Below are 57,671 nucleotides of genomic sequence, written 5' to 3'. Positions count from 1 at the left end.
AACATCGCGAACGAGAAACCACGAATGGTTTCACCACCGAAGAAGAATAGTACGATCAGTACCAGCATCGTCGAAAGACCCGTTACGGCCGTACGGCTCAGCGTAGAGTTCAGGGCGTTGTTAATAATCGTTGGGATCGACTCGTTTTTCGCACTGCCTTCCCGCAGGTATTCACGAACCCGGTCAAATACAACGACCGTATCGTTCATGGAGTAACCCATAATCGTCAGCAAGGCTCCTACGAACGACTGATCTACGTCCAGTGAGAAAGGCAGGAAGCCATTGAAGATCGAGAAGATCGCCAGGATAATCAGAACGTCGTGCGATACGGCCACCATTGCTCCATAACCGAAGGCCAGCTTCTTGAAGCGAAGGAGGATGTACGCAAATACAACAGCAATACCCGCCAGGATGGAGTACAGCGATGAGAAAATCATGTCGTTGGCAATCGTAGGGCCAACTTTGGATGAACTCAATACTTCTGCTTTACCAATTTTGCTAACACCCTGAAGCAGTTTGTTCTGAGCTTCACGATCAGACTCAACAGTCGTCTGATCTACGAGGTAATCCGTTGTAACTAATACCTGATTACCACCGATACCGCTACCACCGTACGTTTTTACTTCAGGAGCACCATCCAGAGGAGCAGTCAGGGCATCACGAACTTCATCCGTGCTTACACTCTTGTCGAAACGTACCACGTACGTACGACCCCCTTTAAAGTCTACGCCTAAACCAAATCCTTTGATTACTACAGAAATAATACCCGCCGCGATGATTACCGAAGAAATGGTGTAGTACAGACGACGTTTCGATACGAAGTCGAAAGATGAATCTTTGAACCAGTTTTTCGTCAGATTAGAAACGAAGTTGATTTTCCAGCCTTTATCTACCCAGGTATCCATCAATACGCGGCTCACGAGGAATACAGCGAACAGCGAAGTAATGATACCAATTACCAGCGTTACGGCGAAGCCTAAGATCAGACCCGTTCCGAAGAATAACAGAATCAGACCAGATAACATCGTCGTAGCATTGGAGTCAATGATTGAGGACGTAGCGTTTTTGAAACCATCCGCTACGGCAAGTTTCATGGGCTTTCCGAGAGCCAATTCTTCCTTAATCCGCTCGAACACCAGTACGTTCGCATCCACCGCCATCGCAATCGATAACACGATACCGGCAATACCAGGCAGGGTCAATACCGAGCCTAAAGAGGCCATGATACCCAGCAGGAAGAATAAGTTGATTAACAGAGCGATATCGGCAATAAATCCTGATCGGTTATAGTAAGCGATCATGAACAACAGCACTACTACCAGACCAATTACCGATGAAATAATCCCCGCGTTAACAGCTTCAGAGCCCAGAGTAGAACCAATAACGGCCTCTTCTACAATAGTGGTTGGAGCAGGCAGTTTACCCGCTTTCAGTACCGTTGCTAAATCTTTACCTTCTTCCAGCGTGAAGTTACCCGAGATGCTAGAGTTACCGTTAGGAATCTCGCCGTTTACTACGGGAGCTGATTGTACATAACCATCCAGCAAAATAGCAATACGACGACCTACGTTAGCACCCGTCAGGTTTTTCCATTTACGAGCACCTTCGGCGTTCATTTGCATGGAAACGTCCACGCGACCACTCTGATCGTAATCCTGCGTTGCGTTGGTGATTACTGAGCCATCTAAAGGAACTTCACCGTTCGGGCCGCGTTTTACCGCCACCAAAGCCATAATGTCCTTATTGTTGATGTTACGAGGCTTAGACTCATACGCAAAGTTCAGATCCGAGGGGAATAAGGCACGAACGTCGTTACGAGCTAAAAGAGCATTCACGCGAGGCGTATCTTTTACCGCTACACCCAGTCCATCCTGCATAGGAATGAACAGTTTCGTTAAAGCCGTACCCGCATTAGCTGACTTCGCAGTATCGGTTTTAGCAGTACCTGAATCTTTTTTTGTTAAAGCAGAAGCTAAGCCCCCATTTGCTTTCGCAGCCGTGTCGGCAGAAGACTTTTGCGTAGCGGGGCTTTTCAGGGCCGCACTTTGCTCACGCTCTTCTTCCAGTAAGATGTTACCCAGTCCGTCTAAAGCAGGAGCATATTCCTGTAATTCGTATACTTCGCAGAATTCCAGTTTCGCAGAACCCGTTAACAGTTTACGCACCCGAGCAGGATCGTCTACCCCAGCTAATTCAACCTGAATACGACCTGAGTTAGGAATACGCTGGATGTTAGGGTTAGATACCCCGAATTTATCCACACGTTGCTGAATAACGCGGAAGGCACGATCCACAGCACCGTCCATTTCCGTTTTGATCATCTTCACTACGTCTGCATCAGAAGTCTGGAAGTTGATTGTCGCACGGTTCGTGGCGTTTGCAAAAATGTCAGCCAGTTTTTTGTCTGGGTTCAGACGTTTGAAGTTACTGGCAAAGGCATCCACGAAGTTAGACTGTGAATTACCCTGTTCTTTCTGAGTAGCGGCCAAAGCTTCCAGAAATTTAGGATCACGGCTATTACCTGAAAGGGACTTGATGATGTCCGCCGGAGAAACTTCCAGCATCACGTGCATACCGCCCTGGAGGTCAAGACCCAGATTCAGTTCACGCTCGGTAACTTGTTGAAGCGTACTTCCCAACCATACATCTTCTTTCCACAAAGAGTCGATGTAGCGTTGTTTTTTAGCTTTGTCTACTTCACCCGTTTTGAGGTCAGTAGCGTATTCGATCGCTTTTTTCTTGTAATCCTGCGACACGAACGTGAAAGAGAGGTAGTAGAGGCATAACGCGGCAAATACGCCGGTTAAAGCCACTATAACACCACGATTTTGCATGGAGAATTGAGCTTTTGACTATTCGCAATTACGAAAAGTCATTGGAGTATAAATAAAAGGGAAAAGGGGGTTACTAATGAAGGCGGAAAAGGAAAGCTAAACAGGCTGCCCATTCACCCGAAACTACGGAGCGTTCGGAGATATGACATGCTCAAAAAGCACCTCATGATAAGGAAGTCGGAATTGGGTAATTCCAATCGACGTCGGTTGCGGTTTTACCGTTTCAAAACTATAAACCGCTGGTGGCAGCAGGTAGAAGTCCTGCGTAAATGAAAAATCGGCCACCGTGACTGTCGCCATCGGGGAAAGTGCCTGCACGGTTGCTTTAGGCGTACCGGAAGTATGGTCTGATTTTTCAGTCTGAGCGGCGGGAAGCGGCAAAGGTCTTGCCGACACTCCTTTCACTGCAACCGAAGCAATCAGTAACACACTTGCCAGAAACAAGCTGAATACCCGTGCTATGGAACGTGATTTTTTCATTTGGGGGACGAAAATAACAATTTCCTTGGAAAGGCAAAGCATCTTTCCCTGATTTCTTCAAAAATACTTTACTCCACTGATTCCTTTCGCTGATTTTCTCCCGGACGAATGCATTCATTTCTCACGTTCAGCCCTTTCTGCCAAAGTTGTTTGCGTAAGTCGAGCCATTCTTGCTCGCTTAATCCTTCCGCAATGAATGATTGTTTTTGAAAGTCTTCTTTAACCAGGGTTAACGCAGGCATACCCTTACCCTTTATTTCATAAATAACCTCGCGTACCTTCCTCAAAGGAATGACTTTCTGATAACCGGGCCAAAGTGAATTTTTGATCATGAATTCCTCGTCCGACAAACTAAAGTTATGCAGGGTATGGACAGCTAATCGCCAAAAAATAAAAACAAGACTTGCATACATTAAAAAACCGAATGGCACCCGATTATCTGGATTAATAAAGATGAGCGGAAAACCAAAAGCATATAACAAAAGAGCATAAAATAGGAAAGCTCGCCACACACTCCCTTCGTAATTTACCAGATCGTCAGTTATTACTTCTCTTTCATCTATAACCGGCCTATGAATCGCTGATTGTTTTTCCGGTATCATTTGCTCCAGAAACAGCTTCATCAATCTACTATTTTGATACATTTCGTCAAAGATGATTAGCTCATTATTGTCTTTAAAGATGATTCGTGTTCCTTCTCCGGTTTTCCAGAGACGTTTGGAATGATATTTACCCGTTAAGTCCAGACGTTCAAGATCCTTCCAGTAGAATACTTCGTTGCTATTGTATATTAGTTTTTCAGCATCCATAAGCCAACTCGGTGCCTGCTCCCAGATGAACCAGGCCACATAGATGTAAGAAATGATGAACCCGATCCCAAAAATCAGAGCTGCCTTTTGTGCTGTGGTAGTTTTTTGAGTCCCCTCATGCGTAAAAAAAGAATAACACATGACTAGGCCTCCACCCACCATTAGTACAGCCATGACTAATAATATCCCCCAGAAATGGTACAGATGGCGTTTAGAACGAAGTATTTTCATAACAACAGCGGGTTAGCGTTTTTCATTAATTTTCAAAGAACGAATTATAAATGGCTTCTGAAACCATTATAGGATAAAAGGCCTGAAAGGACTTACTCTTTACGAAATCCATTATTTTCGCCCCGGAAACGAGGCTGTATTGGACCACTCACGATTCATTATGTACGGACAAGATATTCACGAATTTATACGCCTGGCTCTTCAGGAAGACGTTGGCGATGGCGATCATACCTCGCTTTCAACCATTCCCGCTGAGGCCACGGGGCGGGCTCGGTTGCTGGTAAAAGATACCGGAATTGTGGCTGGTGTAGAACTGGCTCAGCTCATCTTTGCTGAAGTAGATCCAGAGCTAAAAGTAGAATTATTACTGAACGACGGTACGGCTATTCAGAAAGGCGACATTGTCTTAACGGTAGAAGGTCGTTCCCAATCCATTTTGAAAGCGGAGCGGCTGGTATTGAACTGCATGCAACGCATGAGCGGTATTGCTACCTACACCCGAAGCCTCGCTGATTTGATTGCAGATTTACCCTGTAAGTTGCTCGATACCCGTAAAACCACGCCAAATTTCCGCATTTGCGAAAAATGGGCAACCCGTATTGGTGGAGCGGTAAATCATCGGTACGCCTTATACGATATGATTCTGATTAAGGATAATCACGTGGATTATGCCGGAGGTATCGAGGCCGCCATTACCAAGGCGAATAACTACCTGAAAGAAACGGGTAAAAATCTGCAAATTGAGATTGAAGTACGAAACCTGAAGGAGCTGGATGAGGTTTTACGCGTAGGTGAAACGCAGTCGCTGCACCGGATTATGTTCGATAACTTCAGCTTTGAAGACATGCGGGAAGCCGTTCGTCGGGTCAATAGAAAATACCCCACGGAAGCTTCCGGTGGCATCAATGAACAAACCATCCGCACTTATGCCGAATGCGGCGTAGATTACGTGTCGGTAGGAGCATTAACGCATCAGGTCAAAAGCCTAGACTTAAGCCTGAAAGCCTGGTAACAACGAGAAAAATGTTTTGGGTTTAGAGTTTTGTGTTTGGGGTTAATAGAACGCTACAACCCTCAACTCAAAACTCAAAACTTCCAAAACTCCAAACTAAAAGAATTTATGCCTGCTGTATTTCCCATGAGCCCTGAGGAGGAAGTCAATCGAATTGGCTATATCAGTCGCTCTGTCCCTAAAAATGTTGATTTAAAGGCTGAAATCCTTCGGATGAAGAAGGAGAAAAATGCGGTTATTCTGGCCCATTATTACGTTGACGGTGAAATTCAGGATTTAGCCGATTTTGTGGGGGATAGTCTTGGTCTGGCTCAGGCTGCCGAGGAAACTACTGCCGATATGATCGTCTTTTGTGGGGTTCACTTCATGGGTGAAACGGCCAAAATCCTCAATCCGAATAAAAAAGTCGTAATTCCTGATTTCAACGCGGGTTGCTCACTAGCCGATTCGGCTCCTAAGGAAGATTTCGCAGCCTTCAAAGCTCAATATCCCGAAGCTTTGGTGGTGAGTTACATCAACTGTACTGCCGATATCAAAGCCATGACGGATATTATCTGTACGTCGTCGAACGCTCTGAAAATCGTTGAATCCATTCCAGAAGATCGTCAAATCATCTTTGCTCCTGATGCGAACCTGGGCCGTTTTGTAGCGAAGAAAACAGGACGTGACCTGATTCTCTGGGACGGTGCCTGCATTGTTCATATCGATATTTCCCGGGAGAAACTGGCTAAACTCCGGGCCGAACATCCAAACGCTTTATTAGTCGCTCACCCCGAATGTAAAGAAGATATTCTGATGGAAGCCGATTACGTGGGAAGTACCACGGGTTTATTGGCTTATGTGCAAACGTCGCCGAATAAGGAGTTTATCGTAGCAACGGAAGCAGGCATTATGCACAAGATGAAAATTGCCAATCCCGACAAGCTGATTATTCCAGCTCCGGCCAATGAAAATAACTTCTGTGCCTGTTCGGAATGTCCCTACATGAAGATGAATACGGTTGAAAAGCTTTATAACTGCATGTATTACGAAATGCCCGAAATTCAGGTTCCCGAAGAAACCCGCGTGAAAGCTCTGAAAGCCGTAAAGGCCATGTTGGAGATTAGTAAGTAGTTGATCGTTGCTGGTTACTAGTTGTTATAAATTTAACATCCCGAAAGTTTTAGAACTTTCGGGATGCTTCGTTTACTAGGGTAATCAATCCGAATGGTATATATATTTACCCATTTCAACAACGACTAACCAACCACTCAAATGATAGAAGTTATTCAGGGAGACATTACTAAACTGGCAGTCGATGTCCTTGTTAACGCAGCCAATTCTTCCTTACTCGGCGGAGGTGGCGTTGACGGTGCCATTCACCGGGCTGGAGGACCAGCCATTCTGGAAGAATGTCGAGCCATCCGTGCTTTACAGGGCGGCTGTATGCCGGGGCAGGCGGTTATCACTACAGCCGGAAAGTTACCAGCTCAGAAAGTAATTCATACGGTAGGGCCTATCTGGCACGGAGGCAAGCAAAAAGAGCCAGAAACGTTGGCTAACTGTTATACTTCCAGTTTGGCACTAGCCGTTCAGAACAACCTGAAAACCATTGCTTTTCCAAACATTAGTACCGGAGTGTACGGTTACCCCAAAGCTGCCGCTGCGGAAGTCGCCGTTGAAACCGTTCGGAGTTTTATTAACCAGCATCCAGACGCTTTCGAGCGGGTAATTTTCGTTTGTTTTGAGGCGGATAATGCCGCTCTTTATCGTAAACGATTGGAGGAATATTGAGTTATCGACCGATGGCTACTCTTCGTAGAATGGAATCAATTACCTGCAAACTGGAAATGCCGTCGGCTTCGGCTTCGTAGTTTAGAATAACCCGATGGTTCAATACATCCGGGGCTATTTCCTTGATATCTTCGGGTAAAACGTAATCGCGTTCATCAAAGTAAGCCAGCACTTTGGCTCCCAAATTCAGAGCAATACTGGCCCGGGGAGACGCTCCAAACTGAATGTAACGGGCCTCTTCTTTCAAACCATATTGGAGCGGCCTACGCGTCGCAAAAACCAACTCGATGATGTAATGTTCAAGGGTTTCTGAAATGGCAATCTGGTTAATTTCTTTCCGAATCGCGAAGATTTCTTCCTTACTCAAAATGGGCTGTACTTCGTAGACGGCCTCCATATTGGTCATCCGTCGCATGACTTCTAGCTCGTCCTGCTTATCCAGATAGTCTACGAATACTTTCATCATAAAACGGTCTACCTGGGCTTCGGGAAGCGGATAGGTTCCCTCCTGTTCCACGGGGTTTTGAGTCGCCATGACGAAAAAAGGCTTATCTAGCGGAAAAGTCTGATCTCCAATAGTTACCTGCTTTTCCTGCATGGCTTCCAAAAGGGCCGACTGTACTTTAGCAGGAGCCCGATTCACCTCATCTGCCAGAATCAGGTTGGCAAAGACAGGGCCTTTCCGAACCCGGAAGTCATCCAGTTTTCGGTCAAAAATCATCGTCCCGACCAAATCGGCGGGTAATAAATCGGGCGTAAACTGAATTCGGTGGAAATCCAGATCCAGCACTTTCGCCAGTGTATTAATCGTTAATGTCTTTGCTAGTCCGGGTACTCCTTCCAGCAAAATATGGCCACCCGTAAATAAACCAATCAGCAAGCGATTAAGCAGACGTTCCTGTCCTACCACGACTTTGCTCATTTCAGCAAACATCTGCTTGATTTTCCGGGCATGTTGCAAATCGGCCATAGAAGTATTTAACTAATTCAGGTAAAATATTTAATGAAAATTCCGTTTAAAGCCGGGCCATAACCATCCGATCCCGACCCGATAAATCCTGCCGTAACTCCACGTTTGAAAAACCTACTTTTTTAAACTCCTCAACCGTTTCCAATCCCAAAGCCTGATTGATTTCTACGGCACAGAAGCCCTTGCTAGTCAAATGTGAAAAAGCGTACTGAGCAATAGCCCGGTAGAAAATAAGCGGATCGTTATCTTCTACAAATAAAGCCAGATGAGGTTCATGTTCCAGCACGTGTGCCGACATTTCCTGCGATTCTGATGCTTTTACGTAAGGTGGGTTTGAAAGAATGGCGTCGAAAAGCGAAGCGGGTAACTCTTCAGGGTCTAATGCATTCCCCTGCTGAAACGCTACCGTAACAGCTAGCCGCTGAGCATTTTCCCGAGCAATAGTCAAAGCTTCTTCCGAAATATCAAAAGCCGTTACCTGAGCATCCGGGCATTCGGCGGCCAGGGTCAGAGCAATACAGCCCGAGCCCGTTCCAATATCCAGTAACCGTGGGGTTTTCCTCGTTTTCAATTCCTGTAAAGCCCAGTGAACCAGTTCCTCCGTTTCGGGTCTGGGAATTAATACGCCGGGAGCTACGGTGAAGGTTCGCCCGTAGAAATGGCCTTCACCCAATACATACTGCACGGGTTCCTGGTTTTTCAGGCGTTCGATAATGCCTTCTATATCCGTAACTGGTGCAGTCACGGGTAGGTCCATTAAAACCTGCGTTCGGGTAAGGCCATAACGCCCCTCCAAAACCAGATAAGCAATGGATTTGGCTTCGTTGGTATCGTAGAGTTCAGAAAGCGGTTGGGTAAGCTGACGAAAGAGTACCTGGGCGGTCATAAACTAGTCCTTCACCTCCTCATAATCAATGTAATCGCCCCCTTTATAACCCTCTTTTCGGGGAGGTGCATAATCTACATTGATTTTTCCTTCGCGGGGACGCGACTGGCTGGATCGCTGCTGATCCTGACGAAACTCCCGTTCAACACGGGAAAATTGTTCTTTCAAAAATAAACGGAATACCCAACGCACGATGCGGGGAAATATGAAACCAATGGCCATGATGACCAAAAAGATCTTGAATATCATTTCGTTAAGTCTAAATTTTTAACGACACCTTAATCACACAACGCCGGAGCATCGGGATTTGTTACAAATGTAAATAGCATTTCGAGCTGTGAAGCCGTGACACGGTCTTCTGACAACGAAAGCTCCGGTAATTCCGTTCGGCGAACCCAGCGAACTTGCCCAATGTCGTGTCCATCGCTACGAATTTCGCCACTAACTACTTCACAACGAATAAAAAATTTATAAACGTACCAGGGCTGTGGTGGATGGGGATGCTGGCGTTTATCCAAGACGGCCAGGAGGCGAACAGGTTTAACAATCAGGCCCGTTTCTTCTTCGGTTTCTTTAACGGCAATTTCCGAGGGCGTGTACCCCACATCGGCCCAGCCACCCGGTAAGGTCCAGCGTAAATGGTCAATTTTTTCCTGAACCATTAACAACTCATCTTCTCCCCGAAACACAACTGCTCGAACATCAACTTTGGGCGTTGGGTATTCTCCTATTCCACTAGCAAAAAGCGGAGCTATTTTTTCAATGGGTTCATCCGTCAATTCATGGAGCAGTTCCACACTGATTTCCCGAATCTCCGAAAAACGCTCCAGATCATACGCATTAGGCGAATAGGTTAACCCTGCCTGAGCCAGTGCGTTAAGCCTTTTAGCGATTTCAAGTAGTTTACTCATAGCTGTTTGGAAGAGGAATATATCTACAAAAATAGAAGGCGACCTAAAGAGTTCACGGAAAATTCATAAACAACTTTTTATTTATTCTGTTAGTATTACTGCCTTTAGGTAATTATTTTATTCCTCTATATTATAACATGGCCCTCCGCCCCCACCCCTTAGAATTATTTCTTTTTAGCTGCGGATTGCTTTTGGGGGCAACGGGCAGCTTGTCTGCTCAATTCAGAAAACCCTATGAAATTCACATTCAGGCCGATGGCTTAACGGGCGGAGATCAACAAACTCCTTTCTGGTTAAGAGCCAATGAATTTGGGCTAATACCCCTCAAAGGCCCAGCGGGTATCTTCCGGGCTGGAGCCTCGCTGAATTTTGCCACCGCCTTACCTGATTCGAATAAAGCTAATCGTCGTAAACTTGATTGGGGCTTAGGCGTAGAAGGCGTTCAGATTACCGGACCTGAAAAACAGTTTGTATTACCCGAAGCTTATGCCAAGTTGCGTTACGGAAGAGTAGAACTCTGGGGAGGTCGCCGGAAAGAATTCATTGGCATTACTGATACCACCCTTACTTCCGGTTCTATCGTCTGGTCAAATAATGCGTTACCCATTCCTAAAATTCAGATCGGAACAGCCGGATTTATTCCTCTGAAATTCCTCAATAACTTCGTTGCTTTAAAAGGAAGTTTTGCTCACGGCTGGTTTGACGTTCCTTATATCCAGGGAGCTTACCTGCACTACAAATCACTGCATGGCCGTTTCGGAAAACCCGACGGCAAGGTTGCCTTCTACTTCGGCATTAATCACATGGTGCAGTGGGGTGGACATGCGGAGTATCTGAAAAACTCCCCCGTAGCTGTAAATGGACACCTGACTACGGCTCCCAAAGATTTCTTATGGGGCATCTTACTTGGGCAACTTTCTCAGGAACGCGAAAACGATCGGTTTACGGGCTTTGACGGCGAAAACCGAGTAGGCAACCATTTAGGAAATTATGACATTGCCTTGACAGTGAAAGGAGAAAGACAATCATTGTTATTCTACCACCAGCATATTTTCGAAGATCTTTCGGGTTTATTATTTCTTAATCACTTTGACGGATTATATGGATTAAGCTGGAGCCTTCCGCATGCTTATGATAAGTCTACTCGGCTCAATAAATTACTTTTTGAATTTCTGACCACGAACGACCAGGCCGGATCAACTTTTGATATTACCGCTCGTTTTCAGGGAGGGGATAATTACTTCAATCACTCCCAGTATGTACAGGCTGGTCTTATTATGATAAGGCCATTGGAACCCCATTACTACCCTTGCATCGGGAATTAGCTAACGAAAATTTACCGCACACTGAAAATTATTTTCCAGTCAATCGGGTAACTGGATTTCATTTGGCAGGTGATGGGTTACTGTTGGGGAAAATAATTCTCCAGGCCCGATTAACCTATACCCTCAATCGAGGTACGTACAGTTTTCCTTTTCCTACTCCGGCCCATCAGTTTTCTTCTCTATTACTACTAAAGACTAGTCCTAACTATCTAAATGGCCTTTCCATAGCAGGTAAAGTTGCTTACGACCAAGGTGATTTATATCGTTCCCGCATTGGGGCATTTCTGTCTTTATCCAAAACGTGGAAAAATGGTAAGTAAGAAATAAATTACTCATTTCTATTCAAAATATATTTATAAGCCTTTGGTAAGGTTTTTTACATGAAGATTTGGCAATTTCTCGTAACCTACCAATAGTTAAGTACTAATTATAGTCCATTCTATTGAAAGTATACTATTTATTATCAATAGTTCACTTTCAGTAAATGAGTTAAAATAATTTCTATTTTTTTTCTAAACCGCCAATCTAAGTACTCAATAACAACGTATATCTTTGCGATCATAATTGACTTTTGTTAATTGCAAGATTTTGATCAATAGTATCTAGTAAAGACGTTTTCATTCATTAAGTACAATTACTATCAACCCAAGGTATTAATCTATATTTACTAATCCTTTTTCAATAAAATTTATGATCAGTTCATCAAACAAGTCTACTTCTTCCGGTACGACTTCGGAAAACAAAGCGGCTTTAGGTCGCCGAACCTTCCTCAAATCTGCTAGCTTAGCCTCTCTCTCTGCTGCTGCTATCTATGCTTCTTCTTGTACGGATCACAATGGTAACCCCATTCCAGACGGTACGGTTGATTTAGGTTCAGGAGACGTAGGAATTCTTAACTACGCTTATGCACTGGAACAATTGGAAGCCGCTTTTTACACGCAAATCGTAGCTACTCCGTATTCGGGTATCACTTCACAGGAACTGACGGTCATGACTGACCTCAAGAACCATGAAGTAGCTCACCGCGATTTCTTTAAAACTGCGATTTCTGCTGCTGCTCCAAGCCTGGTTATTCCTTCACTGGAGGTTAATTTCTCAGCCATCGATTTCACAAGCCGTGCCAGTGTTTTGGCAACAGCAAAAGCGTTCGAAAACCTGGGTGTAGCTGCCTATAATGGAGCAGGTAAATTTCTAAAAACACCTGTTTACCTGCTTCTTGCTGGTAAAATCGTTTCGGTGGAAGCTCGTCACGCAGCCATCATAAGTACTTTACTGGAGGGTTTCAATGGTCAGTTTACAGGCGGCCAGGTTGATGCCAATGGTTTAGATAAAGCAATGACCTTCGCAGAAGTATTGCCTATCGCTCAAACGTTTATCAAAACCAAAATTTCTGGTGTAAACTTACCTAAATAACTAACCCTATTTGCTATTATGAACTTGTTTGAACTTTTCGCAAAAATTGATGAACTTGATCCTGAATCAGGTGAACGTTTATCCTTCTATAATCGCCGTCACATCCTGAAAAATGGAGCTAAAGCTACTGCTCTGGCGGCACTACCTACTCTTTTCGCATCCGTAGTTAATAAAGCTTATGGTGCTGATTTACCCACTCAAACCCGCGGTGTACTGGAGTACGCATTAACGTTAGAATACCTCGAAGCAGATTACTACATGAAGGGTGTTCAGAGTGGTATCATTCCTCAGAGTCAGCGTGAAGTCTTTGAAACCATCAGCAAACATGAAACGGCACACGTTCGTTTATTGGAAGGTGCATTAGGCTTATCTGCCGATGCTAAAAAGCCTAAGTTTACTTACGCAGCTTATCCAGACGTATTCACCAATTACCAACCTTCCTGGTTGTATCGCAATCTTTTGAAGACTTAGGTGTACGGGCGTATAAAAACGAAGCTAAAAACCTGATGGAATCTCCTGATTTATTACAGGTTGCTCTTCAGATCCATGCGGTTGAAGCTCGTCACGCGGCAGTTGTTCGCAGTATCCGTGGCCAGAAAGGCTGGATTGTGGGGAATGGCATGGAAAATGGCATGGCTCCTGCGGTTCCTGCTATTTATGAAGGTGAATTGAATACTGAGCAAGGCGGTGTTGAACTGGTAGGCAAAATTGCTGGCCAAGATAAAAATACGCTTAGCGAAGGTTTCGATGAACCCCTAGGTAAAGATCAGGTATTAAGCATCGCTAAATTGTTCCTTGCTTAATTCGGGCAAAACTTATTTATAAAAAGAAAAGGGGCTTTACAGTCCCTTTTCTTTTTATCCGACCTTAATAAAACAGAAAAAGGAAGACCTAAATCTTCTTTTTTCTATTAATCATCTATTCTGGTTTACTACCAGGTAGTCGTAGTCGTGATTGTTTCTGTTAATACCGGAGTGGCAAAAAAATCAAGTAAATCCTGATTCAGTCGAGGCCATTCGGTATAGAAGAATCCGTGAGGAGCTCCTTCGTAAGCTATCAATTGCGAATTAGGAATATTCTCTGAAAGTAACTTACCAGAGATTTCAAAAGGCACTACTTGGTCACTTGTACCATGAATGATAAGCGTTGGCACAGTAATACCTGGCAAGTCGGCCCGAAGATCCGCCTGGCTGAAAGTAAGTACGTTTTCTACCGTTGCCTTGGGCGAAGCTTCCATAGCAAGGCTGTGGAACCAATCGGCTAATTTGCTGCTTACCGGGTTGTTGAGTAAACTAACCCCAAAGAACTGCTTTGAGAAATCTTCAATGAAAGCCGCCCGGTCCTGAAGTGACTTCTCAATCATTTCATCGAACGTACTTTTGTCCACGCCATCGGGGAAGTCTTCCGTTTTCAGCATATGAGGAGCAGCAGCTCCTAACAATACGAGCTTTGATACGCGTCTGCCTTGATGACGGGCCATGTAATGAATGGCTTCAGCACCTCCCTGCGAGAACCCAACCAATGTTACATCGTACAGATCCAGAGCGTCCAGCACAGCAGCCAGGTCGTCCGATAAGGTATCGTAATCATAACCCTGCCAGGGTTTATCAGAATCCCCGAAGCCGCGACGGTCAATCAGAATACAGCGATAATGATTTGCGATCTGATTAACCTGATATTCAAACATTTTATGATTTAAAGGCCAGCCGTGAAGAAAAACGACAGGTTGTCCTTGTCCCCAGTCTTCTACAAAGACCTGAACACCGGGAGCGGTTTCAATATAAGCCATACATAGGTGAGTTGAGACCAAAACAATGGTCGATGGTACATAATACGGCTATTATCAGAAAAAAGACGTTCCCTCGCAGAGGAAAATGAGCCTTATAAAAGTTGATGAACAGAATCCCCAATGTTCAGAGTATCAGTTCATACCCTGGGAAATATTATCTCAAATCATGATAAGTTAATTCATAAAAAAGCCTCGCTCCAGAAGAAGCGAGGCTCGTAAGAAAAGCGGGATTATTTATCGACTCAGATATAAGTTACGCTCGGCGTAAATCTTCTGGAAGACTTCATCCGTCAGATCATCAATGAAGTAAATGGCTTCACCCGTTGACTTCATTTCAGGCCCGAGTTCTTTATTTACTCCGGGGAATTTGTTAAATGAGAATACCGGAATCTTAATCGCATACCCATTTTTCACCGGATTGAACTTGAAGTCCGTTACCTTATTCTCACCCAACATTACCTTCGTTGCGTAATTAACGTAAGGTTCCTGGTAAGCTTTACAGATGAAAGGCACCGTACGAGACGCCCGGGGGTTAGCCTCAATGATGTACACTTTTTCATCCTTAATGGCAAACTGAATATTCAGTAAGCCTTTGGTTTTCAGAGCAACCGCGATTTTCTTAGTGTATTCCTCAATTTGCTTGAGTACGTTTTCGCTCAAATCAAAGGTTGGTAATACCGCGTGAGAATCTCCCGAGTGAATACCTGCGGGTTCAATGTGCTCCATAATTCCGATGATGTATACATTTTCACCGTCACAGATGGAATCAGATTCCGCTTCGATTGCGTTTTCTAGGAAGTGATCCAGAAGGATTTTATTGCCTGGAATGTCACGGAGTGTATTCACCACGTGTTGTTCCAGTTCTTCTTCATTAATCACAATCTTCATCGACTGGCCCCCTAATACGTAGCTAGGACGCACCAGCAGCGGGTAACCCAGCGTGCGAGCTACTTCCACCGCATGATCAGCGGATTCAACCGTATCGAATAATGGATAAGGCACATCCAGTTCACGAAGCAAGCTTGAGAAGGCTCCGCGATCTTCGGCTAAATCCAGAGCTTCGAAGCTCGTTCCGATGATTTTGATACCGTATTTGGAAAGTTTTTCTGCCAGTTTCAGAGCCGTCTGACCACCCAACTGAACGATTACCCCTTCAGGTTTTTCATGCTGAATAATGTCGTACACATGCTCCCAGAATACGGGTTCAAAGTATAATTTATCAGCAATGTCAGGGTCCGTCGATACTGTTTCAGGGTTCGAGTTAATCATGATCGTTTCGTACCCTGCTTCTTTCGCCGCTAACACGCCGTGAACGCAGGAATAATCGAATTCGATCCCCTGACCAATCCGGTTCGGTCCTGAACCTAAGATGACTACTTTTTTCTTATTCGAAACAACAGACTCGTTATCTTCTGCCTGTGAACCACTAGCAAACGTTGAGTAGAAGTAAGGCGTTTTCGCTTCGAACTCAGCCGCACAAGTATCTACGCATTTGTAGACCCGTTTGATACCCAGCTCATTACGTTTCTCATACACCTGGCTTTCCAGACAGTCGATCATGTGAGCAATCTGACGGTCGGCGAAGCCTTTTACCTTGGCTTCTTCCAATAAATCTTTCGAAATCGTATCGAGTGTATGTTTCTCGATTTCCTTCTCCAGACGAACCAGATCTTCCACCTGATACAGGAACCAGCGGTCAATCTTTGTTAATTGCTGAATTTTCTTGAACGAAATTCCTAAACGGAAAGCATCATAAATATGGAACAGACGATTCCAGGAAGGATTAGCCAGGGAGTGTAGGATGGCATTCTGATCCGTCAGTTCTTTCCCATCAGCACCCATGCCATTTCGCTTGATCTCCAGCGACTGACAGGCTTTTTGAAGAGCCTCCTGGAAGTTGCGGCCAATACCCATGGCTTCGCCTACCGACTTCATTTGAAGTCCTAGACGACGATCTGAACCTTTGAATTTATCGAAGTTCCAGCGGGGTACTTTAACGATCACGTAGTCAATGGCAGGCTCGAAGAACGCTGACGTGCTGCCCGTAACGGGGTTGATCAGTTCGTGCAAACGGTAACCGATGGCCATTTTCGCAGCAATTTTCGCGATAGGATAACCGGTCGCTTTTGAAGCCAGAGCCGACGAACGTGAGACGCGAGGGTTAATCTCAATGGCGATGATAGCGTCGTTTTCGGGGTTAACCGAGAACTGAACGTTACATCCACCCGCAAATTTCCCGATGCCATCCATCATCATGATAGCCATGTCACGCATTTTCTGATACAGGGTATCAGGCAGCGTCATGGCAGGAGCCACCGTTACAGAATCGCCGGTGTGAACTCCCATTGGGTCAAAGTTTTCAATCGAGCAAACAATGATGAAGTTACCATCACCATCGCGGAGTAACTCCAGCTCGTATTCCTTCCATCCCAGAATCGATTGCTCAATCAGTACTTCATGCGTTGGCGAAGCGTGCAAGCCCCGATTCAGCATTTCATCAAATTCCTTGGGGTCATTCACGAAACCACCACCTGTTCCACCAAGGGTAAATGAAGGGCGGATTACCAGAGGAAAACCTACCTCCTGAGCGATTTCTTTTCCTTCCAGGAACGAACGGGCGGTACGTCCTTTACAAACACCAACGCCCAATTCCAGCATTTTCAGGCGGAATTTTTCGCGGTCTTCGGTCGTCTCAATGGCGTCAATGTCAACCCCAATGATTTCCACCCCGTACTTTTTCCAGATACCGGCCTTGTCACAGTCGATAGCTAAATTTAACGCCGTCTGGCCTCCCATTGTCGGCAAAACGGCGTCAACCTTGTGTTTTTCAAGAATCTCAATGATGGACTTTCGCTCCAACGGCTTTAGATACACATGATCGGCACTAATGGGGTCCGTCATGATAGTAGCGGGATTGGAGTTGATCAGAATGACCTCGATGCCCTCTTCTTTGAGTGAGCGGGCTGCCTGAGAGCCAGAATAGTCGAACTCGCAAGCCTGACCGATGATAATGGGACCAGAGCCAATGATCAGGACGGATTTGATGTCGGGATTTTTGGGCATTTTTTCAGGTATCTGTTAACAAGCCATTATCAATGATAATTCGTTGATTTTCAACGCAGACATCATTAACACGGACTAAATAACGATCAACATCCCGGAAGTGGCCGGGCAAAATTCGTGCAAAATTAGGAGTTTGCCGGGAAACGAAGGAATTTGTTTTTATATTTCTATAAAACTTTCTTACCTGTCGAGAGGTTTGGCCTTAATAACCTTTCTTTGTGAGAGGGACCTTACAGCCTTTCAAAGTCGAGCCTCTTTTCTCACTCAATTGTTTTATTTAGTTGTTATTTATGCCATCTCGCCCTTCAGTAGATGTAGCCATTAACGTTTACGGCAAGCCTTACCAGACTGCAGTCACGCTATTATCCTTATTAAAGCATTCGGGTCAATGGATCGATAAAATCTACTTCATAGAAGAACGCAAACAGCCCGAAGGAACAGATTTCTCCTTTCTATACCCTTTGCTAGGCAAGCGTCTAATTAGATATAAACCCTGGTTCTGGTTATGGACCAATCCTTTCAAAAAAGAATGGTTAATGAAGATTCCTTTCATTCGCCATGCAATCCGTTACCAATACGCCTGGGAAAAATCAGATAAGAAATTTTTAATGGTTACCCATAATGATGTACTTTATACAGGAGACTTGCTAGGTGTATACCTGGATCAGATTGGTGACCATATTGGGGTAGGTAAAGTAGGACAGTGTTGGAATTGCCCGGCTTATACGGCCCAAAAGTGTGATAGCGAAACTTACTGGAACTATCGTCCTTCTAAAGAGGAGGTTTTGACGCTGGTAGAAGAGTATCCAGGAGCAAGGACCCAGCACTTTGAATATGAAATGAATCGAAGAAGTTCATGGCCCATCCCTGAATGTCGATTAAACGAGTATACAGCATTAATTAACCTGCACCTTGCTCGTCCTGTTACCATCCCTCAGGGGGCAGCAACAGCCTTTGGTAATATTGACGGACTAGATACTGCAACAGGCTGGTTTTGGCACATTAGTAACGCTGGCTACAAAGTAAAGCATGTTGATTTTGATCCTTATGCTACACACGATTGGGCTAATGGACTAAATAGCGGCCACGCAGCTCTTTTTGATAAGAATCTATACAAAAATGGTGAAAGTATAGCGAAAGAGTTATTAATCAAAGAATACGGTTTAAAACTTTAAAGTGTTGGTTTCAAAACTCCTTCTCACGAATTATAAACTATAAATGTAAACCGCTTATGAAGCGATTTAACTTCCTTACAAACGCTTTAACTCTAATCCTATTCAGTAGCGTTCTAGTCAGTTGTGGAGATTTAGACTTTTTAATATCTAAAAAGAAGCAAAGTTCGGTAGACCCTGCGGGAAACGGTGATGGATCAGGTGGTGGGACTACTCCTACTCCTCCTGAAGTAAAGCCCTCATCTATGGTTTATCTAACTAGTGAAACTATGAAAGTAGGCTTTCATATGGACTATGGTGGGGCTATAACCTATCTTTCTCCTGCAAACAGCTCTAAAAACATTATTAACAATCATGATTTAGGGCGACAACTCCAATATGCTTATTACTCTTTCCCTATTGAAACCTACAAACCTAATGGGGTATCTCCTCACCCTGCCTGGCAGGGAATTGGATGGGATCCTATTCAAACTGGAGACGTTTATGGGAATGGCTCACGAGTAATAGAAAGGCGACAAGATGGGAATAAGCTTTATTTCAAAACTATTCCTATGCAATGGGGATATAATAACGTTCCGTGTGAGTGTACCGTTGAAACTTATGCTGAGTTAAAAGGCAATGCTCTGGAGATACGTAATGTATTGCAAGTAAATCGTACAGATAATTTTCCACTTTTAGGCCGAGGACAAGATTTGGGTGGAGGTTTCCTTACTTCTGATTTTACCAGAGCTAAAGCTTATTTAGGTTTAGCTCCCTATACAGGATCCAATATTACTGATATCGACCTAACTGCACCTCCTTTTACAAATAATAATACAGCGAGTGTTGAAATGTATTTACCTGAAGGATGGACTTATTTATATAATAGCAAGGGGGTCGGTTTAGGCCTTTGGGCTCCCCATACTCACTACTTTAGTGTAGAGCTTATGGGCAAGGCTAATGAAGGAGACGAATACAGCGGAAATACGGGACGCTTTGGTGCTCACATGCCTGAAGTGCTGGATCGCAATATTCGGTATGAAAGCAAAGTAGCCTATATTATGGGATCAGTGGAAGATGTTCGTCAATATGCAGTAAGTCATAAAGAAGAACAAATCAAGCCTAACTTTTATTTCACATCTGATCGGCAACACTGGACTTTTTATACAGATACTGATGACGGGGGATTTCCCTTCAATGGCGAGTGGAGTTTTAAACTGGATAAATATCCAGTTATTCTTTTCAGCCCGGATATTTTCTGGGATTCACAAAAAGATAAAAAGCTTTATTTCCAGGTTGCTTATGATGGTACTGGTAAACAAATGAACGTTTCATGCTTCAAACAACGATCTTCGAGACTTAACGATTACAGTGACGCCAGTACAGCTTTTAATTTAATTAATGATGGCCAATATCATACATACGAATTACCTGTTGGCGACATGGAAAACTGGCAGGGTATCATCAGAAAGATCATCATCAGCGTTCCAAATGAGTCAACAACAGGAAAAAGGTTAAAAATTAAATCTATCTCTATTACAAAACCCAACTAAAAGGAAAGCCAATGGCTTTCCCTTTTTAGTTGGGTTTATTGCTTTTCCCATTTTTGAGCTAACCATTTAACCTGATTATTTGAATATAACCCAAATTGATAGGTACCCTGAGGTAATGTTTCAACGAGAATGATTGCGTTCCCTCCCTTAGAGAATAGCAAGCCCGTTCGTAAAAAATTTTTAATAGAATTAGAGTTCGCTTTCAGTGGAGCTAGAAATATTCTTCCTGATGAATCTTTCAAAATCAAATAACTAGTCTTTATATTCTGGTCTATATCAGGCACCTCCACTACAAGTGAATTTCCTCCAAAATACATTTCATCAGGATGATACTGAAAGTTTATTACTTTATCTGAACTTGTTTTGTCCTCATCAGGAGCATACATATGCTGTGGAAAAGTATACAAGCGTTTTTTAACTAAATAGGGATAGAATCTTGCAGTAGCTAAATTATGGTCCTGGTCTACAGTCAAGAAAAATCCATTTTGTTTCCAATTAACTGTCTCAGCCACCAAAAGATCCTTCCGGTAGCAAATGATAGGCCAGTATATAAACCAGATTAAAGATACATATAATCCAGTTCCTATTATTAAAGGAACTTTAAGATACTTTTTCCAGTCGTATTTATTAATTAACGCTACGAACAACACATAAGCAGTAGTAACAGCATAGGTAGCATAAATCTGATACCTTGCAGTAATACCTACACCAACCCAGGATCGCGATAAAGACACTAATCCTGCAGACAAAATCAAAAATGTTAATAAACCCCAGATGGGTAAAAATTTATTATCTTTTGTACGTATAATACTTATAAATGCTATTCCCCATACTAGTAAAATTAAAATTCCTAAAAAGATAGCCCTGTTCACATAGTTAAGGGAGACATTTGCTCCAAGAAACACAAGAATATATTTTATAAATTGTATTGGATTTAATAAACTTTCTGTGACATGCGTATGCCCTCCCTTAGTAAAATCAATGAAGTAACAGATTATTGCTACAATAACACCGATGCTCCAGATTACCGCAGCTATTTTTCTTTTCTGAAATAATAGTAGCAATACGCCTGGAATTAGAATCAAAAGTCCATTGCCACTAGTGTATATAGCAAGTACGGCGAAAATGATTGATGTCATTAAAAACCATTTCCCTTCTTTTTGCAGTAATTGCAAGGATACCAATACTAAAAAAATAACTAGACTATGTTGTAAAACACAGATAGGCCAAAGAGCATCTTCCCAATAAACTGGCTGAAATAGCAGGAAGCTAACAGGAACAAAAAACCAAAGAGATAGCTTAGATATTTGAAAGTATCTTAATACAATAAAGAAACAACCAAGTATACTTAAATTACCTATTAATATTACTGATCTTAAATTAATCTCACCTTCTATTAAATAAATCAGATACATCACTACTCTTGGCACAGCAATTCTGTGATCTGCATGTACAGAAAAAGTCTCAATTAATATTTTTTTAAAATTAGACCTACTCTCCTCATTCTGATATACATAATGCATAAATGTTGAATCATCAGTCCAAGGTAAATTCACTGAAAAATGATACAACATTAAATAAAAAGCAATAATGGGGATTAGGCAAATAATTAACGGAAAGGTACGTCTTAAAGTCATTGGTTAATTCATTAAATATTGCTACCTATTCTTTAAATAAAATAAGAGTTGGCTGGCATTTTAAAGACGGTTTCAAATTTAATATTTTTCTTCTAATAAAAATAGCTACTTCTAAGAAGTAGCTATTTTATAAACACTGTAAATTATTTACCGCAATAAATTCTTCAATATCTCCACTTCAATCACTGGTGAAGAGCGTTCGTATAAGATTGAATAAACGGCATTCACTATGGGCATATCAACTTCATATTGCCGATTGATTTCGTAAATGGATTTAACAGCATAATACCCTTCAGCAACCATGTTCATTTCCATTTGAGCGGAGGTAACACTGTACCCCCGGCCAATCATGCTGCCAAAGGTTCGGTTTCGGCTGAACTGCGAATAAGACGTTACTAATAAATCCCCCAGATACGCCGAACCCATCAGATCCCGATAATAAGGATAGATTACATCCAGAAACCGCTTTATTTCCTGCATGGCATTTGACACCAGTACGGCCTGAAAGTTATCGCCATACCCAATTCCGTGACAAATGCCACAGGCCAGAGCGATAATGTTCTTCATTACCGCACAATATTCCACTCCGTATAAATCCGTTAAGGGCTGGGTACTTACAAAGCGACAAGTCATTAAATCGGCAAAGGCCGTTGCCCGCTGGATTTCGGGCGAGGCAATGGTCAGATATGACTGTTTCTCCAAGGCCACTTCTTCGGCATGACAGGGACCTGCAATGACACAGAATTGATCCTGCGAAACGCCGTAGTTTTTTTCCAGCCAATCCGTTACTAGCAAGTTTTCTCCGGGAACCATGCCCTTGATGGCGGATACGATTGTCTTTCCCGTAAAATCTTCCGGCCTTAATTCAGCAAGGGCTTCTGTAATAAATGCAGCAGGAACCGCCAGAATCACTACCTGACTTCCCTTCATAGCTTCGTGTAAACGAGTAAAGGGCTTCACCCGTTTGGGATGCAGCACTACGCCGCTCAAGTAGCGGGGGTTGCTGTGAAACTTACGAATATGCTCGGCATCTTTCCGATTTCGCAACCACCAGCGAATCTTGACTTCGTTTTCTGAAAGAATGCGGATAATGGCCGTTGCCCAGCTACCTCCACCAATAACCGTGATGGTTGTAGTATTTTTATTTGCTTCGTTCAATGCGGCTATCAAAAAATGTTCAATGCCAGACGTTAAAGAGGGTCATTCAAAAGAATTAAGCTCATGAAAAGACGGAGTGATCCCGAATTTCAAGGCTTCATACGCTCAGTATACAACGCTAACTACACGACAGGTTTCCTATTTCAAGTCGGTGAAAATACGGCATCTCCTTTAAAACACGCCCATTCGGTGGACAAAAACGTAGAATACTTTTTAATTTCTAACTTTTTTTCAATGTAAATATCAAACAAAAGGCCTTTGCATTCGTTTGGGAATCATCGAAAAAAACCCTTATTTTGCGGTTCTAATAAAATGGTCGTATGGCTTTAGTTAACAAAATCAGAGAACGTTCAGGAATTGCAATTACCATTATTGCCATCTCCCTCATCTTATTTATTGTGGGCGGTGACCTCCTCGGATCACGGGGACTTTTTGGAGGGAAGACTCAGAAAGTAGGTGAAATTGCCGGAAATAGCATTCTGGCCCAGGATTTCCAGAAAAAATTAGACCAGGCTCGTATGGAATACGAAGCTCAGTCCGGTCAATCCGCGAACGATCAGGTGATCGCTCAGCTTCGCGAGAAGGTTTGGAATGATCTGTTAATTGATTATGCATATCAAAAAGAATTTGATGCCCTGGGACTGACGCTTTCAGAAGATGAAAAGCAGGACATGTTCTTTGGTAAATACATTGATCCCGCCGTTCGTCAGAGCTTCACCGATCCTCAGACGGGCATTTTCGATATCAATCGGGTAAAACAACAGCGTGCTCAAATTCAGCAATTACCTGCGGGTTCTATCCAGCAGTTGGGCTGGCAGGCGTTTGTGCGTGACATTCAGCGTCAACACCTGATGACTCGTTACGTGAACCTGATCCGCATGTCCAGTTACGTAACTACAGCAGAAGCGAAGAAGGATTACGAAGCACAAACGGCAAAAGTTGACGCGAAATACTTGTATGTTCCTTTCTACTCAATGGCGGATTCAACCATCAAGGTTACGGATTCTGAATTGAAAGATTACCTAAACGCTCACAAAGATGAGTATAAGGGTGCCAATACTCGTAGTCTGGATTATGTCGCTTTTGGAGTTGTTCCTTCGAAAGCCGATAGCCTTGCTCTTAAGAATACATTAACGCAATTAGCCAAAGATTTGGCTAAAGCTACAAACGATTCTTCGTTTGCACGTATGAATTCTGACGTACCGCATCCGCTGTACTGGAGTCTGCGTGACATGGATGATCAATTGAAAGAAGCGGTAAAAGGCTTCTTCCCCGGTCAGATTGCAGGTCCTTTCCGTACCGACAATACCTATACTATCTATAAGTATACAGGTATGAAACGTGACTCGCTTTATACCGTTAAGGCCAGCCACATTCTGATTCGTCCTACCAATCAGTCCGATTCGGCAAAAGCTTCGGCTCGCGTTCGTGCAGAGAACATTCTGAAAGAATTGAAAGGCGGAGCTGATTTCTCAGCAATGGCCGCTCAGTATGGTACAGACGGTACCGCTCAACGTGGAGGCGACTTGGGTTACTTCCAGAACAACGGTTCGATGGTGAAGCCTTTCGAAACCGCCGTATTTGCTTACAACGGCACGGGCCTATTACCAAATCTGGTTGAAACGGATTTCGGTTTCCACATCATTAAAGTAACAGAGCCTAAAAATAACGTTCAGTACCGTGTAGTGGCTGTTTCGAAACAACTTGGACCCAGCCAGGCTACTCGTGATGAGGTTTATCGCAAAGCTGATGAATTTGCTGCCGCTAATAAAACGCTGGAGCAGATGGAAGCCGCTGCTAAGAAAGATAAATCTATCGTTCTTTTGAAAGCAAACCGTGTTCCTGAAGGTTCTACGAACCTGAACATGATGCAAAACGCTCAGCCTGTGATTCGTTGGGCTTTTGAAGACAAAACGGATGTAGGTGATGTTTCTCAGGTTTTTGAAGTAAACGATGCGTATATCGTAGCTGCCCTGACGGGTAAAACCTCTGAAGACGAAGTAAAAGTAGACGACTTCCGCGATGAGTTAACTGCGAAAGTTCGTAATCAGAAGAAAGGCGAAGAAATCCTGAAAAAGTTAAGCGGCTTAGCTGGTGCAGGTAGTTTGGAGCAAATTGCTCAGAAGTACGGTGCCGGTGCTTTAGTTGAAACAGCAAACGACCTGACTCTGAACAGCGGCTTACTGAACTCCGCAGGTGCTGATCCTACCGCCTTAGGTAAAGCATTTGGGATGAAAGCTGGTCAGAAATCGCAGCCCTTCAAAGGTGAAAGTGGTGTATTCATCATGGAAACCCTGAAGAAAATGGATGCTCCTGCCATTGCTGATTATAGCCAATACAAAAAGACCGCCCTGCAAACGGAATTACAACGCTCAGGTTACTTCGTAAACGAAGCCGTTCGCGAGAAAGCGAATGTGAAAGATTACCGGGCTAAATATTTTTAATCTCTACGGAGACGAAAGCACTGAAAACCTGGCTTCGGTCAGGTTTTCGCTTTTTAGAGCCTTGCTCTTTACTTTTGTATCTCTAATCACTAACGATGAAAGGCCTCTGGCCCAGCATCCAATCCATTATGACACAAGACAAGTTGAAAGACTTGAAGGCCAGCATAGAGGCCTTGAGGGGGTATCTTTGACTACGATGGGAAAAAGTACCAGATAGAAGAATTAGAACAAAAAACGCTTGATCCTGAATTCTGGAATGAACGGGAACGGGCGGAAAAAATTCTCAGAGAAATTCGTGGGCTAAAATTCTGGACGGATGGTTTCGATCAGCTCAATCAGCTTTTGGGCGATACCGAAACCATGATGGAATTTCAGGAGTTAGGCGAAGCGTCAGAAGCTGATGTCGATGCCGAAGCGGCCAAGCTGGAAGCTAAATTGGCTGAAGTAGAGTTCCGGAAAATGATGTCGGATGAAGGCGATAATATGGATGCCGTGCTGGAAATTAATGCCGGAGCGGGCGGAACTGAATCGCAGGATTGGGCGAACATGCTGTTGCGAATGTACACCATGTGGGCTCAAAAAAATAACTTCAAGATTAACGTCGTGAACGTGGCCGATGGCGATGTCGCGGGTGTTAAATCAGCAACGATTGAGATTTTGGGTGAATATGCTTACGGTAACCTGAAAGCAGAAATTGGCGTGCACCGTCTAGTTCGGATCTCTCCATTCGATTCTAATGCCCGTCGTCATACGTCCTTTGCTTCAGTCTTTGCCTATCCTTTGGTGGATGATACCATCGAGATTGAAATTAACCCGGCCGATATTGACTGGGATACGTTCCGAAGCGGTGGAGCCGGTGGCCAGAACGTGAATAAGGTAGAAACGGCTGTACGTTTGAAACACAAACCTTCGGGAATTATTATCGAGTGTCAGCAGGAACGCAGCCAGCTTCAAAATAAGGAAGTGGCGATGCGATTGCTGAAATCTCGACTTTATCAAATGGAGCTGGAAAAACGGCTGGCAGCTAAAGCTGAATTGGACGCAACTAAGCGAAAAATTGAGTGGGGTAGCCAGATTCGCAGTTATGTACTTGATGATCGCCGCGTGAAAGATCACCGCACGAATCACCAGACTTCAAACACTGACGCGGTGCTGGACGGAGAAATCAATGATTTCATCAAAGCATACTTAATGTCGGACGTAAGCGAAGAGCAGAGCTAAGCTCGGAGTAACGTAAAAAGGGACAAAACCAAACGGCTTTGTCCCTTTTACTTTTTACCTGTTTGAATACTCTTTTACTCTACTTCTGGTTTAATTACCGTTACTTCATCCGTAACCGCCAGGGGTTGAGCTACCTTGCGACGCACTACCGGAGCCGATCTACGGGGAGAATCAACCGCTGTTCTTCTTTGAACGGGCTTTTTACCTTCTTCCTTCTTGCCGCCTTTTTTTCTTCTCCCCCACCAAATCAGGAATCCGGTAACGGGCAAACTAGCTGAAATCAAACTGGCTAGGAAGGCCAGGATCTTCGTAGGTAAGCCCATCACAGCTCCCACATGCAGATCATAATTCATCCGACGGAGTTTATCGCCACCGTCCGCATCTTCGTATTTTCCACTGAAAGGTCCCGCCGCCTTTAGTGGTTTGAGAGTGAATTGATCGTACGTATAAACATCCGTTTTATAATAAGTCCCCGGCTTAAGATATACCGTGACACTGATGGCATCCTTGGGCGTTTGCGGCAGGTTCACAAACATGGCCTTCTGTGATTTTCCCTGATCCGTCAGATTCAGCCATACTTTATCAACACTAGTAATAGTAACCGGAAGGTTTTGGGTTGTATCAGACAGGGCTGTATTCCGTTCAAACGACAAACTGCGACCACCTGTAGTTACCCAATATAAGCCCTTACTAAACCACTGGAAACTGTATACCAGACCCGTTAAGGAAATAATGAGTAAGAAAAAGGTACTGTAAAATCCCCAAACATTATGTAAATCATAATTCATCCGTTTGAAGGTTCCATCCCATTTTACCTTGAAGCTTTTATCCCGATTGGCCTTATTCCACTTTTTAGGCCACCAGAGAATCATTCCACTAATTAAAAGGATAACAAAAATCAGGACAGCGACACCAACAACGGGCCGACCAATGTCATAAGGCATCCATAAAGCCCGGTGGCCATTGAGTATAAAACGGAAAAAGTCAAAGTCTCCGTCGTTTCCCCCACGAGCAATGGATTTTACCTTCAGCACCTCGCCTGTATAAGGATTTATATATACTGAAGTGTATTTGCTACCCCGTTTTTTGCGATCAAACTGACCCACAACGGCTGCTTCGTTCGGCTTTGTATAGGTTAGCGAAGTAGCTTTCTTCCCTTCTAATTTCTTCTCAGCAATGGCTATTAATTGTGAAGGAACCAGATAGGGTTTAGGTTGCTCTTTAACAAAACGCCAGCTTTCGGTCATATCACGGATTTCTTCCTGGAAGACGTAAATACAACCCGTAATACTGACAATAAATACAATAATTCCCGAGGCCAGGCCGAGCCAGAGGTGAACTTGTCCGATGGCTTTTTTAAAAGTCATGGCTAGATTTGACTAATTAGTTATGAGAAAACTATACTTTGTGGAAGTACGCATTAAGAATCTAGTGAGCGACTCTCTAGAGGTATGACTCCAAAGGTAGTATATAAAATTTATATCTATTTAGTATAAATAAAAATAAGCTAAGACATTCTACAAAAATGCTGGTCGTAAAACATCGACTATCTATTTTCTAGAATGTCTTAGCTGGAAATAGTCATTAGAATTTATCTCCTTGGTATGGGCTCTATAGTAATAATTGCTTTACCAGTGGAAAATTCTTTTGTTCTTGCCCAATGCTCGTTAAAAGGAGGATTAGGATACCCTGGAATTGCCTCTTCATCCCAATATAAGATCTTATCGTCCCACCGAATGATGGCATCATATAGCATATCATGTCCACCTGAAACCTGTAGACTATACGTAGAAGAAACATTATTGGTATTACTGGTATTGCTTCCAAAATTTGGCCCATCTTTTATTGAATTGGAATAATTGAATCCAAAAGTTGAGCTTATTCCTATCGTTATACTTTGTGTATAAGAAGTGGTAGCATCTTCTTCCATTAATACTACTTTTATTTGGTCACCATACTGCTGCATGTTCCATGGTACCAATTCCAATGGAGTTGGCAAAATATACTGCTTAGTACTTGATCCATAATACCATTGATTATTTTGATGATATAAATTTACAAGCCCTAGGAAAGGAACATCAAACCATTTATTAACTATTTCAACAGCATTATTCTGATTATTTATACCTATTACTTTTACAATAAATTCTAGGTCACCATCTGCAAAAGAAGGATACCCATCATAATCTGTTATTTGGTCGTCAACAAGTTCTTTTATTATATCAGAGTTAACCAACTGTATAGTAGTTAGATGTTCTGCATATGAGCTATTAAAGCTACCCGTAGCATTACCAATAGTAGGTGCTATATTATAATAAATGTAGTCCCGAGGATACTGTAAATTATTCTCATAAGCTAACTTTACTTTCGAATCAAACTTGTCATAGGTTGCAAGGCGACTACCTGAACTTAATTTAGTCCCATTCAGATTGTTGAATGACTCGTCAATAAATGAGTAATTTAAATCCCTGATTACAAATGAGTTCAGTTGTTTTACTCCTCTAACCTTCCCATTGTTCACCTGTATTCTTTCATTATCCTTAACCACAATAATCGGATAATCTGGAAAAATATTTAGTGCTAATTCTTCTTCTTTGACATTAACATCATAAGTCATCATAAACTTATGGTTATTTTTTTTTCTGTAAACTTTATTAGGGAAAACCGCTACTTTAGGTATTTGAATAGATGTATTCCAACTTTCTGCATTGAAATTCACAACACTAGGAACTAAAATTGTCAATACTGGCATACTATTGACAATTCTGATAAATTCTTCTTTATCTCCATAAATAGAAGCTAAGTATTCATGAAAACTAATATTTTTTCAATTATTTCATCTTTTACTAAATGAAATAATACGTCCGTATCTTTATTAATCCGTTTGAGAGAGGCTTTTTTTAATAATATTCTTACATTTTCATTCTTTAGAGATCTCGCAAGGACTTGAGAAAATATATTTCTGTTTTTCTCAATTTGTTCTTCTGTCAAACCAGAACCATTTTCATTTTTAATTGGGTCTACTATCGGGCTTTCTTTATTACAAGAAAGAATAGTAATCATTGTCAAAGCTACGGCAAAAATTGCCTTAATTAGTGTAAATTTAAGCATAATAATAGAGATTTAGTTAAAAGATAATAACCCAATAAACTAGCTTGTTAATAACAATATGTTATTAACAATTATTTAATAGTTAGAAGGAAAAAGGATATTTACACTTAAAATCTATAGGTGTTTAAAACAATCAATGCTCTGTCAGAAAAATCTATTAATAAGCATTTCAACTTATTATACTTTATCGCTCAATGTTATAATAAAACAAATATAGTTTATTTAGACTTAATAAAAATAATTATTTATAAATTTTATTATCCTCTCTGAAAATAACCCTCAATGAAGTATTAGGCTTCTCTTCTAAAGATGTAGATCACTAAATTTGTATAGGGTAGATCAATGCAAGCCTTATGGCCATCATTCATTAGCATTAGTAAAACAGTACGGGTAATGCCAGGAGGAAAACTTAGACTTTGTTGTCATCATTACTTGGCATTTGCAATAGCTGATCAAAGAGTAGTGTAGAAAATATATCTTTAATAGGCTCTTTTTAAGCCATTATAATCATCGCGACTTTATTTGTATGCAGTTAGTAACATATACCAAGTCAGGAAATGGCCCGGAACCTTTGCTGGCTTTTCATGGCATTGGGCAGGATCATACCGCTTACGAACCTTGGGTGAAGCTTTTGGGAGACCGATATACGATTTACGCCTTCGATTTACCTTTTCACGGCATGAATACCAAACGGCAGGTTCATCCCATTACGCTCGATAAAACTCAATGGAAACAGCAAATTTCGGACTTTCTGAAAAAAGAAGGCATTGTCCGCTTTAGCGTAGTGGGTTTCAGCATGGGTGGGCGATTTGCCCTGACTACGGTTGAAATGCTGCCTGATCAGGTTAACAAGCTATACCTGCTGGCTCCCGACGGCATTCTAAAGAATCCTTACTATACCTTCGCCGTTCGAAATCGATTAACCCGGCGAATTTTCAAATACGTTACTTTCAACCCTTCTCTGGTCATGAAATGGACGGGCGTTGGCGAACGTATGAAAATCATTCATCCGAGCATGTCCCGTTTTGTACACTGGATGCTGGATTCTCCTGAGAAACGGAAGCGGATTTTTTTATCCTGGGTTTCGTTTCGGCATTTCCATTTTTCGTTGTCCTCCCTCATCACCCTTTTTAATCGGCATGCTTTACCCATTCAATTTTATATGGGTGAATTTGACCGGATGATGCCTCCCGATTCTGTTCTACCCCTTACCACTAAGATTCCCACAGCCCAGCGATTTATTCTCAACTCGGGTCATAATCACATGATCGAAAAAACAGCAGAATTTCTAGCTCAACAGAATCCATAAAAAAAGCCCTGGATGTTGATCCAGAGCTTTTTAAGAAAATATATTTATCAATTAAGGTTGATGTCAATCAGAAGAGGAAGACAAGTTAAGCAACATCTGTTGTCACGTCTGTCTTGATTTGCTGGATTACTTTTCCAAACGTATGCTGAATTCCTTCCCATGCTCCCGTCAGGATACAGATTGGAATCAGAATCGGTGAAAAAATGATCCACTGCAAGAGCCGATAATGGTTCAAATTTTTCATTTCACTAGGGATTTAGGTGGTGTATTATTCAACTCCAGTAATTCCGCTAAAAGGTAATCATTGTTCCAGTCGAGTATAAATATACTGAATGGTGCTTCTTGCTTACTTTCTTTCTTAGCTATGAATTCAAAATTAATAAATTATCGAATAAAACAAAAAATTCTTGCCATAATTCAATAAAATATTCTCATAAAATCTAGTAAAATGAGCCATTGAACTTTAAAAAAGCTCCCCTGTCCGGTATTTTGGCAAAATCCCCAAATGACTATACGCCTTTTCCGTCGCTTCTCTACCTCGGGAGGTACGCTTGAGATAACCTTCCTGAATCAGAAAAGGCTCATATACCTCTTCAATCGTTTCTGCCTCTTCTCCTACGGCCGTGGCAATGGTAGATAAACCCACAGGTCCCCCTTTGAATTTCTCGATGATGGTGCTCAAGATACGATTATCCATATCATCCAGACCATTATGATCGACATCCAGAGCCGCCAGGGCCATTTCCGCGATGTCAACGGTGATACGCCCGCCGCCTTTTACCTGAGCAAAATCCCGCGTGCGTCGCAGGAGGTTATTAGCAATCCGTGGTGTTCCGCGACTCCGCCGGGCAATTTCAAAGGCTGCCTGTTCTTCCACTGGCATGTTAAGAATACTACAGGAACGCTTGATGATGGTTGTTAGTAACTTCGCATCATAATATTCAAGTCGGGCATTAATTCCAAAACGAGCTCGCAAAGGTGAGGTTAATAAGCCCGCCCGCGTAGTTGCTCCAATCAGCGTAAAGGGATTCAGTCCAATTTGTACACTTCGAGCATTCGGCCCTGAATCCAGCAGAATATCGATTTTATAATCTTCCATCGCAGAATATAGGTATTCCTCTACGATGGGATTCAGTCGGTGAATTTCGTCAATAAAAAGAACATCGTGCGGTTGCAGGTTGGTCAGCAAACCCGCCAGATCACTCGGTTTATCCAACACGGGCCCTGACGTAATTTTAATACCCGCCCCGAGTTCATTCGCAATAATGTTGGATAAGGTCGTTTTTCCCAAACCCGGAGGGCCGTGTAGCAACACGTGGTCCAGGGCTTCTTCCCGCATTTTTGCCGCCGAAACGAATATTTTCAGGTTTTCAAGAATCTTATCCTGGCCCGTAAAATCGCCAAAACTTAAAGGCCGAAGGGCTCTTTCTACTTCCCGATCATCTTTCGATAGGGTTTCTCTGTCCCCTTTCAAATAATCTTCCCGCATGCTTCAGTCACAGTTTAATATCTACTAGTCAAATTTAGCAGATTCTGTGCGGCAAAAGCCAATTCCCGGATGGAATGTCAAAAATGATCCTGAATTACCCGCAGGATTCCGAAGAAAATCAGTGGGCCACTCTTCACATGCACTCGGCTCAAGCTTTCGTAACTTAATTAACAAATTTCTTCTCTTTTCGAGTGAGAAGGGTAACCAGCTTTCATCATTAATACCCGAGAAGTCCCGGATGAACATAATAAATGAAGGCTTATAAGGTCGCTGCCGCAGCACCATTCCGGCTTCCTCAGGGGTGAAATCACCTTTGCGGGAGTTACAGCGTTTGCAGGCCGTAGTAAGGTTGTCCCAACTGGATTTGCCGCTTCTGGATTTAGGTAGTACGTGGTCCAGCGTCAAATCATCCGATGTTCCACAGTATTGACACTGGTGGCCATCGCGTCTAAAAATATTCTGACGCGTTAACATCACTCCCCGATAAGGCAAGTATACGTACTTGTGCAGGCGAATAACCGTCGGCAAGGGAAAAGATTGAGAAATGCTCCGAAGGTTTTCCGTTTGAGACTCTGAAATCAAATCGGCCTTTTTAAGGTAGACTAGTAAAAAAGCTTTGGCGACCGAGCATATCGTCAAGGCTGAGTAATCCTGATTCAGCACTAATACTTTTCTGCCCATGGTATTACGAGAGTTTTGACGCTAAGCAAGTTAACGTTTTTACTTTACAATAACGGAGCGGACACAGAAAAATAATATATGGGTAAAGAAAAGCTTTTCCGCTGGCTTTCAACGGGAATGAAGGGGGAGGGTTATCGTCAACACCGTTCCTTTTTGTGGGATGGAATGAGCGACTATTTTTCCCTGGTGACTTTCTACAATTTTCTTACAGAAGGCTAAACCCGCTCCGTAACCCGGCGAATTGCGGTTGAGCTGATTGAATAACCGGAAAATATCTTCCTTATATCGGTCATCAAAACCGATACCATTATCCAGAATTCGAATTTCAACAGATTGGGAATGTAATTCGGCTTCAATTCTGATCTGCAAAGGCCGACTGGGGTGTGCGAATTTGGCGGAGTTATCTAAAAGCTGATAGAAAAGGGTCTGAATCATCGTTCCCTGCCCTTTAATAACGGGTAACTGGGTTTTCTCCAATACTGTTGTGTTGAGTCCGTTTTCATCACTTACACGTAGCCAGCTTTTTTCTACCATCTCGTTGAGATCTATAGATTTCAACGTCCGTTTTTCATTGGTTGCAAAAGACGTGTATTGGCGAATGGAATCCAGCAATTGCAGAGCCTGGTAGCTTTGATCGTTGGTTACCTGAAGTAACATTAGGCTTTCGGCAGTAATCTGATTCTGGGTATTCCCCCGAATCATATCTATATAGAGTAAAATCTTACGCAGAGGCTCTCGCAGGTCGTGAGCAAAGATTTTATTCATTAATAACCAGTCGTTATCCAGCGAAGTAAACGAAGCAGGTTGCCGCTCTTCATCTTTGGGCTTTAGGGTAATTTGAAAAGTCTTCTGATCGGCCAACCGGGTTTCATGAATCTGGTAATGAAACTCAATACATGTAATTTCCGGGTTTAGCAAAGTCAAGGTTCCCGTAGGTTGGGCTTGTAAGCGTTCCCAGGTTGCTTGTAGAAGAAAAAGATCTAAGGGTTGGTCAAGAATATGAATAGCTGAAAGCCCGGTTATCTGTAGCAGATGATAACTGAAATCTAAGATCATTCCGGAAGAAGATACAGTGATGAAGCCAGCGGTCTCCTTCGTATCTGAGTGATTCATACCTTAATTAATTCCTATCAAATGGGAGCAGTTTCCAGCACAATACTGAGGAATCCAACCTACCCGATTAATTACCTAACCTGCATAAGCAGTCAAGTGTTTTATCAGATGATAATTACTTAAACCTCTATTTTATGAGCCAACAAATTAAGATTCAATCTTTTGGATCCGGTTTAATTTCCTCGTCTGTCCTGAAATAAAATCGTAATTTTAAAACTCCATGCTTTTGTCTGGTGTTAAGTATGAACTTTCCCCCGGCTTTTAATTTATCCTGGCTTTAATACTGGCCAGCACTGATTGAACAGTATCCCAAAGATATGCAAAATATAGATATTCAGGCTTGCGAACACGAACCCATCCGGCATTTGGGACATATTCAGGCTCATGGTTATTTATTAGCCGTTGATGCCTCTTTTCGAGTTCGTCAGCTCAGTACTAACTTAGAAGAATTACTCGCCAGTACGGCCGAAAATATTATTAACCAGCCGCTCCAATTGCTTTCAATGAAGGAATTAAAAGGAGGGGAGCTGGTTCAGTTAATTCAGATTGCCCAAAAGCAGGGCTCTTTTGAAGGCATGACGCCCTTTAACGTCCATATTGATGGCCGGGAATATTACCTGGTTATTCATCTCATGGATGATTTATATATGCTGGAATTTGAACCCAAAAATGAGGTTCTTTTTCCGGGCACTTTGCAGGTTTTGGTCAGCCGGGTCATGTCCAGTATGCAGCAAAGCAAAAGCATTCAGGAGCTACTGGAACGCGTGGTCGTGGAAATGAAGGCTATCACACAGTATGACCGGGTCATGATTTACCGTTTCGACGAAGATTGGAACGGCGAAGTAGCGGCGGAGGCCAAAGAAGACCATCTGGAAACTTTTCTGGGCCTGCATTATCCTGCCTCTGACATTCCTAAACAGGCACGTGAGTTATATAAAACGAACTTTGTTCGGACGATCATTGATTCCCAAGCTCGCTCGGTTGCGATTTATCCGGGCATGAATATGGAAACCCGGCAGCCTCTGGACCTGAGTCAGTCTATTCTACGGGCCGTTTCTCCCGTTCATATTGAGTATCTGAAAAATATGGGCGTTCGCTCCAGCATGAGTTTCTCGCTTTTATACAAAGGGGAACTCTGGGGGCTGATTTCCTGCCATCATTACGATGATCCACGTCTGGTTGACTATAACTCCCGAATGTCTGGGAAAATGATTAGTCAGCTTCTTTCAGCGGCTTTGGAATTCCGCAAGGACGAGGAAGATCTGAGCATGGTTAATCGTCTCTGGCGGAATGAACAGATACTTTTCGAGCAAATGCAACGCGACTGGAATGTCGTTCAGGGCTTAACCCAAAAGGCCACTACAGTTCTGGATATATCGCTAGCCTCTGGAGCGGCTTTGCTCTTTGAAGGGAAGGTACATACCGTTGGAAAAACGCCGTCTGAAAGCCAGATTTTAAAAATAGCTGATTGGCTAAAAAATAATAAGGTAGATACCATCTTTCACACCCATCAGTTTTCCAAAGTTTTCGGCCCCGCCATCGACTACCGCGACGACGCATCGGGCATGATGGCTATCGTGATTTCACGACAGTTGGAAGAATACCTGATCTGGTTTAAGCCGGAGGTTATGCAGCAAGTGGCCTGGGGGGGAAATCCAGATGATAAACAGGTATGGACGGACGAAGCTGGAAGAAACCGCCTGAGCCCACGGAAGAGTTTCGCGAAATGGACGCAATTGGTTAGAAATACCTCCGAATCATGGAAGCAGGCTGAAATCAATACGGCCTTGAAAATTCGAGAGGATATTCTTCAGATTGTTACTCAAAAAGCCAATCAAATCCGCATTTTAAATGAGCAGTTAAAGTTAGCTTACGAAGAACTAGACACGTTCAGTTATACTGTTTCGCACGACTTACGGACGCCGCTGGCTTCGATCAAGACCTATTCAGAAGTATTTCTGATGGATTATGGTGATCGGCTCGATGAGGAAACAATTCCCCTTTTTGAGAAAATTGTTTCTGCCAGTAATAAGATGAGTGATCTCATCCGGGAAATTTTACATTATGCCCGTAGTGGTCGTACTGAAATGTCGGCGGAGCCTCTTCCTATGAAAGATTTATTATATAACTTAAGGGAAGAACTGTTAGTTACTAACAAAAATGAATTACTAACCATTGACATTGGAGAGACCCCACCGATCAAGGGCGATAAAACCATGATTATGCAGGTTTTCACCAATTTATTGACTAATGCCATTAAGTATTCTCAAACGGCTGAACATCCTTGCGTTACTGTTAAGGGCATTCAAACGAACGAGGAGGTTATTTATTCCGTCACGGATAATGGCATTGGTATTGATATGAATCAAAGTGGTAAGGTTTTTGATTTATTTAAACGGTTAGATAATGCAAAGGAATATGAAGGGCATGGCGTAGGGCTGGCCATCGTTAAACGGATCATGCAAAGGCACCATGGTAAAGTATGGTTCTTTAGTGAGCCGGGCCGTGAGACTACCTTTTATGTTTCATTTCCCCTAGCCTAAACTTAATACAGGTATGATTGATGTATTGTATGTAGAAGACAACCCAGATGATGTTGACATATTCAAACGGGTTATTGGAAAAATAAATCAGCCTCCTACTTATAAAGTTATTACGACCGGTAATGAAGCCGTTGATTACGTGTTGAGCCGGGGTAACTACCAAACAGAGGAAGCTATTCTTCCTAAAATGTTATTACTTGACCTAAATCTACCTGGTAATAACGGTTTTGAAGTTTTACAGCAGATTCGTTCCAATGCCAAAGGACGTTATCTGCCGATTGTCGTTTACAGTACTTCAGACAACCCTAAGGATATGCGGGAAGCTTTCGATCTGGGGGCGAACGCCTATCTGGTGAAACCCGGAGGTTACCGCGAGGTAAGCGATATGTTGCAACGGGCTCTGGATTTCTGGCTCGCTCAAAAAGCCAATCAATAATTATTCATGGGAGAAATTTTAAGTCAGCTTAAAGAACAGACTCGGGAGTTACACGAACAAACCGAACAATTGTTTTATACCGATGCTTTGAAAGGCGGAACTTTAACTACCGATCAATATAAGCATTTATTACAGGCTCATCTGGCCTTTCATAAAGCTCTAGAAGTTGCCTTAAGTACAATTGATAACTATCCACTGGAAGAACGCCGGAAAGCCGCCTGGATTGAAGCCGATTTAACGGCCATACAAGCATCTCCCAAGACCGCTCCTAGCACCGTTTTCGAAGGATGGAATACATCAGAATTACTGGGGGCCGCTTACGTAGCGGAAGGATCCATGCTGGGTGGACAGGTCATTAAACGCTGGTTACAGGCTCATCCTGAATTAGGGACATATGCCGGAGAATCAAAGTTTTATAATGGATACGGTAAAAATACAGGCGAACGCTGGAAGTCTTTTGGTACCTATCTGGTAACAAATGCAGCAGGACATGAGCCTGCCATTGTAGAAGGAGCGAAGAAAGCATTTAAAGCTTATCAGGCTATTTTCAAGGCAGTAGCTTAAATAAAGCTGTATAAAAAGAGGCTGTTTCACCTAATGAAACAGCCTCTTTTTTGTGTGCATGAATGCCTGTTTAAAGCTTGGAAGCACTGAATTTTTCCACCAAATGGAACGTATGCTCCAGGGCTTTATGGTCTCCCCAGGTATCATGTCCTGGAATGACCCACCTGGGAGAGCCAAATGCTTGCATCAGTCGTTTCATCGACTTTCCCCATTCTTTCAGGTTCGCATCCGCGATGTTACCCATGCCGAAGGTGGCTACGCTTTTCACCAGACATCCTCCGTGCAGAATTTTATAGCTGGGTAACCAAACCACTATGTTGTCGCTGGTATGGCCTTCTCCGGGAAAATAACACCGGAAAGGTACTTTTCCGATAGTAAAGCTCGTATCAGACGGCAAAATGGCCTCAGGTGACTCATAACCTTCTTTGATTGATTTCTGAGCCGTCAGGGGCGTGCTAATGACACGAACGCCCGCTTTCTTTAATTCGCTTATGCCCCCTACCCGATCGTCATGCGAGTGCGTCACGATGCAGAGCTTTACAGGCTGATGCAAATGCTGGTCGACCCAGTGCAGAATTTGTCGTGTATTATCGGTATCTGCTTTCGTATCCCAGCCAGTATCGATTAATACGACACCCTCTTTTGTGTTTACGATCAGTCCATTGGAAGGAATCGCCTGATTCTGATAAATGCCATAAGTAACGTGAACATAGACATCTTTCTGAAGCTGACTCACTTCTAGAGGCGGCTTTTTGATAGTCTGGCCTTGCGTTATTCCCAACGAGAAAGCGGAAAGAGCAAGAATAATCAGAATACGCATGAGTATTAGGTAAAGATTTGTATTGAGAAGGAAAGTTAATACATCTCTTTCAAAAACGAAGCTCACGAAAAAGCAGGATAGAGAATGAAACCCGATGATCAGACTTCATTCAAACCAAAAGGATATATAAAGAAAAAGCCTGACAAGCGATTGCTTATCAGGCTTTTGTACCCGGGACGAGACTCGAACTCGTACAGGCATCACTGCCCAAAGGATTTTAAGTCCTTCGTGTCTACCATTCCACCACCCGGGCCTCACAAAAAAAGCTCCGACCTGCGGAGCCTTTATGCTGAGCGAAAGACGGGGTTCGAACCCGCGACCTCGACCTTGGCAAGGTCGCGCTCTACCAGCTGAGCTACTTTCGCTTGTTATTATTTTTACTGTGTTACCCGTCGTTTGGGAATGCAAATGTACGCTCGAAAAAAGGGGTTTGTCAAGAGTAGAAGTAAAAAAAGTTACGGTTTTTTTTACTCAAGTTATTTCTCAAGCCAATAAATATCTAAAAATCAATAACTTATTTCTTGAAAATATTTTTAAAAAATCTATTTAACTTTGATACTAGTCATTTCATTAATTCTCCATTTAACTTTACACACTCATCATCTAAGCGAGTTGGGAGGTTTTTGTGATGATCCTTTATCGATGTTTAATAACTCCCATTTGAAAAGTATATGCTTCAGCGTCCCCAAACTTTATTTCTAGCTCTGATTATTGTTTCTATGGGTCTGTTTCTTGGTTTTCCCGTTTGGGAAAAAACCGTCGGAGGACAGTCCGCTACTTTAAGTGCTTTTTCTCTAACTTATACCAACGCAGCAAGTCAGGTTGTAGAAGAATCCAAGTGGTATCTAGCGGCTTTAGCCATTCTTGCGGCGGGTCTGGCTTTGTTTTCGCTGGTTCAGTTTACGAACCGCGTTCGGCAAATGCTCTTGAATCTGGTAAATACATTGGTAATGATTGCCCTGCTGGGTCTTTCTACATACGAATCTCACATTAAAGCAAATGGCTTATTTAATCCTGAAACGCCCGGTAGCTTTAAAATAGGCTTTTTTGCCATTGCTGTGGCTCTTCTTGCCAATGTAGCAGCCAATCGCTTCATCCGAATTGATGAAAGAAAAGTGAAAGATGCCTTCGAACGTCTTCGCTAGTAAGTCAATTACTGACGAGGCGTAAGGCTTTACTGCCTCATTTTCTTTCCTAATAGAAAAAGATTTTGGGTCTGTCCAGAGTTTTTTTATTAATTTCAATTCTGATTCCCGACGTATAGCGTCAGGATATATTTCCCCTTAATAGCATCTAACCATCAATTGATGTTGAAGAAAAGTACGAATGGCCATGCTCGTTGATGCGTCGTTGAAGGAAACCCTCAAGACGAAGTTGAAAGAGGTTTTCGGCTTCTCACAGTTCCGGGGTGAGCAGGAAGACATTATTTGTAATCTCCTGGCAGGAAACCATACCTTCGTTATTATGCCTACCGGGGCTGGTAAGTCCATGTGTTACCAGCTACCAGCCGTCGTTAGTGAAGGAACTGCGGTTATTATCTCTCCATTGATTGCTTTGATGAAAAATCAGGTCGATCAGCTTAATGCGGTGGGGGTAAATGCTCAATTTCTAAATTCTACGCTCAGTAAATCTGAAATGACCCAAGTCAAAAAGGATGTACTGAATGGCGAAATAAAACTTCTATACGTAGCTCCTGAATCGCTGACGAAGGAAGAAAACTTGGCTTTTTTACAGAAAGCTAATATTTCCTTTGTCGCCATTGATGAAGCTCACTGTATCTCGGAGTGGGGGCATGATTTCCGACCTGAATATCGCCGGATTCGGCACATCGTTGAGACGATAAACCCGGAATTACCACTCATTGCTTTGACCGCTACGGCAACGCCCAAAGTTCAGCAGGATGTTATCAAGAACCTGCAAATGGAGGATGCCTGCGTTTTTAAGTCTTCTTTTAACCGGAAAAACTTATACTACGAAATCCGCCCGAAGACGAAGGATGTTAACAAGCAATTGATTAAATACATCAAGAGTCAGGCTGGGAAATCGGGTATTATTTATTGCCTGAGCCGGAAGACAGTTGAAGAAATTGCGGAGTTACTGAACGTAAACGGCGTAAAAGCCCTGCCCTATCATGCCGGACTCGATCCGCACACGCGGATGGGTAACCAGGATGCCTTTTTGAACGAAGAAGCGGAAGTCATTGTCGCAACGATTGCTTTCGGCATGGGCATTGACAAGCCAGACGTTCGGTTTGTTCTTCACTACGACGCTCCTAAATCCCTCGAAGGCTATTACCAGGAAACGGGTCGGGCTGGTCGCGACGGACTGGAGGGTAACTGCGTGATGTTCTATAGCTACGACGATATCGTCAAGCTGGATAAATTCAACAAAGACAAACCCGTTACGGAACGAGATAACGCCAAAGCTCTGTTAATGGAGATGGTGAGTTACTCAAACATCGGGCTCTGCCGCCGTCGTCAGTTACTGGGTTATTTTGGTGAATACTTCCCAAAAGATTGCGGTTTCTGCGATAACTGCCTGAAACCTACGCCGAAATTCAAAATGCAGGATGAGGTGGAATGGATTCTGAAGGCCGTTCAACTGACGGGGAGTCGATTCGACTGTAACCACATTGCGGATATATTACTAGGCGTTGAAAATCCTTACGTCGTTAGCCACGGCCATAATAAGCTGGACGTTTTCGGCAAAGGCAAATACAAGCTGGGTTACGAGAACGATCAGGACGATGATGATGCCGAAGAAGAAGACGAAGACGGTAACGTAATCGTAAAAGCAAAAACGAAGGCTACGGATAAAAAAGACGACGGCCTGCAAACGCCCGAGTTCTGGCATTCGATTATCAAGCAACTGACGATTTTAGGTTTTCTGGATAAAGACATCGAGAATTACGGAACTCTGAAAATCAGCGAAAAAGCGATTCAGTTCCTGGAAGCTCCCTATGTCGTTTCTTTATCGAAAGATCACGATTACACCCATCAGCCCGAAGAGAAAGAAGACGACAAGGAAGAGATTAGCTCGAATGCGAAAGCTTACGACGAAGCTCTTTTTGAGATGCTTAAAAATCTTCGAAAGAAGATTGCCAAGGAAAAGAACATTCCTCCGTATGTAATTTTCCAGGATCCTTCGATGGAGGAAATGGCCACTACCTATCCTTCTACCGTTCAGGAGTTAGCTCAGATTACGGGCGTAGGCATGGGTAAGGCCGTCAAATTTGGAAAGCAATTCATTGAAGTCATTACCCGATACGTTGAAGAAAATGAAATCGAAACGGCAACCGAAGTAGTAGTAAAGACTACCACGAACAAGTCGAAAGTTAAGATTTTCATTATTCAGCAAATTGACCGAAAAATCAATCTGGAAGAAATTGCAGAGGCTAAAGACCTCGGCATGACGGAGCTGATTGAGGAAATCGAGCACATCTGTTATTCAGGTACGAAGCTCAATCTGGATTATTACATTAATCAGTTAATGGATGATGATCGTCAGGATGAGATTTATGAGTACTTCATGAGTGCCGAAACCGATTCGATGAGTGTAGCCTTACAAGAGTTAAGCGGCGAATATTCAGAAGAAGAACTTCGGTTGATGCGTATCAAATTCCACAGCGAGTTAGGTCATTAATCTGATCTTGTTTTCTGTTCATTTTTACATATTTACGTTAACGCTTCTGATGAGTTGGGCTTCGGTCTAAGTTATTAACAACAGCAGCAATAAAATTATCCGATGAACATTCTCATCGTAGGATCTGGCGGCCGCGAGCACGCTTTTGCCTGGAAAATCGCCCAGAGTCCTTTGTGTCAAAAGTTATTTGTCGCTCCCGGAAACGCCGGGACGGCTCAATTAGCAACCAATTTATCCATCGGTGTCAATGACTTTGAAGCCATTGCTGCTGCTGTCCTCGAAAACAATATCTCACTGGTGATTGTGGGTCCCGAAGAACCGCTGGTTCGGGGCATCCGTGATTATTTTGAGAGTCGTGAAGACCTCAAAAAAGTGTTAGTACTGGGTCCTGATAGTAAAGGGGCTCAATTAGAAGGATCGAAAGATTTTTCTAAAAACTTCATGGTTAAGAACCAGATTCCAACGGCAGCTTCACGGACTTTCGTGAAAGAAACGCTGGAAGAAGGGCTAGACTATATCACCCAACAACAGTTTCCGCTGGTTCTGAAAGCCGATGGCTTAGCTGCTGGCAAAGGCGTTATCATTGCTGCTGACGTAGCAGAAGCTCAGACTACGCTCCGCGAGATGCTCGTGGAAGCCAAGTTTGGTGACGCTTCTCACAAAGTAGTAATCGAAGAATACCTGCACGGAATCGAGTTGTCGGTATTCGTGTTGACCGATGGCGAACATTACCATATTCTGCCCGAGGCCAAAGATTATAAACGCATTGGTGAAGGCGACACAGGCCCTAATACTGGAGGCATGGGGGCCGTTTCTCCAGTACCTTTCTCAGACGATGCTTTCCAGAAAAAAGTAGAGGAACGAATCGTTCGTCCTACTATGGCTGGACTGAAAGCGGAAGGGATTCGTTACGTTGGTTTTATTTTTATTGGTCTGATGAACGTTAATGGAGACCCTTACGTCATTGAGTATAACTGCCGCATGGGCGATCCGGAAACGGAAGTAGTGTTACCCCGGATTGATTCAGATCTGCTGGTGATTTTAAAAGCCGCTGCAGAAGGCAAATTGAAATATGTAAACTTCGCCGTCATTCCAACAAACAGCCGTTACTACCGTTGTTGTAGCGGGTGGTTACCCGGGTGAATATGGAAAGGGTGACATTATCCAAGTACCTGAAAAACAAAATTATACTACTATTTTCCACGCCGGAACCAAGCATTCCGAAACGGGTGCGGTAGTAACTAATGGTGGTCGTGTACTGGCCGTTACGGCTCTGGGCACGTCCATTGCTGAAGCCCGCCAGCGTTCGCAAATGGCGGCGGCTGCAGTTCAATACGAAGGCAAGTACTTCCGACGGGACATCGGCCTCGATCTTTTATAATTTTGGATGGTAGAATACCTGAATGAATGAAAGCTCTCTCGGGAGTCGCGTTCAAACTTTCTATCATTCAAAAATTCTACATACAAAAATGGGATGTGCATCATGTGGAACGGGTGGCTGTGGAAGCATCCGTACCAAGGGGAATAAAGATGCCACTTCCGTATCAGGTTGTCAAAACAATGGAGCCTGTGGAACGGGTGGCTGTAATAAAATGAACGTATTCGACTGGCTGTCGGATATGGAAGCTCCGGGCTTAGGTTTGCCAATGAATCAACGGAGTAACCTGGTTGAAGTGAAGTTCAAAGGGGGTCGGAAGGAATATTTCCGTAATACGGCTCAGGTTGAACTCTACACGGGCGATCCGGTAGTAGTTGAAATGCAAAGCGGTCATCACCTGGGTTTTGTTTCGCTTCAGGGCGAGCTGGTTCGTTTACAGATTGTCAAACGAGGCATTAAAGACCCCGAGATTCGTCAGGTGTACCGCAAGGCTACCCCAAAGGATATCGAAAAACATGAGCAGAGTGTTGCTCGTGATTTGCCTACGATGTACCGGGCCCGCGAGATTGTGAAAGAGCTGAAACTCAACATGAAGTTATCGGATGTGGAGTTTCAGGCTGACGGAACGAAAGCTACGTTTTATTACTCTTCGGATGAACGCGTAGACTTTCGGGAGCTTATTAAAGTTCTGGCTAGTGAGTTCAAGGTGCGGATTGAAATGAAGCAGATCAGTCTGCGTCAGGAAGCCGCTCGTATCGGTGGTATTGGCGTTTGTGGTCGGGAACTCTGCTGCTCTACATGGTTGACGGATTTTAAAAACGTAACTACCTCAGCTGCTCGTTATCAGAACCTTTCGCTCAATCCAGTTAAACTTTCCGGTCAGTGCGGACGGTTAAAATGTTGTCTCAACTATGAGCTGGAGACCTACATCGACGCTCTGCGGGATATTCCTACGCTGGAAACGCCGTTGAGAGTTCAGAAAGGCGAAGCCAATCTGATTAAAACGGATATTTTCCGTAAGATCATGTGGTTTAGCTTCCGGGGCGATGACAACTGGTATCCGGTTGCCATTCCGCAGGTAATGAAAATTGTAGCTTTGAATAACCGTGGAATTATTCCAGCCAATTTTGAAGAACTGGAATTAATACCAGTGGCCGAACCCAAATCCTCGGGCATTAATAGCGATCTGGTGCGGATGGATAAGAAATTCCAGGCACAGAATCGTCCTGCTCCTAAAAATAAGAAAAAGCGTTCTGGTGGCGGAGGTAACTCCAATCAGGGACGTTCTCAAAAATGATTTTGCTCCCGGAGATGAATCGTCTCCGGGACTTTCATTCTTATGCGAATCTTTCTCTTTTTTCTCGCTCTGGTCTCCTTGACTGCCTGTGAAACGAATGCCGTTTTCAAGGATAATATTGATTTACAGGACGCGAAATGGCCCATTAAGACGGTTCCTAGCTTTACGTTTGAAATTAAGGATACTACGAAGACTTATAACCTGTATTATAACCTTCGTAATACAAAATCCTACCCCTATTACAACCTTTACGTTACCCGTACACTGACGGGGCCTGATGGAAAAACGATTGAACGTAATCTGGATGAGTTAATACTGGCAAATCCGACGACGGGCAAACCGACCGGAAACGGATTAGGAGATATTTATGACCATAAGTTTTTAGCTATCAAAAACTTACGTTTCCCCAAAGCGGGTTCGTACACGTTTAAGGTAGAACAGTACATGCGTCAGGATCCACTGCCTGAAATTCAGAATGTGGGACTTACCGTAGAAACCAATCCCTGAAAAGTCAGGAAAGGTTCACTTCCTTTGTCCACCCAAGCCCCGTACCCTGAACCTATGCCTTTCCTTCCGTTATTTCCCCTGAATCTGGTCGCTTTTCCGGGCGAAGCGTTAAATCTGCACATTTTTGAGCCAAGATATATTCAGCTCATTAGCGAATGCCTCGCTTCGAATCAGCCCTTCGGAATTCCGGTTTATCTGCCGAATCATGTGATGCATTATGGCACTTCAATCCAAATCGTTCAACTGGTAAAGCAATACGACGATGGCCGGATGGACATTCAAACGCAGGGACTTGACGTTTTCAGAATTACTACGTTTCAAAATCCGGTTCAGGACAAACTGTACGCAGGCGGCGAAGTTGAGTTTTTGCAGGCCATGCCCAACCACGTTATCCTTCCCGGCCTGGTTGAACGCCTGAGGGAATTATACCATCACCTGCAACTTTCCTTTGAGTTCGATCAGCTTCCGCTCAATTTTTCTTTTCAAATTGGTCACAAAATCGGATTGTCCATTGCCGAAGAATACCAGCTTATTCAAATACCTTCGGAAGTAGCCCGTCAGGAATTCATTCTTCGGCATTTAAACCGCATTATGCCGATTATGGACGAACTGGAACGAACCAAAGAACGCATCCGGCTGAACGGCCATTTTAAAAATTTTGATCCGCTTAATTTCTAGTATCTTCCTGATTTTGAGGTTGCTCTTCGTTAGCCAGAGCTTTTTCTACTTTGTCTTTTCGTTTTCGCAAACTGTCTAGTTTGGGTAACCGGGTCGTTGGTTTTAATTCGCGGCTGTATTCTGGGTCTCCTAGCAGAAAACCGTAAGGTTTCAGCCCGTCTACGTGATCACAAATGACCTTCATAATAGCCGTTACCGGCAAGGCTAACACCAGTCCTGAAATTCCCCATAACTGCCCCCCCATAATCAATACGACCATCGCTGCCAGCGGATTAACGCTTACCTTCGAACCGACTACGTTGGGTGTAATGAAGTTCCCTTCCAGAATTTGCACGAAGCTAAAGACCCCAATAACACCAACGGCATACATGGGAGAATCCTTGGTGACCAGGGCATAAATGGTGGGTAGTAATGAGCCTACCAAAATACCGATATACGGAATTAATAATAGCACCGCTGCTAACGTTCCAAAGAACCAGGCGTAGTCAATGCCGAGAATTAGTAACCCAGCCGTATTCAATCCTGCGACGATGCCAATTACCAGTACCAAACCCGTTAGATAGCCCTGCACCACCACATAAATTTTTCCCAGGACATCATCCAGACGATGGCGACGGGTTTTGGAAAAAAGCTTATAGAGAAAGCTTCGGAAGAAATCGCGGTATAAAAGAATAAAGAAAACGAAAATGGGAACGAGTGATAAATCGGCCAGGGTTGAAGTCGTTGAAGATAGAAACGTACCGATGTAGCTTCCGCTGTTGTGCAAGACGTCATTCGTAATCCGTTTGATTTCGTTATTCTGACGCGTTTTATCCAGTCCAAACTGATCGTCAGCCATGCGTTGAGCCCGATCAATCACCGCATTCATTTTATCCTGAAACTTGGGGAAATCGTCCGTGAAATTAGCCATCTGCATGGAAACCAGCCAGACGATTCCGGCCAGTACACCGATCAGTACCACTAGACAAACGAAAATGGCCGCGACCCGTGGCAGTTTCCAGCTTTCCAGCTTACGGCATAAGGGAAAGAGTAACATCGCCAGTAGCAGCGAATACAGCATCAGCGTAACGATGCCTTGCAGGGCGTATAACCCGTAGATAATCAGTAAGACGCAAATTAGACTAGCGGCTAATCGAATCGGATAAGGGAAAGTAGATTCTGAATTCATAGTACATTCGTACTTCAAAAGGTTGAACTCTTATTTTAGGTATGCTTACAAAATTGTTTTTGTTTCTTTTTGGGTTAAAAACGAGTCTTTGCTCCTGCCAGCCCGACCGCCATCGCCATGGATTCTCGCGAGCCAAACGACAGTATCGCATCGAGCAGGTAGGCCATATGCCAGCCGTGGCTAATGAAAATTCCGGTCTGGCAACGGCTTCGGGTAAACCCACATTCTGGACGCATAATGATTCTGGCGGAAAACCTGAACTCTATGAGGTAGATTCGGTAGGTAATTTACTCTACACCTGGGCTCTACCCGATCTTCAGAACAAAGACTGGGAGGAACTGAGTCGTGACCCGCAGGGAAATATTTACATCGGTGATACGGGTAATAATACCAACACGCGTAAGGATTTATGCATTTATAAAGTCTCCGATTCTCATTCCTCAACTAAAGCTGAAAAATCACATACCATTACCCTGACCAAAAGGATTTTCCGCCGCAGAAGTCCGAAAAAACTTTTGACTGCGAAGCTTTTTCTTTGCCAACGACAGCTTGTACCTCTTTCCAAAAACTGGGGAAAACCTACCGCCAAACTTTATACCCTACCCGCCCGGGCGGGTGATTATACGGCAGTACTCAAAGACAGCATTCGACTGAATGGAATGATTACGGCCGCCGATATTAGTCCCGACCAGCAAACGTTCGCAGTGCTTACCTACGGAAAAGTATTTTTCTTTGCGATTGAAGAGAAAAAAATTGATTTTAAACATCCACTTTCGTGTCTGAAAATTGGACGTGGTCAGGTAGAAGCACTGGTTTTCGTAACCAATCATGATTTATTAGTTACGAATGAAAAAGGTAAAATCTACAAAATAACCCGACGCTAAGGAACCTATTCATGCGTTTTAGAATAGTCTAATAGATTTCAAAAGTTATTGATTGCTACACTTGTATAAACGAGCTTTACATGTTACCCCGCGACTTTCTGGAAACTTTGCATAAGATTCACTCTACTACGGATTCGTTTCCGCCTACGTCAGCGGTAGCCCGTTTAGTTACCCGCCTGATTCTGCTACTGTTTCCCGAACAAACCAAGATTCATTATCACTCAGTCGATAAACTGGGAGAAGCTTTCATCCGCCTGGAAAGGGATTTAACGGATATGCTTCAATCCATGCACAGTCATTTGCCTGATTCTCCGTCGAATGTGTCAGCTCAGTTTATCGAGAAGATTCCAGAAATTTATCATTTGCTCCGCACCGATGTTTCAGCGATTCTTTCAGGAGATCCGGCTGCCACGAGCGAATACGAAATCGTACGGGCTTATCCTGGCTTCTATGCGGTTGCTTTTTATCGCATTGCTCATGCGTTTTATGATCTGAATATTCCGCTGTTACCTCGGGTATTAACGGAATTTGCCCACTCCCGCACGGGTATCGACATTCACCCTTCCGCCGAAATTGATGAATATCTTTTCATCGACCACGGCACCGGCATCGTGATTGGAGAAACGACCGTAATCGGCAGAAATGTAAAGTTATATCAGGGCGTTACCCTTGGAGCGTTAAGCGTAAGTAAAGAACTGGCTTCCCAAAAACGCCATCCAACGGTTGAAAACGACGTAGTTATCTATTCCGGTGCGACAATTCTGGGCGGCGAAACCGTGATTGGCCATCATAGCATTGTGGGAGGTAATGTCTGGTTAACCCATAGCATTAAACCTTACACGAAGATTTACCATCAGGAACAGGTATTAATCAAGGGCTAAAACATTTCTACCTATTTTTGCTTCAATCTTGTGAAATTCAAGGTTGAAGCTTTTTTATACATTATATTTTTATTTCCAATTGTAAATAATTTACATTTGTAAACAAATCATCATTCAGCCTTCCTCTGTAGTACTTATGACACTCGAACGAATCCGTGCTTTTTTTCGTCTGGAAGGTGACCGTGCCATCTGGAACATTGTATTTGCCCTGCTGGCCATTGGTACTATCGTCGTTTTTTCCGCCCGGGGAACCTATGCGTTTCAACACCTTCCCGGTCGAGAGTCATTCTTATTCAAACATTTAGGGAGTTTAACCCTTTGTTTGGGAATCATTCTGGTTTGCCATCGCCTCCCCTTTGGTATGTATTCCGGCCTTTCCAGATTTTTGCTGTATCTCTCCGTTCTGTTGTTAATTCTGGTGCAATTCTGGGGCATTGAAAGTGGGGGAGCCAAGCGGGCTTTACCTATTCCGTTTTTTTCGGGTTTCATGCCTTCCGATTTAGCCAAATTCGCTCTAATTGCGAATCTGGCTTCCATGCTAGCCAAGCGTTTAAAGGCAAATTATCGGGACCCATTGGTGTTCGTCCCCCCCATTTTCTGGAGCGGATTCCTAAGTTTTTTACTGGCCCTGAACTCCGGTAGTGCGGCCTTGTTATTAATGGCTCCCTGCTGGTTATTAATGTTCATTGGCCAAGTACCCCTTCGTTACCTATTTTACCTCACCCTAGCTGGAGCGATTGCCCTTGGTGTCGCGTATGCGTTGGGTTCCCGAGGAACAACCTGGGAAGGCCGTTTTAGTCGTCCGACCAACGTGGTGTCTCAAATGATTCAGAAAATCAGGCCTCCCGAGCGTCTGACTCCCGAAGATCGTCGCATTGATTCGCAGGAAGAATACAGTCTGGTTGCTGTGGCTTCGGGCGGCTGGGTAGGTCGTGGCCTCGGTAACAGTCTTCAGAGAAACTTTATGACGCAGGCTTACTCGGATTTTGCTTATGCCATTCTGATTGAAGAATGGGGCTTTCTGGGCGGCGTTTTCACGCTAATACTTTATCTGTTTTTACTGTATCGCAGCGTTCGATACGTGGCATTCCGAAAGCTGAAAAAAGCAGAGATTGAAAGTGGCCAAGCCTTTGGTTATTTTCTGGCGGCGGGTCTTGCCTTCAGTTTGGTCATACAGGCGTTGGTACACATGGCCGTATCCGTCCAGCTCATTCCGGTAACGGGTCAAAACCTTCCACTGATTAGTTGGGGTGGCTCTTCGCTCCTCTTTACGGGTATCTCCATCGGAGCTATTTTAAGCGTTAGTCGGGAAGCGGCAGAAGCGAATTCAGCAAAAGTCATTGGAAAAGAAGCTCTTGCCGCTTAATTCCTATTGACTTATCAGGCGTCACGTTGTTTTTTTGTGAGAATTTTACTGAGGCTGAACGATTATCTATTATCAATAAGTCTTTTTTTAGTAATTATTAGCAGCTAAACGACGTGTCAAAACGCATCATCATCAGTGGAGGTGGAACAGGCGGGCATATTTTCCCGGCCATTGCTATTGCCAACGCTTTAAAGGAGAATGATCCCTCGACAGAAATTCTTTTTGTCGGAGCGAATGGCCGCATGGAAATGGAAAAAGTGCCGCAGGCAGGTTACCAGATTGTGGGGTTGGATATTGCGGGAATCAATCGTTCAAATCCGATTGCTAACCTTGGTTTTCCACTGAAATTAGCGAAAAGCCTTCTGGCTGCACGTCAGATTATCCGGGATTTCAAGCCTAATGCTGCCGTTGGGGTCGGCGGTTATGCCAGTGGTCCTTTACTGCTAGCCGCCAGTATGGCTGGTATCCCTTACCTGATTCAGGAGCAAAATTCATACGCAGGGATTACCAATAAATTTCTGGCCAAAAAAGCCAGTAAAATCTGTGTAGCCTACCCTTCGATGCAATCGTTTTTCCAGGCTGACAAACTGGTTATGACGGGAAATCCGGTACGAAGCGATATTGGTAGTATTTCTTCAGACGATCCGAAGGTTTGGGAGTATTTTGCAGGCCTCTCCCCACAGGTTCCTACGCTATTAATCATTGGCGGCAGCCAGGGAGCCCGTACGATCAATGAGAGCATTGATGCCGGGCTGGAGCAATTACTCGCGGCAGGGTATCAAATTATCTGGCAAACCGGCAAGTTATACATCGACCAGGCCCGACAACGGGTCAAGTCTATCGGTTCAAACCGCATCTGGGTTTCTGATTTTATCAACCAGATGCCTTACGCCTATGCTGCTTCGAGTGTAGTCATTTCACGAGCAGGGGCGTTATCTATTTCAGAGTTATGTCTGGTAGGAAAACCAGCCATCTTTGTTCCCTTACCAACTGCCGCTGAAGATCATCAAACCCAAAATGCTCTAGCTCTGGTTCGGGAAAATGCGGGTCTTCTGGTGAAAGACTCCGAAGCTCGTCAAACCCTGATTCCCACAACGCTGGAGCTCGTAAAGAATCCCGAAAAACTTCAGATCATGAGCCACCGCATTAAAACGCTCGCTAAACCGCAGGCTGCCAGGCAAATCGCTCAGGAAGTTTTGAAGTTAATTTCTCAATAAATTCTATTACCTATCTGTTAATCAGTACTTTGAGTTTTTTTTTAAATTAGTGTAAACAAAAACTAAATCTCAGAGTCTCTTTTAAAGGTTATTTCAGTTCATTACATGACCCAGTCTAAGCCGATTCGCTCGTATAAGTCTATTTACTTCCTCGGTATTGGAGGAATTGGAATGAGTGCCATCGCCCGGTGGTTCCATGTAAATGGCTACCAGGTAGCGGGTTACGATAAAACAGCGACCCGACTTACGGCCACTTTAGAGCAGGAAGGCATTGCCATTCATTTTACGGACGACGTTTCGCAAATTGACGATACCTATAAAAATTCAGAAGATACGCTGGTAGTATTAACGCCCGCTATTCCTAAGGATCATAGCGAGTGGGCCTATTTCCGCGAACATGGATTTACCATTCTGAAGCGTTCGCAGGTACTGGGTCTATTAACCGAAGAAATGTTTCTGATTGCCGTAGCGGGAACGCACGGAAAAACGACCACTTCTTCTATGGTTGCTCATATTCTGAAGCATAGCGGACGAAATGTAGCAGCTTTTTTAGGCGGAATAACCCAGAATTACCATACTAATTTTTTACTGAACGACCCCACTGAACACTTACGTGACGTTTTGTGCGTGGTGGAGGCAGATGAGTTTGATCGTAGTTTTTTAACACTCCACCCCGATCTGGCAATCGTTACCTCAACGGATGCGGATCACCTGGATATTTACGGCTCCGGCGAAGAAGTGTTAAAGTCTTTTGGTGATTTTGTAAGTCAGATTAAGCCCGAAGGGACTTTATTTTTAAGAAATGGTTTGTCGTTGAGCAATCAAACCAGGGCTCAGATTCGTACATACAGTTTCGAAGCCGGAGCCTTTCACGTTGAAAACTGTCGAATCGCTGACAATCGGTTCAAGTTTTCAATTGTTTATCCAGAAGGAATTTGTGAAGACATTGCCCTGCTGGTGCCTGGTTTTCATAATGCCGAAAACGCAGTAGCGGCTTTTGCCGTTTGTTTAAAAGCTGGGCTTTCGCCCGAAGAAATTCGGGAGGGTATTAATTCGTACCGGGGCGTAAAGCGAAGATTTGAATATCATTTACAACATCCTGAAGCCGTTTATATTGACGATTATGCCCACCACCCTACGGAAGTGGAAGCATTTCTGAAATCAGTAAAGGCATTATATCCGGGGAAAAACGTGACTGCCATTTTCCAGCCACACCTATTTACTCGTACCCGGGATTTTCAGGAAGGTTTTGCTGAATCGTTATCGCTGGCAGACCGGGTTATATTGCTCGATGTTTATCCAGCCCGGGAGTTACCCATTCCTGGAATTACCTCGGAAATTATCTTTGAAAAGATCTCCAGTGCTGAAAAAATTCGTTGTCAGAAAGACAATGTTTTAGAGGTACTGAAGACTATTCCGATTGAAATTCTGGTAACGATTGGAGCGGGAGATATAGATACCCTGATTGACCCCATACGATTCTATCTGGAAGGTCAGATTGCCGGGAAATGATCTATTTCTCATTGAAATAAAGGTCAGCAAACGCCCGAAAGGGCCTAATCGCTGCACCGCACGATAAATTTTGAAAATCAGGCCCTAAGGACTTGGAGAAGTTTTCTATCTTTCGGTTAAGAAACTGGGTGAAGGCCGTTTTGGGAATCATTGTTATGGTTCTTCTGGTGATTTTCGCCGAAAAATGGTATGCTTCCCAATCCTGTAAAAAGGTTAGTATTGTGTTCAATGATGAGCAGAAGCAATTGCCTTTGTTAGCACAGCAGGATATACGTAATTTATTATCAGAGTCAGGCAAAAAGCCGCTGGAAGGAAGACCGTTCGATCAGATTGATCTGAACTTTCTGGAAAATCGGGTAGAATCTAGTCCTTTGGTAAAAGACTGCCAGATTTCCCGAAACCTGCGGGGTTGGCTAGAAGTACGCGTAGAAACGCATCGGCCCGTTGCCCGCTTGGTTCAGCCTGATTTACCGGACAACGGCTTAGATAAGTATTTGAACGAAGAAGGTCGTTTTATGCCTTTGTCGGAGCGATATACAGCTCGTGTGTTATTAATTTCGGGTCCTTATTTTGATCGTAAGAATCATTTACAGGCTCCTCAGGACACGGCTCTGCTGAATCTGGTCAGAGCCATTGATCAGGATTCTCTGTGGAAAGCCCAGATTGAATGGGTGGAGGTAGACCAAAAGGGTGAAATTACGATGTGGCCGCAAGTGGGTGATACGCCCATTGAATTTGGCTCAGCAAGTTCGAGAGACATTAAATTCCAGAAGATAAATTTATTCTTCCGGAATATTTTACCCTTACGGGGCTGGAATAGCTTTTCCAGAGTAAGCGTAAAATATAAAAATCAGGTAGTCTGCACGCGGGCAACAGCAGACAGCCTCGCAATAGCCACCCCTTAGAAGGCTTTGCTAATATTTGCTAGTAGTAAATTTATTTTGACTAATTTTAGAAAGCTTTTTTACTTTAGTGGGCTGTCTTTTAGGCAACTATTTTCTTATTTCTGAGTAATAAGGAAAGCTTTCTACTAGTCAATGCCCGATTTTTTTTATTACTTTAAACTATAATCGGATTTACATCCTTTTATGGATACCAATAATAGTTAGGCTAAGTTGATGAATACTATCACCAATCAACCCTAAAGCTGTGCCGTATGGAGAAAAAGATTGTTTGCGGGATTGATGTAGGAACGACAAAAGTCTGCGTGGTGATCGGTCAGAAAGATCACGACGACAAGCTGGACGTGCGTGGCGTAAGTCGGGTTGAATTCAAGGACAAGAAATTCAAAAATCTTGTCACGAAAGGAGCTATCCTTAACCCTGATTTTGTCAGTAAGTTTATAAAGAAAGCATTAGCCGAGGCTATTGAGCAGGCTGGTGTTACTCCCAATCAATATTTCATCAGTGTAGCCAGTCATCAGGTTACCTGTATACCTAAAGTCAGCGATATTTCCCGCGATTACGTATCGGAGGGAGATGAGGTTCGTCATGACGATTTACAGCGTTTACTGGGTAGTGTAGGCCGTACTAAAATTGATGGATCGGCCATTCTCCACGTACTACCTCAGGAATACAGCGTTGACGGAGATTCGGAAGAACATTATCACATTGTTGGGGTAACGGGAACGCACCTGCGGGGTAAATTTCAGGTGATTACCATGCCCTTAAAACCCCTCAGTACCTTACTGAAAAGTTTGGACTGGGCGGGCTTACACGTTCCTCCTAAAAACGTTTACCTGTCTTCTCTGGCCTCTACTATGGCCGTTCTGAGCGATGAGGAAAAAGAGCACGGAGCCGTTCTGGTGGACATTGGAGCCGGTAAAACCGACGTAGTTATTGTTCAAGGCGAACTTGTTCGTTACGTAGCTTCATTCCCCGTTGGTGGTAAATCCATCACTAAGGATATTGAAGTGGGTTGTGACGTTTCAGAAAACGTAGCGGAAGATCTGAAGTTACGATTTGGAACAGCCACGCACAAAGAAGTTCGCATCAATGAGGTTGTTGCCGTACCGAATGTACTGGAAAGCCTTCCTCCCAAAAATGTATCTCTGAAAAACGTAGCCGTCATTATTGAGGCTCGCGTAAAAGATATTGCTACGTTCGTAGCAGCTGTGGTTCGCCACGCAGGTTACGAACGCAAAATTAAAACGGGTATAGTGTTAACGGGTGGTGGTGCACGTCTGGATAGTATTCAGGACGTATTCCGCTCAGTTACGGGTATGCACGTACAGGTAGGCCGGCCTAATCAGGGTTTCAATAAACAGAAACCGGAGGCAACCAATAATCTGTCGTATGCGACGGCTCTGGGTCTGGTTCGCTTAGGCTTCCGTTCACTGGATCCTCGTGATGAATTGTATGAATCGCTGGTGTCAGTGCCAAGTCCTGTCCAGCCTCCGGTTCAGCATATTCCACATACCTATTCTACGAGCCAGCATCATAGCCCACAACCCACTAGTAACGGTACTAACAATGGAGGTGGGTACTCCAATGGGGGTGGCGGTTATTCCAATCCACCCAGACCCCAAACGCCTGAACCCGTAGCTCCTCAGGAACCCTCGAAAGAGCAGGATCAGCCAGAAAACGAGCAGGAGTGGAAATGGTGGCGTTTACGAATGGACCTGAATTCCTGGTATAAAGCCATTTTCAGAGACGAATTTGAATCAAGGGGTGGCCAGCGACCTGATAGCTGGGAACCCAAAACAGTATAATAAAAACTCAAACGGCCCATTTATAAGCCGTTTGAGTTTCTCTTTTTCCCCACCTATACTTTATACCTAAGCTTATACTCATTTTTACTATAAGTCCTCAAGCTAACTTAGTACGAAACTGAGTCTGCCTTACTCAGTTTTACGTAACCAACCTTAAAATATGCTTCTTGACCATAATTATTCCTTTAGCTCCGTTAAGCACTTTCGTTCGTACATCAAAGTTTTTGGTGTAGGCGGTGGTGGCTGTAATGCAGTCCGCCACATGTTTAACCAAAATATTGGAGACGTAGACTTCATTGTTTGTAATACTGACCGTCAGTCTCTCGACGAAAGTCCTATTGACTATAAAATTCAATTGGGTAATCAAACGGTTAACCAAAAAGGAATTGGAGCTGGTATGGATGCCGCTCAGGGTCGGGCAGCAGCAGAAGAAAGTGAAGCCGAAATTCGGAAAGTACTCGAAGATAACACCGAGATGTTATTCATTACTGCGGGTATGGGCGGAGGCACCGGTACGGGAGCCGCTCCGGTTATTGCCCGTATTGCCAATGATCTGAACATCCTGACAGTAGCCATTGTTACGGCTCCTTTTGATGATGAAGGAGAAGATAAAATTGAGCAGGCTCGCGAAGGGATTCGTGAACTGCAAAAGTATTGCGATACGGTAGTAGTTATTCTGAACGAAAAATTACTTGAGCTGTATCCTGACATGACCGTTGACGACGCCTACGCAAAAGCCGATGACGTCTTAGCCAACGCCGCTCGCTGTATCTCTGAGATCGTTACCAAGTCGGGTAAGATCAACTCCGATATGAATGACGTGAAAACGATCCTGAAAGGTGCCGGACAAGCCGTAATTGGTCTGTACAGTGCCGAAGGAGAAGATCGTGCCGTCACCTGCGTAGAAGAAGCATTAAGTTCACCTTTGCTTGATAATCGCGATATCAAAGGTGCGAAACGCATCCTGATTACCATTCGTATAGCAAAGACAATCCGATGCGGATGATGGAACAGAAGGCTATTACGAAGTACATTGAGGATAAAATTGGAGGAAAAGCTCGACTGCTGAAAATCAGCCCTATCCCTGATGAAAGCCTGGGTAAAGCCATGCGTTTCACCATCATTGCGGCAGGTTTTGATTTACCCGGCAACTCGGTTTATCAGCGTCCCATTGATGAACCTTTGATTCAGCAACCTGCGTCACGTCCATCGAACCCAGGTAACTCGCAGGGTAGCTCTGCCAAGCCAACTACACCCATTACCAATAGTTCACCTTCGTACGGCTACGGAAGTTACTTACAGGATAAAACGCCTCAGGCTTCTTTTAATAATCCCGTTACTGCTGGTTCAACCGAAGCCGAAAGTGAAGCCCTGACGGAAGCGGAAACCATTTTCGAATTTCCCGAACCCACTACGCTGGAAGAAGACGTAAAGACGCTGGAAAAAGAAATCTGGCGGGAAGAAGATACTTCGGTTACGAATGCACGCATGATTCAGGAATTCATTACCAAACTGGATCACCACGATCAGGGTTGGGAAACGGATCTGGAAACGCCCGCGTACATTCGGCAAAATATCCCTCTGGCTGATCTGGCCGTTATTTTACGAGGTGAAAAAGTTAATCATTACAATCTGAACGATTAGTCATCAAAAGCTATATAAAAAAGACTCACTACAGTAAGGGTTCTTTTTGATGACTTTTTGT

49 protein-coding genes, 2 tRNA genes and 2 pseudogenes (1 of these 53 running past the window's edge) are annotated in these 57,671 nt (G+C 43.6%); 31 read left to right on the top strand and 22 right to left on the bottom strand.

What is annotated here, in order from left to right; genetic code table 11:
- The 3 genes from secDF to BWI96_RS11060 form a co-directional block, all read right to left on the bottom strand.
- Positions 1-2,834: the 5' portion of a protein translocase subunit SecDF gene (gene secDF, locus BWI96_RS11070; RefSeq protein WP_106636708.1), read on the bottom strand. Its footprint begins 244 nt before the window's first position; 2,834 of the gene's 3,078 nt are visible here — the first part of the coding sequence; the start codon lies at positions 2,832-2,834; its stop codon lies off the left edge, out of view.
- Positions 2,835-2,957: 123 nt separating this feature from the next.
- Positions 2,958-3,314, bottom strand: coding sequence for a hypothetical protein (locus BWI96_RS11065; protein WP_157830321.1), 357 nt, complete (start codon positions 3,312-3,314; stop codon positions 2,958-2,960).
- A 68-nt stretch (positions 3,315-3,382) separates the two neighbouring features.
- The gene (locus BWI96_RS11060) at positions 3,383-4,354 is read right to left on the bottom strand and encodes a hypothetical protein (RefSeq protein WP_106636706.1); all 972 of its coding nucleotides are present in this window, start codon (positions 4,352-4,354) and stop codon (positions 3,383-3,385) included.
- Positions 4,355-4,514: 160 nt separating this feature from the next.
- Here BWI96_RS11060 and nadC point away from each other — a divergent pair, with 160 nt between their 5' ends.
- The 3 genes from nadC to BWI96_RS11045 all read left to right on the top strand — a co-directional run bounded on the left by nadC (position 4,515) and on the right by BWI96_RS11045 (position 7,139).
- Positions 4,515-5,366: a carboxylating nicotinate-nucleotide diphosphorylase gene (gene nadC / locus BWI96_RS11055; RefSeq protein WP_106636705.1), complete on the top strand. Its 852-nt coding sequence runs from the start codon at positions 4,515-4,517 to the stop codon at positions 5,364-5,366.
- A 108-nt stretch (positions 5,367-5,474) separates the two neighbouring features.
- Entirely contained in the window at positions 5,475-6,479 is a 1,005-nt protein-coding gene (gene nadA, locus BWI96_RS11050; protein ID WP_232793683.1) for a quinolinate synthase NadA, read from the top strand.
- A 141-nt stretch (positions 6,480-6,620) separates the two neighbouring features.
- Positions 6,621-7,139, top strand: a complete 519-nt coding sequence (locus BWI96_RS11045; RefSeq protein WP_106636704.1) for an O-acetyl-ADP-ribose deacetylase — start codon at positions 6,621-6,623, stop codon at positions 7,137-7,139.
- Between the two features lies 1 nt (position 7,140).
- On the opposite strand, the gene BWI96_RS11040 is transcribed toward BWI96_RS11045, so the two are convergent.
- From BWI96_RS11040 to BWI96_RS11025, 4 genes are read right to left on the bottom strand one after another with little or no spacing between them, the layout of a single operon-like run.
- Positions 7,141-8,109 carry a MoxR family ATPase gene (locus BWI96_RS11040; protein ID WP_106636703.1) on the bottom strand — a complete coding sequence of 323 codons (969 nt, stop codon included), beginning with the start codon at positions 8,107-8,109 and terminating at the stop codon, positions 7,141-7,143.
- Between the two features lie 46 nt (positions 8,110-8,155).
- The gene (gene prmC, locus BWI96_RS11035; protein ID WP_106636702.1) at positions 8,156-8,995 is read right to left on the bottom strand and encodes a peptide chain release factor N(5)-glutamine methyltransferase; all 840 of its coding nucleotides are present in this window, start codon (positions 8,993-8,995) and stop codon (positions 8,156-8,158) included.
- A gap of 3 nt (positions 8,996-8,998) precedes the next feature.
- Positions 8,999-9,244, bottom strand: coding sequence for a DUF4834 family protein (locus BWI96_RS11030; RefSeq protein ID WP_106636701.1), 246 nt, complete (start codon positions 9,242-9,244; stop codon positions 8,999-9,001).
- A 29-nt stretch (positions 9,245-9,273) separates the two neighbouring features.
- A complete protein-coding gene (locus BWI96_RS11025) occupies positions 9,274-9,906 on the bottom strand; it encodes an NUDIX hydrolase N-terminal domain-containing protein (protein ID WP_106636700.1) in 633 nt (210 codons plus the stop codon).
- A gap of 137 nt (positions 9,907-10,043) precedes the next feature.
- Between BWI96_RS11025 and BWI96_RS11020 the strand changes: the two genes are divergently transcribed.
- The 5 genes from BWI96_RS11020 (at position 10,044) to BWI96_RS11000 (ending at position 13,447) form a co-directional block, all read left to right on the top strand.
- Positions 10,044-11,231: a capsule assembly Wzi family protein gene (locus BWI96_RS11020; RefSeq protein ID WP_106636699.1), complete on the top strand. Its 1,188-nt coding sequence runs from the start codon at positions 10,044-10,046 to the stop codon at positions 11,229-11,231.
- The gene (locus BWI96_RS11015) at positions 11,216-11,551 is read left to right on the top strand and encodes a hypothetical protein (RefSeq protein WP_106636698.1); all 336 of its coding nucleotides are present in this window, start codon (positions 11,216-11,218) and stop codon (positions 11,549-11,551) included. The genes BWI96_RS11020 and BWI96_RS11015 overlap by 16 nt, the downstream gene beginning before the upstream one ends.
- Positions 11,552-11,921: 370 nt before the next feature.
- A complete protein-coding gene (locus BWI96_RS11010; RefSeq protein WP_106636697.1) occupies positions 11,922-12,644 on the top strand; it encodes a ferritin-like domain-containing protein in 723 nt (240 codons plus the stop codon).
- A gap of 18 nt (positions 12,645-12,662) precedes the next feature.
- On the top strand, positions 12,663-13,115 hold the full coding sequence (locus BWI96_RS22895) for a ferritin-like domain-containing protein (RefSeq protein ID WP_106636696.1): 453 nt from the start codon (positions 12,663-12,665) through the stop codon (positions 13,113-13,115).
- Positions 13,064-13,447 carry a ferritin-like domain-containing protein gene (locus BWI96_RS11000; protein ID WP_106636695.1) on the top strand — a complete coding sequence of 128 codons (384 nt, stop codon included), beginning with the start codon at positions 13,064-13,066 and terminating at the stop codon, positions 13,445-13,447. The genes BWI96_RS22895 and BWI96_RS11000 overlap by 52 nt, the downstream gene beginning before the upstream one ends.
- A gap of 128 nt (positions 13,448-13,575) precedes the next feature.
- Here BWI96_RS11000 and BWI96_RS10995 read toward each other — a convergent pair whose 3' ends face one another.
- Both BWI96_RS10995 and carB read right to left on the bottom strand, forming a co-directional pair.
- Positions 13,576-14,433 carry an alpha/beta fold hydrolase gene (locus BWI96_RS10995; RefSeq protein WP_106636694.1) on the bottom strand — a complete coding sequence of 286 codons (858 nt, stop codon included), beginning with the start codon at positions 14,431-14,433 and terminating at the stop codon, positions 13,576-13,578.
- Between the two features lie 234 nt (positions 14,434-14,667).
- Positions 14,668-17,496 carry a carbamoyl-phosphate synthase large subunit gene (gene carB, locus BWI96_RS10990; protein WP_106636693.1) on the bottom strand — a complete coding sequence of 943 codons (2,829 nt, stop codon included), beginning with the start codon at positions 17,494-17,496 and terminating at the stop codon, positions 14,668-14,670.
- Positions 17,497-17,786: 290 nt separating this feature from the next.
- Between carB and BWI96_RS10985 the strand changes: the two genes are divergently transcribed.
- Positions 17,787-18,671 carry a hypothetical protein gene (locus BWI96_RS10985; RefSeq protein ID WP_106636692.1) on the top strand — a complete coding sequence of 295 codons (885 nt, stop codon included), beginning with the start codon at positions 17,787-17,789 and terminating at the stop codon, positions 18,669-18,671.
- Between the two features lie 56 nt (positions 18,672-18,727).
- The gene (locus BWI96_RS10980) at positions 18,728-20,200 is read left to right on the top strand and encodes a hypothetical protein (protein ID WP_106636691.1); all 1,473 of its coding nucleotides are present in this window, start codon (positions 18,728-18,730) and stop codon (positions 20,198-20,200) included.
- Between the two features lie 35 nt (positions 20,201-20,235).
- Here the strand turns inward: BWI96_RS10980 and BWI96_RS10975 are convergent, their stop codons facing one another.
- Both BWI96_RS10975 and BWI96_RS10970 read right to left on the bottom strand, forming a co-directional pair.
- Positions 20,236-21,837 carry a hypothetical protein gene (locus BWI96_RS10975; RefSeq protein ID WP_157830320.1) on the bottom strand — a complete coding sequence of 534 codons (1,602 nt, stop codon included), beginning with the start codon at positions 21,835-21,837 and terminating at the stop codon, positions 20,236-20,238.
- A gap of 147 nt (positions 21,838-21,984) precedes the next feature.
- Positions 21,985-22,995, bottom strand: coding sequence for an NAD(P)H-dependent glycerol-3-phosphate dehydrogenase (locus tag BWI96_RS10970; RefSeq protein WP_198555236.1), 1,011 nt, complete (start codon positions 22,993-22,995; stop codon positions 21,985-21,987).
- Positions 22,996-23,315: 320 nt separating this feature from the next.
- Here BWI96_RS10970 and BWI96_RS10965 point away from each other — a divergent pair, with 320 nt between their 5' ends.
- Both BWI96_RS10965 and prfB read left to right on the top strand, forming a co-directional pair.
- Positions 23,316-25,439, top strand: a complete 2,124-nt coding sequence (locus BWI96_RS10965; protein ID WP_106636689.1) for a peptidylprolyl isomerase — start codon at positions 23,316-23,318, stop codon at positions 25,437-25,439.
- A gap of 128 nt (positions 25,440-25,567) precedes the next feature.
- A protein-coding gene (gene prfB / locus BWI96_RS10960) for a peptide chain release factor 2 (RefSeq protein ID WP_157830337.1) occupies positions 25,568-26,660 on the top strand; the annotation gives its coding sequence in 2 pieces (ribosomal slippage) (positions 25,568-25,627 and positions 25,629-26,660; 1,092 coding nt in all).
- Between the two features lie 74 nt (positions 26,661-26,734).
- Here prfB and BWI96_RS10955 read toward each other — a convergent pair.
- The 3 genes from BWI96_RS10955 to BWI96_RS10945 form a co-directional block, all read right to left on the bottom strand.
- Positions 26,735-28,027, bottom strand: coding sequence for a PepSY domain-containing protein (locus BWI96_RS10955; RefSeq protein WP_106636687.1), 1,293 nt, complete (start codon positions 28,025-28,027; stop codon positions 26,735-26,737).
- A gap of 224 nt (positions 28,028-28,251) precedes the next feature.
- Positions 28,252-29,412: a hypothetical protein gene (locus tag BWI96_RS10950; protein ID WP_106636686.1), complete on the bottom strand. Its 1,161-nt coding sequence runs from the start codon at positions 29,410-29,412 to the stop codon at positions 28,252-28,254.
- Between the two features lie 47 nt (positions 29,413-29,459).
- Positions 29,460-29,771, bottom strand: coding sequence for a hypothetical protein (locus tag BWI96_RS10945; protein WP_106636685.1), 312 nt, complete (start codon positions 29,769-29,771; stop codon positions 29,460-29,462).
- A gap of 526 nt (positions 29,772-30,297) precedes the next feature.
- On the opposite strand from BWI96_RS10945, the gene BWI96_RS10940 reads away from it, so the two are divergent.
- On the top strand, positions 30,298-31,080 hold the full coding sequence (locus BWI96_RS10940; protein ID WP_106636684.1) for an alpha/beta fold hydrolase: 783 nt from the start codon (positions 30,298-30,300) through the stop codon (positions 31,078-31,080).
- Between the two features lie 85 nt (positions 31,081-31,165).
- Here the strand turns inward: BWI96_RS10940 and BWI96_RS21920 are convergent, their stop codons facing one another.
- From BWI96_RS21920 to BWI96_RS10925, 4 genes and pseudogenes are all read right to left on the bottom strand, one after another.
- Positions 31,166-31,324, bottom strand: coding sequence for a hypothetical protein (locus BWI96_RS21920; protein WP_198555235.1), 159 nt, complete (start codon positions 31,322-31,324; stop codon positions 31,166-31,168).
- A gap of 219 nt (positions 31,325-31,543) precedes the next feature.
- A complete protein-coding gene (ruvB, locus tag BWI96_RS10935; protein ID WP_106636683.1) occupies positions 31,544-32,569 on the bottom strand; it encodes a Holliday junction branch migration DNA helicase RuvB in 1,026 nt (341 codons plus the stop codon).
- Between the two features lie 177 nt (positions 32,570-32,746).
- Positions 32,747-33,250 (bottom strand): annotated as a pseudogene (locus BWI96_RS10930) (HNH endonuclease); the annotation flags it as partial.
- A gap of 108 nt (positions 33,251-33,358) precedes the next feature.
- A complete protein-coding gene (locus BWI96_RS10925) occupies positions 33,359-34,363 on the bottom strand; it encodes an ATP-binding protein (protein ID WP_106636681.1) in 1,005 nt (334 codons plus the stop codon).
- A 317-nt stretch (positions 34,364-34,680) separates the two neighbouring features.
- Here BWI96_RS10925 and BWI96_RS10920 point away from each other — a divergent pair, with 317 nt between their 5' ends.
- From BWI96_RS10920 to BWI96_RS10910, 3 genes are read left to right on the top strand one after another with little or no spacing between them, the layout of a single operon-like run.
- Entirely contained in the window at positions 34,681-36,906 is a 2,226-nt protein-coding gene (locus BWI96_RS10920; RefSeq protein WP_106636680.1) for an ATP-binding protein, read from the top strand.
- Between the two features lie 13 nt (positions 36,907-36,919).
- Positions 36,920-37,342, top strand: a complete 423-nt coding sequence (locus BWI96_RS10915; protein WP_106636679.1) for a response regulator — start codon at positions 36,920-36,922, stop codon at positions 37,340-37,342.
- Positions 37,343-37,348: 6 nt separating this feature from the next.
- A complete protein-coding gene (locus BWI96_RS10910; RefSeq protein WP_106636678.1) occupies positions 37,349-37,906 on the top strand; it encodes a biliverdin-producing heme oxygenase in 558 nt (185 codons plus the stop codon).
- 70 nt (positions 37,907-37,976) lie between these two features.
- Here the strand turns inward: BWI96_RS10910 and bla are convergent, their stop codons facing one another.
- From bla to BWI96_RS10895, 3 genes are all read right to left on the bottom strand, one after another.
- The gene (gene bla, locus BWI96_RS10905) at positions 37,977-38,726 is read right to left on the bottom strand and encodes a subclass B1 metallo-beta-lactamase (RefSeq protein ID WP_106636677.1); all 750 of its coding nucleotides are present in this window, start codon (positions 38,724-38,726) and stop codon (positions 37,977-37,979) included.
- Positions 38,727-38,894: 168 nt separating this feature from the next.
- Positions 38,895-38,979 (bottom strand) — tRNA-Leu (locus BWI96_RS10900).
- A 39-nt stretch (positions 38,980-39,018) separates the two neighbouring features.
- Positions 39,019-39,091 (bottom strand) — tRNA-Gly (locus BWI96_RS10895).
- A 306-nt stretch (positions 39,092-39,397) separates the two neighbouring features.
- On the opposite strand from BWI96_RS10895, the gene BWI96_RS10890 reads away from it, so the two are divergent.
- The 6 genes and pseudogenes from BWI96_RS10890 to BWI96_RS10865 all read left to right on the top strand — a co-directional run bounded on the left by BWI96_RS10890 (position 39,398) and on the right by BWI96_RS10865 (position 46,228).
- Entirely contained in the window at positions 39,398-39,871 is a 474-nt protein-coding gene (locus BWI96_RS10890; RefSeq protein ID WP_106636676.1) for a DUF4293 family protein, read from the top strand.
- A gap of 187 nt (positions 39,872-40,058) precedes the next feature.
- Entirely contained in the window at positions 40,059-42,368 is a 2,310-nt protein-coding gene (locus tag BWI96_RS10885; protein ID WP_106636880.1) for a RecQ family ATP-dependent DNA helicase, read from the top strand.
- Between the two features lie 102 nt (positions 42,369-42,470).
- Positions 42,471-43,749 (top strand): annotated as a pseudogene (gene purD, locus BWI96_RS10880) (phosphoribosylamine--glycine ligase).
- Positions 43,750-43,837: 88 nt separating this feature from the next.
- Complete coding sequence (locus tag BWI96_RS10875) at positions 43,838-45,043, top strand: regulatory iron-sulfur-containing complex subunit RicT (RefSeq protein WP_106636675.1); 1,206 nt, start codon at positions 43,838-43,840, stop codon at positions 45,041-45,043.
- Between the two features lie 42 nt (positions 45,044-45,085).
- Complete coding sequence (locus BWI96_RS10870; protein WP_106636674.1) at positions 45,086-45,550, top strand: gliding motility lipoprotein GldH; 465 nt, start codon at positions 45,086-45,088, stop codon at positions 45,548-45,550.
- 54 nt (positions 45,551-45,604) lie between these two features.
- The gene (locus tag BWI96_RS10865) at positions 45,605-46,228 is read left to right on the top strand and encodes an LON peptidase substrate-binding domain-containing protein (RefSeq protein ID WP_106636673.1); all 624 of its coding nucleotides are present in this window, start codon (positions 45,605-45,607) and stop codon (positions 46,226-46,228) included.
- On the opposite strand, the gene BWI96_RS10860 is transcribed toward BWI96_RS10865, so the two are convergent.
- Positions 46,218-47,396, bottom strand: coding sequence for an AI-2E family transporter (locus BWI96_RS10860; RefSeq protein ID WP_106636672.1), 1,179 nt, complete (start codon positions 47,394-47,396; stop codon positions 46,218-46,220). The two genes, BWI96_RS10865 and BWI96_RS10860, sit on opposite strands and share 11 nt — an antisense overlap.
- A gap of 41 nt (positions 47,397-47,437) precedes the next feature.
- Here BWI96_RS10860 and BWI96_RS10855 point away from each other — a divergent pair, with 41 nt between their 5' ends.
- The 9 genes from BWI96_RS10855 to BWI96_RS10815 all read left to right on the top strand — a co-directional run bounded on the left by BWI96_RS10855 (position 47,438) and on the right by BWI96_RS10815 (position 57,610).
- Positions 47,438-48,280, top strand: a complete 843-nt coding sequence (locus BWI96_RS10855; protein WP_157830318.1) for a hypothetical protein — start codon at positions 47,438-47,440, stop codon at positions 48,278-48,280.
- A gap of 80 nt (positions 48,281-48,360) precedes the next feature.
- Positions 48,361-49,161 carry a serine O-acetyltransferase gene (locus BWI96_RS10850; protein WP_106636670.1) on the top strand — a complete coding sequence of 267 codons (801 nt, stop codon included), beginning with the start codon at positions 48,361-48,363 and terminating at the stop codon, positions 49,159-49,161.
- A 136-nt stretch (positions 49,162-49,297) separates the two neighbouring features.
- Positions 49,298-50,527 (top strand): FtsW/RodA/SpoVE family cell cycle protein, encoded by a 1,230-nt coding sequence (locus tag BWI96_RS10845; RefSeq protein ID WP_106636669.1) that lies wholly within the window; start codon positions 49,298-49,300, stop codon positions 50,525-50,527.
- A 113-nt stretch (positions 50,528-50,640) separates the two neighbouring features.
- Entirely contained in the window at positions 50,641-51,744 is a 1,104-nt protein-coding gene (gene murG / locus BWI96_RS10840; protein ID WP_106636668.1) for an undecaprenyldiphospho-muramoylpentapeptide beta-N-acetylglucosaminyltransferase, read from the top strand.
- 105 nt (positions 51,745-51,849) lie between these two features.
- Complete coding sequence (gene murC / locus BWI96_RS10835; protein ID WP_106636667.1) at positions 51,850-53,256, top strand: UDP-N-acetylmuramate--L-alanine ligase; 1,407 nt, start codon at positions 51,850-51,852, stop codon at positions 53,254-53,256.
- A 92-nt stretch (positions 53,257-53,348) separates the two neighbouring features.
- Complete coding sequence (locus BWI96_RS10830) at positions 53,349-54,161, top strand: cell division protein FtsQ/DivIB (RefSeq protein ID WP_106636666.1); 813 nt, start codon at positions 53,349-53,351, stop codon at positions 54,159-54,161.
- Between the two features lie 251 nt (positions 54,162-54,412).
- Positions 54,413-55,966, top strand: a complete 1,554-nt coding sequence (gene ftsA, locus BWI96_RS10825) for a cell division protein FtsA (protein ID WP_106636665.1) — start codon at positions 54,413-54,415, stop codon at positions 55,964-55,966.
- A 160-nt stretch (positions 55,967-56,126) separates the two neighbouring features.
- Positions 56,127-56,972, top strand: coding sequence for a cell division protein FtsZ (gene ftsZ, locus BWI96_RS10820; RefSeq protein WP_106636664.1), 846 nt, complete (start codon positions 56,127-56,129; stop codon positions 56,970-56,972).
- Positions 56,969-57,610, top strand: a complete 642-nt coding sequence (locus BWI96_RS10815) for a hypothetical protein (protein ID WP_106636663.1) — start codon at positions 56,969-56,971, stop codon at positions 57,608-57,610. The genes ftsZ and BWI96_RS10815 overlap by 4 nt, the downstream gene beginning before the upstream one ends.
- Positions 57,611-57,671: the final 61 nt, after the last annotated feature.

Source organism: Siphonobacter sp. SORGH_AS_0500 (assembly GCF_002838835.1).
GTDB lineage: Bacteria > Bacteroidota > Bacteroidia > Cytophagales > Spirosomataceae > Siphonobacter.
This window is presented reverse-complemented; position numbering and strand designations above follow the sequence as displayed.

Coding starts and splice junctions, on each gene's coding strand:
- BWI96_RS10815 (WP_106636663.1), top strand. CDS start 56,969: ATGATGGAACAGAAGGCTATTACGAAGTACATTGAGGATAAAATTGGA.
- BWI96_RS10985 (WP_106636692.1), top strand. CDS start 17,787: ATGCCATCTCGCCCTTCAGTAGATGTAGCCATTAACGTTTACGGCAAG.
- prmC (WP_106636702.1), bottom strand. CDS start 8,995: ATGACCGCCCAGGTACTCTTTCGTCAGCTTACCCAACCGCTTTCTGAA.
- BWI96_RS10870 (WP_106636674.1), top strand. CDS start 45,086: ATGCGAATCTTTCTCTTTTTTCTCGCTCTGGTCTCCTTGACTGCCTGT.
- BWI96_RS10945 (WP_106636685.1), bottom strand. CDS start 29,771: ATGCTTAAATTTACACTAATTAAGGCAATTTTTGCCGTAGCTTTGACA.
- BWI96_RS11025 (WP_106636700.1), bottom strand. CDS start 9,906: ATGAGTAAACTACTTGAAATCGCTAAAAGGCTTAACGCACTGGCTCAG.
- BWI96_RS11060 (WP_106636706.1), bottom strand. CDS start 4,354: ATGAAAATACTTCGTTCTAAACGCCATCTGTACCATTTCTGGGGGATA.
- BWI96_RS10845 (WP_106636669.1), top strand. CDS start 49,298: ATGACACTCGAACGAATCCGTGCTTTTTTTCGTCTGGAAGGTGACCGT.
- murC (WP_106636667.1), top strand. CDS start 51,850: ATGACCCAGTCTAAGCCGATTCGCTCGTATAAGTCTATTTACTTCCTC.
- BWI96_RS10865 (WP_106636673.1), top strand. CDS start 45,605: ATGCCTTTCCTTCCGTTATTTCCCCTGAATCTGGTCGCTTTTCCGGGC.
- ftsA (WP_106636665.1), top strand. CDS start 54,413: ATGGAGAAAAAGATTGTTTGCGGGATTGATGTAGGAACGACAAAAGTC.
- BWI96_RS10915 (WP_106636679.1), top strand. CDS start 36,920: ATGATTGATGTATTGTATGTAGAAGACAACCCAGATGATGTTGACATA.
- BWI96_RS11010 (WP_106636697.1), top strand. CDS start 11,922: ATGATCAGTTCATCAAACAAGTCTACTTCTTCCGGTACGACTTCGGAA.
- BWI96_RS10995 (WP_106636694.1), bottom strand. CDS start 14,433: ATGGCTTATATTGAAACCGCTCCCGGTGTTCAGGTCTTTGTAGAAGAC.
- nadC (WP_106636705.1), top strand. CDS start 4,515: ATGTACGGACAAGATATTCACGAATTTATACGCCTGGCTCTTCAGGAA.
- ruvB (WP_106636683.1), bottom strand. CDS start 32,569: ATGCGGGAAGATTATTTGAAAGGGGACAGAGAAACCCTATCGAAAGAT.
- carB (WP_106636693.1), bottom strand. CDS start 17,496: ATGCCCAAAAATCCCGACATCAAATCCGTCCTGATCATTGGCTCTGGT.
- BWI96_RS10890 (WP_106636676.1), top strand. CDS start 39,398: ATGCTTCAGCGTCCCCAAACTTTATTTCTAGCTCTGATTATTGTTTCT.
- BWI96_RS11040 (WP_106636703.1), bottom strand. CDS start 8,109: ATGGCCGATTTGCAACATGCCCGGAAAATCAAGCAGATGTTTGCTGAA.
- BWI96_RS10855 (WP_157830318.1), top strand. CDS start 47,438: ATGCTTACAAAATTGTTTTTGTTTCTTTTTGGGTTAAAAACGAGTCTT.
- BWI96_RS10850 (WP_106636670.1), top strand. CDS start 48,361: ATGTTACCCCGCGACTTTCTGGAAACTTTGCATAAGATTCACTCTACT.
- BWI96_RS10955 (WP_106636687.1), bottom strand. CDS start 28,027: ATGACTTTTAAAAAAGCCATCGGACAAGTTCACCTCTGGCTCGGCCTG.
- BWI96_RS22895 (WP_106636696.1), top strand. CDS start 12,663: ATGAACTTGTTTGAACTTTTCGCAAAAATTGATGAACTTGATCCTGAA.
- BWI96_RS10860 (WP_106636672.1), bottom strand. CDS start 47,396: ATGAATTCAGAATCTACTTTCCCTTATCCGATTCGATTAGCCGCTAGT.
- ftsZ (WP_106636664.1), top strand. CDS start 56,127: ATGCTTCTTGACCATAATTATTCCTTTAGCTCCGTTAAGCACTTTCGT.
- BWI96_RS10875 (WP_106636675.1), top strand. CDS start 43,838: ATGGGATGTGCATCATGTGGAACGGGTGGCTGTGGAAGCATCCGTACC.
- BWI96_RS10950 (WP_106636686.1), bottom strand. CDS start 29,412: ATGCCAGTATTGACAATTTTAGTTCCTAGTGTTGTGAATTTCAATGCA.
- BWI96_RS11045 (WP_106636704.1), top strand. CDS start 6,621: ATGATAGAAGTTATTCAGGGAGACATTACTAAACTGGCAGTCGATGTC.
- nadA (WP_232793683.1), top strand. CDS start 5,475: ATGCCTGCTGTATTTCCCATGAGCCCTGAGGAGGAAGTCAATCGAATT.
- BWI96_RS21920 (WP_198555235.1), bottom strand. CDS start 31,324: ATGAAAAATTTGAACCATTATCGGCTCTTGCAGTGGATCATTTTTTCA.
- BWI96_RS10940 (WP_106636684.1), top strand. CDS start 30,298: ATGCAGTTAGTAACATATACCAAGTCAGGAAATGGCCCGGAACCTTTG.
- BWI96_RS10980 (WP_106636691.1), top strand. CDS start 18,728: ATGAAGCGATTTAACTTCCTTACAAACGCTTTAACTCTAATCCTATTC.
- BWI96_RS10925 (WP_106636681.1), bottom strand. CDS start 34,363: ATGAATCACTCAGATACGAAGGAGACCGCTGGCTTCATCACTGTATCT.
- BWI96_RS10975 (WP_157830320.1), bottom strand. CDS start 21,837: ATGACTTTAAGACGTACCTTTCCGTTAATTATTTGCCTAATCCCCATT.
- bla (WP_106636677.1), bottom strand. CDS start 38,726: ATGCGTATTCTGATTATTCTTGCTCTTTCCGCTTTCTCGTTGGGAATA.
- BWI96_RS10910 (WP_106636678.1), top strand. CDS start 37,349: ATGGGAGAAATTTTAAGTCAGCTTAAAGAACAGACTCGGGAGTTACAC.
- BWI96_RS11065 (WP_157830321.1), bottom strand. CDS start 3,314: ATGAAAAAATCACGTTCCATAGCACGGGTATTCAGCTTGTTTCTGGCA.
- BWI96_RS11020 (WP_106636699.1), top strand. CDS start 10,044: ATGGCCCTCCGCCCCCACCCCTTAGAATTATTTCTTTTTAGCTGCGGA.
- BWI96_RS11030 (WP_106636701.1), bottom strand. CDS start 9,244: ATGATATTCAAGATCTTTTTGGTCATCATGGCCATTGGTTTCATATTT.
- BWI96_RS10920 (WP_106636680.1), top strand. CDS start 34,681: ATGCAAAATATAGATATTCAGGCTTGCGAACACGAACCCATCCGGCAT.
- BWI96_RS10885 (WP_106636880.1), top strand. CDS start 40,059: ATGCTCGTTGATGCGTCGTTGAAGGAAACCCTCAAGACGAAGTTGAAA.
- BWI96_RS10965 (WP_106636689.1), top strand. CDS start 23,316: ATGGCTTTAGTTAACAAAATCAGAGAACGTTCAGGAATTGCAATTACC.